Source organism: Acinetobacter lwoffii (assembly GCF_024129735.1).
GTDB lineage: Bacteria > Pseudomonadota > Gammaproteobacteria > Pseudomonadales > Moraxellaceae > Acinetobacter > Acinetobacter lwoffii_H.
Map to the genome: position 1 here is coordinate 1 of NZ_JAMXXK010000021.1, position 51,798 is coordinate 51,798.

Sequence of the window (51,798 nt, forward strand, 5' to 3'; positions counted from 1 at the left end):
CAGAAGCTGGACTTCGATAAACTCAACAACTCCGCCATTCTGCTTCGTTCGTTTCCGTCTATCTCGTCGGTATGTGCTCATTATAGGGCAATTTCTTACACGTGCAAGCGCTTTTAACGCACAGGAATCACGAGTGTTTTATTTTTATGCACCAAATTGGTTCAATTCCATACAATTCATTACATAAGTACATATTTTTAAAACAGAAATATAAATTAAATATTTCTGCTTTATTCTATGCCTAGTTTTTCACGACTGGTGCTTTAATCGTCACACTGGTGATTTTTACAGGGTTCACCGGCACATTTTGATGCATTCCATAGTTTCGGGTCGGTACTTTAGCAATCTGATCGACGATATCCATACCTTTAGTGACCTTACCAAATACCGCATAGCCGGCATTTCTAGCAGAACGATCCAGGAAATCATTATCGACCAGGTTCACAAAGAATTGTGCTCGGGCAGAATCCGGCTGATTGGTACGCGCCATGGCTAAAGTACCGCGTTTATTTTGCAGACCATTCGATGATTCATTTTTAATGGGTGCTTGAGTATTGGCTTTTTCTTGCATGTTCACATCAAAGCCACCACCCTGCACCATAAAGCCTGGAATGACGCGGTGAAAAATCGTGTCCTTATAGAAGTTGCTCTTTACATAGCTTTCGAAGTTCTTTGCCGAGATTGGAGCTTTGTCATTGAAGAGTTCAATTTCAATATTTCCAGATGAAGTCTTCATCTCAATAATCGTATTTGCAGCGAAGCTTGGTAGACTGACCGCAGCAAGTGCGATGACACATAATGATTTCTTTAACATTTATTAACTCATCTACTTAGAAGTAATGGTTGTGAATGACTATATATTAATCTTTTATAACTCATAATGCAGTGACCTGCCGACTAAAGACAAGAGAATAAGAATGAAGCATGCATTATTACAGGAGCAAAATATCCACCAGTTTCCACCTTGGCATTTGCAGGGTGAGGGTTTTATTCTGAATTATTGGCTGACCCCAAGCTTTATTGAGCAAGCGAAACAGTTCCGTATTGCGCCTTCTCCGCTGGGTCGTATGGTCCAAGTCTTATTGGTGCGTTATCACACTTCGCCGATTGGCCCTTATGAAGAGTTACTGATTCTGGATCATCCTTTAATTAGTAAACGGCGCCTCAGCTCGATTCCTAAAATTTATGTGTCTACCCATGAGTCTGTGGTACACGGTCAGCATTTATGGGGCATTCCCAAAGAACATGCGCAATTTGAATGGCAGGAAAAGGATCAGGAAGTACTGTGTCAGATTCAACACCAGAACCAGCATATGACGATTCGGCTGAAGAAAACCAAATCTGCACGCCAGTTCTATATTAATAGTCATCATATTCCAGCGTCTATGTTGAAAATCCAGCAAGCCTGGAAAGGCCAGCGTTTTCAGTTTAGTCCACAGTTTCGCGGTCACCTCTCCAAACTCTCGCAAGTAGAATGGCAAGATGCCGAGAATATATTTCCAGACTTTTCCAAAGCCAAATTGCTGCAAAGCTTTTATGTCCCCAAATTCAATCTGATCTTTCCTGAAGCGCAGATCAGCAGCAAAGTATAAGAACTGATAAAAACCTATCTATAAAAAAAGGTGTTTCATGAGAAACACCTTTTTGCATTTATGCTTTCGATTTAACTATTTTTGTCCCAGAATTTGCGGAAGTTCTTGCTGATCTCAATCACATATTTTTTGGCACGGCGGGAGATCGGGGTCAGGTTGATAAAACCATGGGCCTGATCGGTATATTCATCATAATGAACAGCTACACCATTCTGACGCAACTTGTGTGCATAGATTGAACCCTCATCATGCAGGACATCATGACGTGCTGTAATCACATAACTTGGCGGCAAGTTTTGCAATTCACCATAGGTCGGTGAAATCAGCGGATCATCCAGTTCAATCTGATGGGTTTGGGCATACATTAAGGTCACCAGATCAATATCCTGCTCTGAAAGTACCAGTCCATCTTTATAGGCATAGAAAGAAGGATGGCGGCTTTTAAAGTCGACCGCCGGATAAAGCAAAAGCTGCGCTCGTGCAGCATAAGATTTGCCTGCACTGCGCTGTGCCACGACAGTAGCCAGATTTCCACCCGCACTGTCCCCTGCCACGGCAATCCGGTTTTTATAGACTTTTAGCTGCTTGCTATGCTGATGTGCCCACGCCAAGGCATCTTCACAGACTTGTACCATCTGCAAGGGGCTAAATTCTGGCGTCAGCGGATAAGCTACGCTTAGCACCTGTACTTTGGCATGTACTGCCAGCAAGCGACAGAATTCATCATGGCTGTCCAGACCGCCCACCATAAATGCACCGCCATGATAAAAAATCACCATCGGCAACTTCTTTTGTGGAGCTGGATGATAATGCCGGGCAAAGATGCTGCCACTCTGTAGAGGAAGGCGGAGCTCTTCAACAAATTTGACCGCGGTCGGTCTAGCCCGGATGGCTTTCATACGTGCATCAAACAATGTGCGCGAATGAGCCAGATCCTCACTAATAAAACTGCTATGCCCCTGTTTTATCTGGATGGCCATCAGGCATTTAACCAATGGATCTAAATCAGGATAAACATGAGGATAATCCAGAGCCTTGACCAATGCTTCCTGTGCAATGCCAGGTAAGCGGTCCAGCATACGCGCTGCCGTCCCTTGTCCCTTTTCCATCACACTTTTCAGAACCGGAGGATTCACAGTCATTATTTTTAGTCCTTATTCTCTTAATTCTTCATAGTTTCTACACGATTAGTGTTTCAGTGACCATATTCTTATATAAGTCTTAATATCAATGTACATATAGCTTCTACTCGATACGTTACCCTCATTTATAAAAGATATCATTGACCGTTTAAAGGTTATTTTTGACGTACTTTTGCGAGCTTAAGTATATTTTTTATTACAAATCGGGAGGATGCCTATGGCTAGAAAAATTATAGCTCTGTCTTTGGCGACTGCATTTTTAGCTGTAGGCTGCGTCGCATTTCCTGAAGATGGTGGCTATTATGACGGCCGCTATGATCAGCGTTATGACCGTCGCTATGAACTGGACCGGCATTATGAACAAGATCGTCGCTATGAGCGGCAACGCTGGGAATATGAACAGCAACACAAACGTATTGAACTCGATCGACGTAAACAGGAATTACAACGTCGCAATTGGGAGCAGGATCGTAAAAGAAAGTTAGAGCTTGATCGACGTAAAAGCCAACTGGAACGGCAGCGCCATGAACAGCAACGTAAAAATATCATGACGCAACGGCAAAAACAGGCAGAAGCAGAACGCAAGCGTCGTCAGGATCTGGAGCGTAAACGTGCAACAGATCAGCGCAGTAAAAAAGTCCAGCAAAATCGTTCTAATCAACGCTGGAATGACAACCGACGCCATCAGGAACAACGTTCACGGGATCGTCGTGACTAAGACTTGAATCACCCTCTCTATTAAAAGCCCAGACTGGGCTTTTTTAATGAAAAAGGTAGCTGCCAGATAGACAAAGACCCTAAAGAAAATTTCTTTAGGGCCTTTGCAGAGGGTTATGTTAAACGAACTTCCACTTCGCTTATGCTTCTCAGCAATTCAACCAGAACATCCTGTTCTCTACACAAATTATCCTATCGAATCAACTTGCTCTCATGAAGCGGACATTCACTATCCAAGCTGTAAGTTTTATCTTACAAACCGCTAAAATAGAGACGACTGATTCCAACAAATTCAAAAAAGGTAAATTCTGGACAAAAAAAGGCTTATCTAGAGAACAGGATAAGCCACGAAAACACATTTCAAAATAAGAAGAAACTACAGCGATAGAATCTGGAATAAATATTAATCAAAAGTTCATCTATTGTGAAAGACTTTATTGCTTAGATATTAATCGTTTTTATGTCTAATAAATAAACAGGCAAAAAAAAGCTGAGTTTTGGGGATACTCGGCTTGAAAAAAGCAATTCTAAAATAGGGCAACAGCAACCCGGTTCGGCTCTCTCCTCTGAACAAGGTCGCTGTTAATAGAAGTATGATGCAATTTTTTTACCAATACTTAAAACGGATTAAAATTATTAATTTGATTCAAAAATACGATTATTCATTTTTTATGTTTATATTCAAATACTTAATTCTTAGATTTAGTCGCGAATTGAATCTATTCAGTTCAAAATTCGGATTCATCGCTGCTGATGTCCGTGTATTTTATTCTCATCCTATCCTGCTGTTGTGTTCTGAATAGCTTGTTCTGCTATCCGCTGGATTCAGTATTTTGTATAAATCTTAAATTTAATCTGGGTCGACGCTTGAATTTTTACACCCTGCCCCGATTTCTTTAGGTAATCAAGAACTTCACAACCATGGCAGTTCAGCATAAACGCAGTGAACACTGAGGCCTAAGGACTGTACATGTTTAAGAACCCATTTAAACGGAGTAAATCAATGGCGACTGAGCAAAACGAGCAAGCTCAACAACTTGAGCAAGAGCAAGCGGAACAAGATACAGCGCAAACTCAAGCTGAAACCGAGCAGGCTGAAGTTTCCGTTGAGTCTTTACAAGAGCAGATTGCGCAGCTTGAAGGTGATTTAAAGTTAGAAAAAGCCCGTACCGCCAATGCAGTCTATGAAGCACAAAAAAGTGTTGAACGTATTCAGCGTGAATCTGAAAAGCATAAAGATACGGTTCTGGAAAAGTTCTCTAAAGAGCTTCTAGAAACAGTCGACAATCTGGAGCGTGCCATTGTGGCTGCAGGTGAAGAGCAAACACCATTGCGTGAAGGCGTTGAACTGACCCTTAAATCGTTATTGCATACCTTGGAGAAATTCGGGGTTGTGGCAGTAGACACCAACAACGGTTTCAATGCTGACCTGCACCAGGCAGTCGGGATTGATCCAAATGCCAAAGCCAATGAAATTGGGACTGTTTTGCAAAAGGGCTACACGCTCAACAGTCGCTTATTGCGTCCTGCTATGGTGATGGTCGGCGCTTAAGCCAAATAATTTCGGGAGTTTGTGAAATTTTTCAAAAAATTTACTTGAAAAAAATCGAACGGCTCTCATATCGGATAACAAGTGTAAATCACAAAAAAATTTTAGAGGAAACATCCAAATGGCTAAAATCATTGGTATTGACTTAGGTACTACAAACTCATGTGTTGCAGTACTTGAAGGCGACAAAGTTAAAGTAATCGAAAACGCTGAAGGCGCACGTACCACTCCATCTATTATTGCCTATAAAGATGGCGAAATTCTGGTAGGTCAATCTGCAAAGCGTCAAGCAGTAACAAATCCGAAAAACACATTGTTCGCGATCAAACGTTTGATCGGTCGTCGTTATGAAGACCAAGCGGTACAAAAAGATATCGGTTTAGTTCCTTACAAAATCATCAAAGCAGACAACGGTGATGCTTGGGTTGATGTCAACGACAAAAAATTGGCGCCACAACAGGTTTCTGCTGAAATCTTGAAAAAGATGAAGAAAACTGCTGAAGATTACCTGGGCGAAACCGTAACTGAAGCTGTTATTACTGTTCCTGCTTACTTCAACGATGCACAACGTCAAGCAACTAAAGATGCAGGTAAAATTGCAGGTTTAGAAGTTAAACGTATCATCAACGAGCCAACTGCTGCAGCACTTGCGTTCGGTATGGACAAAAAAGAAGGCGACCGTAAAATCGCGGTTTACGACTTGGGTGGTGGTACTTTCGACGTTTCAATCATTGAAATTGCTGACCTTGATGGTGACCAGCAAATCGAAGTATTGTCGACTAACGGTGACACATTCCTAGGTGGTGAAGACTTCGATAACGCGTTAATCGAGTTCCTGGTTGAAGAGTTCAAGAAAGAACAAAACTTTAACCTGAAACAAGATCCACTGGCGTTACAGCGTTTAAAAGAAGCTGCTGAGAAAGCGAAGATCGAACTTTCATCTTCAAATGCAACTGAAATCAACCTTCCATACATCACTGCTGATGCGACTGGTCCTAAACACTTAGTGATCAACGTAACACGTGCAAAATTAGAAGGTCTGGTTGCTGACCTGGTTGCGCGTACCATTGAGCCTTGCCGTATTGCGCTTAAAGATGCTGGTCTTTCGACTTCTGACATCTCTGACGTGATCCTAGTGGGTGGTCAATCACGTATGCCAATGGTTCAACAGAAGGTTCAAGAGTTCTTCGGTAAAGAGCCACGTAAAGACGTAAACCCTGACGAAGCAGTCGCCATGGGTGCTGCGATTCAAGGTGCGGTACTTTCAGGTGACAAAACTGACGTACTTCTACTTGACGTAACTCCGTTGACACTTGGTATTGAAACCATGGGCGGCGTGTTGACTGCAATCATCGAGAAAAACACCACGATTCCTGCGAAGAAATCTCAAGTGTTCTCAACCGCTGCGGACAACCAGCCTGCTGTAGACATTTCAGTTTACCAAGGTGAACGTAAAATGGCGCAGCAAAACAAACTGTTGGGTAACTTCCAGTTAGGTGACATTCCACCTGCTCCACGTGGTGTGCCACAAATTGAAGTGTCTTTCGACATCAACGCTGATGGTATCTTGAAAGTATCTGCGAAAGACAAGAGCACTGGTAAAGAGCAATCGATCCAGATTAAAGCAAACTCAGGTTTGTCTGATGCTGAAATCGAAGCAATGATCAAAGATGCTGAAGCAAATGCTGAAGAAGACCGTAAGTTTGAAGAGCTTGCAAAAGCACGTAACGAAGCGGATGCTTTAGTTGCTTCTTCACAAAAAGCAGTGAAAGATCTTGGTGAACAAGTGACTGCAGACGAAAAAACTGCAATCGAAACTGCGGTTTCTGAGCTTGAAGCTTCAACCAAAGAAAATGACGTTGAAGACATCAAAGCGAAAACTGAAGCGCTGCAAAACATCATCATGCCAATTACACAACGTGCATATGAAGCAGCTCAAGGCCAAGGCGGTGCGCAAGGTTTTGACCCGAATGCATTCCAAGGTGGCGAAGGTCAATCTCAAAAAGCGGACGACGGCGTTGTAGATGCTGAGTTCACTGAAGTAAAAGATGACAAGAAATAATTTGTCGCTTTAACTGAAAAAACCGCGCGAAAGCGCGGTTTTTTTATGTCTCGACTTAAAAGAATAAAATAAAAATTACTAAAATTTGATCGTATTTTCAGGAAAAGCTGTTTAAGTTAAATCCAACATTAAAATACCCTGAACCCATGAAAATTCTAATTTTGCTGCCTTTACTGAGTTGCTTGGGCCTGACAGCGTGTAGCCTGCCCGTTTCATCTCTCCTATCTCAAAGCACTTCGACTCAATCCACCCAAGCCATTGCCCAATTATTTGATCAGGCGCAAAGCGCGGGTGTTCTAGTGATTCAGCGTGGTCAACAGATACAGGTTTATGGTAATGATTTAAGCCGTGCAGATACCGAATATGTTCCCGCCTCTACTTTTAAAATGCTCAATGCCCTGATTGGCCTGCAACATGGCAAAGCCACAACCAATGAAATTTTTAAATGGGATGGCAAGAAACGCAGTTTTGCAGCCTGGGAAAAAGACATGACTCTCGGCGAAGCCATGCAAGCTTCTGCTGTACCCGTGTATCAGGAACTGGCACGTCGCATTGGCCTTGAATTGATGCAACAGGAAGTACAACGCATCCAATTTGGTAATCAGCAGATTGGTCAACAGGTCGATAACTTCTGGTTGGTAGGCCCTTTGAAAGTTACTCCAAAACAGGAAGTCCAATTTGTTTCTGCGTTGGCCCGAGAGCAACTGGCCTTTGATCCTCAAGTCCAGCAACAAGTCAAAGCCATGTTATTTTTACAGGAGCGGAAAGCTTATCGACTATATGTCAAATCCGGTTGGGGCATGGATGTGGAACCGCAAGTCGGCTGGCTCACCGGCTGGGTTGAAACACCGCAAGCCGAGATCGTGGCATTTTCACTGAATATGCAGATGCGAAATGGTATGGATCCGGCGATCCGCCTTGAAATTTTGCAGCAGGCTTTGGCCGAATTAGGGCTTTATCCAAAAGCTGAAGGATGATGCAAATAAGCATGGGAAAGGCATTAAAATTAAGCTATATTTTTAAAAAATAGACATTTAAATAAAAAATATGCGTCTTCTGCTCTGTCTGCTCGTAGTGGGATTGATCATGTCTGCCTATCTACATATGCAGGCCCAAACCCATCCTCAACTGCGCTATAACTCGCTGGCTGATCGCTTGACGCATCCTTTCGATACACGCTTACGTTTCCGAATTGATCAGGTCGATTCAGGCTTTGGACTAAGTAAAGATCAAGTCATTCAACTGAGCAAGGAAGCGATCGAAATCTGGCATCAGGGAAGCAATCGTGATGATTTGATGGTCTATGATGAAAATGCCAGGCTGAGTATTCACCTGATCTATGATCAACGCCAGCAAGACTATGATGCCTTGAAGAAAGTCGAAAAACAGTTGCTGGCAGATGACGCCAAGTATCAACGTCAGGTCAAAAATCTGGAAGCATCCCATCAGCATCTGGAAAGTCAGCAGCAACGCCTCATTCAGCAAAAAAACCAGATCAATAGTGAATTTCAAGCCTTACAGCAACGACGCCGTCAGCCAAATTTATCTGCTTATGAACATGAGCAGATTGAATATGAGGTTTTGGCTTTACAGCGCAAATCGGAAAGTTTTCAACGGGAACTTCAGTACCTTCAGGAACAGCAAAGTTCCTTTAATATGAATGTTTCCATGCATCAACATGGTCTGCAAAACCATCAGCAGAATATCATTCAAGCCCAACAGCGTTTCCCTGCCCGCGAATTTCATAAAGGCGTGTTTATGGGTGATCAAATTCATGTCTATCAGTTTGATGCAGAAGATGATCTCCGTCTGACTCTGGCACATGAACTCGGACATGCCTTGGGGCTGTATCACCATAATGACCCGGAAGCACTGATGTATCCGGTGCTGGGTAAACAGAATCTGCAACACTTCCAGCTGCGACCTGCAGACAAGACCTTGCTTTATAACCGTTAAGTGATCAGCTTGAATTCCCTAATTAATTTAAGTGTATAAGTATTATAAAAAACACTCTATTCTGATTTCATGTTATTGTGATTGGCTACATTGTTCAGGCCATCTTTGGAGATTCGTGTGAGTTACTACCATATTTTAATTGAAGTAAATGACCACATTAGTACGATTGATGAAACCCGTGATATCGAAATCTTTGATATCGAGGACATCCAACCCTATCTTCATTCGATTTTGCTGCCTTATTTCAATGAACAACTGATTGAACTCGACGATGAAAATCTGGAATATAAAGATATTCTGCATCTGGAAATCAAACAGACTTTATTGCCGATCAATGACCTGATCGAAGAAGAACAGCGTCTGTTGCCAAGCGATACCGACATTACCATTAGCGCCTATGAAATTTTCAATAACCGCGAGTTGAGTCAGGATGTTACTACTGTAATCTTTGATCTGCTTGAAGCGGTAAAACTGGATAGCTAAACTTTCCTCCAGATATAAAAAAGTCCTCATTGAGAGGACTTTTTTTGTGCATGGATTTAGATCGAGAATGAAGATCCACAACCACAGGTCGTGGTCGCATTCGGGTTTTGTACCACGAAACGTGAACCTTCCAGACCTTCTAAATAATCTACAACTGAACCGACCAGATATTGATAACTCAATGAATCGACTAAGACTTTAACATCACCATTGGCAAATTCTGCATCATCTTCATTCTGGCTTTCCGCAAAGTTAAAGCCATAAGAGAAACCTGAACAGCCGCCACCGGTCACATAGACACGGAGCATTAAGTCTTGGTTACCTTCACTGTCACGCAACTGGCGTACTTTATTTGCGGCATTGTCGGTGAGCACAAGCGCTTGGGCATTCATGGCGGATTCCTCTGTTGAATGGAATGTCTTTAAAAAGAAAAGACCATATTTAAGTATAGCACACTCAATATATGGTCAGTCTGCACAGATTAAAAGTCAAATCAGAGTAATTTTATCAGGATTATTTGTAGTTCTCATCCTGTAAGGCACATTCAAAGTTTTTCGGATTCTGTTTGCAGCGGAATTGCCACAGCAATTTCATCATGCGTTTGTCATAAACGCCGCGTTTGGTCAGGTCAATTCGGGAATCCCGCATCATTTTCTGGTAACCCGGTTTGTCTGCTGCAGGAATATCCATCCAGTATTTTGCTGGAATGTCCGCTTTCATTTTCCCCAAAATACCAAAGGCACGTGGTAACTGACTTCTCACCCATTCACGTGATTTCTGTCCGTAACCTGCCGGAAATTTATCTGGACGGATAATGATATTACCAGTGACCTGCAACACCGGATAATTCACAATCGCGCCTTTGCTACCCAAGCCTTTATGTAATTCCAGCGGTTTAAATACTGCTGCTGGTGCACCAATAATATCCACTTGGCCATTGTTAAACTTGGCACCAAAATTGGTGACATCGGCACTCACTGCCTGTGCGCCGACCTGCTGTACCATGATTTTTTGTGCTTCATCATAATCAAGTACGGCAATTTTTTTACCGGCTGCTTTGGCAACGGTATTAATACTGCGGTCGTTCACTAACAGAAAAGCATCACCTACAGGAATGACACCGACTACCTCATATTTGCCTTGCAGCATATGTTTGGCAAAAGTTGGACTGGCCAGTCCCTGCATCACTTTAACCGCCAGATTCAGATCTGGAATTGCACCAATGGCATCGAGTGAACCAGTAAAATTATTAAATTGACGGCCACGCATACCGGTAACACTGATCCCATCACATTTCCCGGCTTTAAAATCTTCTGCAACCACCGCTTCATTGGTATTGACCCGCAGTTCGACATCTGCACCCCAGTTTTTGGCTGCCAACTGATAGTCTTTCATCACACTATAGACATCACCGTTTTTACCAACCAGATCAAATACGCAAATCACCTGTTTAGCTTGCGCCAGACCTGAAACAGCCAGTGTCGCCGTAGCCAATGCCAGTGCTTTCCATCCTCTATGCATCATCCTCATTTCCTTATCGCTTGTTTTTGTTATTGCACTTTTAGTCACATGTGATTGTTTTTTATATAAAACATGCGAATTTAATAGTTAATCAAGCTTAAGCTATTTTATTCGCTGCACAATGGCAGATCTGACCTGGTTCAGCCATAAAAAAAGCCTAGATCAATCTAAGCTTTTTTCTTTAAAAATCAGATTATTCGCCAGCAATTGAACATTCAAAGTTGGCCTTATCGACAGAACAGCGTGCACGTTTTAAGACCGACATCATGCTGGCATCATAGATTCCGCGTTTGGTCATATCCATCCGGCCATCACGTAACATTTTCTGATACTTGGTTTTATCTTCAGCGCTCAGATTCATTTTATATTTCGACGGAATACCCGCTTCCAGACGGCTGATCATCCCCATGCTCTTTGGCAGGTTTTTGATAAACCAGTCACGCGATTTTTGTCCAAAACCTGCGGGGAATTTTTCCGGACGAATCACAAAATCAGAGGTGACATGCAGTACCGGGAAATTAAACATTGCGCCGTTATTACCCAGACCTTTATAGATTTCTAATGGCTTGTAGGCATAAGCAGGTGCACCGACCATATCCACCTGACCATTGTTAAATTTGGCGACAAAGTTAGAAACATCGGAGATCACTGCCTGCGCACCGACGCGCTGTACCATGATTTTCTGGGCATCGTCATAGCCGAGTACGGCGAATTTCTTCCCTGCGGCTTTTTCAATCGAATTGATATTCTTGTCACGAACAAAAATAAATGCTGAACCCAACGGTGAAATACCGGCAATTTCGTATTTTTTGCCGCCCATATTACTGACCATTTTCGCTGCATTACGTTTGTCCAGAGCAAAACTGATCGCACGCTGGGCAATGGCATTACTTGGTGCACCGCCCAGTGCATCAATAGAACCGGCAAATTTATTGTATTGACGGGCACGCATGGCTGTCATAAACACACCATCACATTTACCGGCCTTGAAGTCATTGTCGGCAACCGCTTCATCCTGACGGGCAATCAGATTGATTTCTGCGCCCCAGCCTTTTGCAGCCAGTGCCCATTCTTGCGCCATCTGGAAAGACTCACCGGATTTACCCAGTAAGTCAAACACACAGATATCGACTTTTTCTGCATGCGCCGCACTTGCAAAACCAAATGCAGAGAATGCAGCCAATGATAAGAGTGTTTTTTTCATTGTAGTTATCCTTTGAAATCTTGTTATTCGCTGAGTGTCCGTACACGGGACAAATATTAAGCAAGTTTAATTAAAAAAAATAGAGCATTTACTCCATTTAAAACCGGCATTTTGGCCTATAAAGATAAATCAGCAATAGTTGCCTAAGTTATTTTTAAATATATATTTAAATATCAATATCTTAATGTTTAAAACTGCTTTCTTATAATTACATTTACCCAGATATAGTTACAAAGATATACATGATTTCAGATTTATTCGCCACCAATCGAACATTCAAAATTGGTTCTTTCTACCGTACAACGCGCGCGTTTCAATACGTTCATCATGCCCTGATCATAAATCCCCTGTTTGGTTAAATCGATCCGCCCATCACGCAGAATCTTTTGGTAGGCCACACGATCTTCACGGCTTAGATTCAGAATATATTTGCTTGGAATCTCAGCTTCCATGCGCTTGACCATGGCAAAGCTGCGCGGTAACTGTTTCACAAACCAGTTTCGGGATTGTGCGGCAAAGCTTGCCGGAAACTCTTCCTGACGAATAATCAGATCAGCAGTGACATTAATCACCGGAAAATTAATCATTGCGCCTTGACGGCCTAGTCCTTTCTGTAATTCCAGCGGTTTAAATGCATAAGCCGGTGCAGCGACAATATCCACTTCGCCCTGATTAAACTTGCGAATAAAATTGGAAATTTCCGACATGACCGGTACTGCTTCAATCCGGTCGACCATGATTTTTTGCGCATAGTCATAATGCAGCACGGCAAATTTCTTGCCTTTGACCTGTTCCAGTTTATTTAGAGTACGATCACGAACAAAAATATAGGCTGGGCCAATCTGACCAATACCCGCCACTTCGAATTTTTCTTTGCCAATCTGGGTGATCAGGCGTTTGCTATTGCGTTTATCCAGTACATAGCTGATGGCTTTCATGGCAATGTCATTATTCGGCACGCCGCCAATTGCATCAATCGATCCAGCAAATTTGTTATAAGCCCGGGCACGCATTGAGGTCATATAGAAGGCATCACATTTTCCGGCTTTGACGTCCTGATCGACCTTGGCTTCATCCTGATAAGCGCTTAGCTGAATTTCGGCACCCCAGCCTTTTGCTGCCAGCGCCCATTCCTCCAGCAGTTTGTAAGACTCACCAGATTTCCCCAGTAAATCAAAAACACAGACATTCACTCTGGCTTGAGTTGAAGTCGACACCAAAATGCCCAGTGCCGATAAAATTAAACATCCCTTTTTCATTTTTATTTGACTCTATGATATTTTTTGCTCCATCAGCCTGAACTATAAACCACTGTTCATGCATAAAATAGAGCTTTTACTCAACTTATGCGTCCACCCTAGATCAATTGACAGAGGTGAAAAGCACACTTATTTCAGCAAAAACGGTAAGATTTTTCATTTTCACAGGGCTTTCCTTTAGAATAGGCGCATCTTATTTCTTAGCTTTGATTTCTCAATGATTCAGTTAGACCAGTTATCTATACGTCGCGGTGGACGTGTTTTATTTCAAAAAGCGTCGATGCAGTTACACCCAGGATGGAAAATTGGCCTAACCGGTGTCAATGGTGCTGGAAAATCAACCCTGTTTTCAGCCTTGCTCGGCGGCATGGAATCGGACACCGGTTCGCTGACCCGACCTGCGGTATGGACCGTAGCGCATATGGCTCAGGAAATCAAAGCACTGAATATGAAAGCCATTGATTTCGTCTTGTCGGGCGATGAAGAATACTGGGATATTCAGCAGAAACTCGATCAACCGGATCAACTGGATGATGCAGAACTGGCTCATTTATATGGCCGTTTTGATGAAATTTCAGGTTATTCTGCTCCTGCCAAAGCTTCACAACTGATGGCTGGTCTGGGCTTCTTTGAACATCAATCACAGCTGGATGTTTCAAGTTTTTCCGGTGGCTGGCGTATGCGTTTGAATCTGGCACGTACCCTGATGAGCCGATCAGACTTACTGCTCCTCGATGAACCAACCAACCATCTGGACTTGGACGCAATTCTCTGGCTCGAAGACTGGCTGAAAGCCTATGAAGGTACGCTGGTACTGATTTCGCATGACCGGGACTTCCTCGATGCGATTACCGATCACATTTTACATATCGAAAATCAGGAACTGATTTTATATACCGGTAACTATTCGACTTTTGAGCGCACCCGTAGTGAGCGTTTAGCGCAGCAGCAACAGGCGTATGAAAAGCAGCTGGAAACCCGCGCGCATCTGCAAAAATATATTGACCGTTTTAAAGCGCAAGCGACCAAAGCCAAACAGGCACAGAGCCGGATCAAACAGCTGGAACGAATGCAGGAACTATCTGCAGCCCATGTCGATACGCCATTTACCTTCAGTTTCCGTGAACCGACCAAAATGAGTTCGCCGTTATTGCAACTGGAACATGCCGATATTGGTTATGGCGACAAGCTGATTGTCACCAATGTAAATTTACAGATCACGCCAAACAGCCGGATCGGTTTGCTTGGGATGAATGGTGCCGGTAAATCCACGCTGATTAAATCGCTGGTCGGTGACCTGAAACTGATTCAGGGTCTGCGGAAAGATTCAGAATTACTGAATATTGGTTATTTTGCCCAGCATCAAATGGATGCACTGGATGGTAATGCCAGCCCAATGTTACAGCTGGCACGTATCGCAGATAAAAAAATCAGTGAAGCCAGTCTACGCTCCTTCTTGGGTAGTTTCGGTTTTAGTGGCGAACGTATGGATACGCCAAGCGAAAGCTTCTCAGGCGGTGAACGTGCACGTTTGGCCCTAGCACTGATTGTTTGGCAGCGTCCGAATGTACTGATTCTGGATGAGCCGACCAACCATTTAGACCTGGATATGCGTCATGCACTGACTATGGCTTTACAAGATTTTCAGGGCGCGGTAGTTCTAGTTTCGCATGAACGTCAGCTCATCGCCAGCGTCTGTGATGAACTGCTACTGGTACATAATGGTCAATGCCGTGAGTTTGATGGTGATCTTACTGCCTATGCTGACTGGTTACGCCAAGCCCGTATTGAGATGATTAAAAATGGGCAAAAGCCAGCAGAACCGGTGAAATCCCAAGTCGAAGTCAAACCGACTATTTCCAAACTGGACAAGGAAGCACAACGTAAGGAAGCTGCTCGCCAGCGGGAACTAAGTCGTCCGATTCGCAAGAATATTGAAAAATGCGAAGCACAGATGGCCAAACTACAGCCGCGACTGATTGAAATTGAAAACCTGCTGGGTGACAGTGCTTTATACGAAGCATCACGTAAAAATGATTTGCTGAAACTGATGAATGAGCAAACCGAGCTAAAAGCCAAACTGGAAACAGCCGAAGAGCAAATGCTAGAACTGATGATGGAACTGGAAAGTCTGGAACAGACGTTCTAAAGCTCTTTTAGTAAGATTTAAGATAAGAGATGAATGACCAACGTTGTTCATCTCTTTTTTATTCACTATTTTTAATGTTTTCTCTTCCATTTTCCCCCCTGTATTTTTTCATCTACGTCTAGATGTTTCTTTAATTCTGTTCTTTTCTATTCATTCGACACATAAGGTCATGAATTACACAAACCCTATATAAGTTTATTTTTTAAACAGTTGGATGCCTTATTTCATACATTAATTTACAGCGCGCTGTTTCATCCTAAGGCTCTAATACAAGTGTTTTTTAATTTTTGGCAGTCTTGCTACGAGTCTGTTTAATGTTGAACTAGAGAGAGGAAATCCGCATGCGTGCTCTTACCTATCATGGTGCTCGGGATGTACGAGTTGAATCCGTTCCAGATCCAGTGATTCAGGAACCAGATGACGTTATTTTAAGGGTGACAGCCACCGCCATCTGTGGCTCAGATCTGCATTTATACCGGGGGAAGATTCCGGCCACTGAAGACGGTGATATTTTCGGCCATGAATTTATGGGAATTGTAGAAGAAGTCGGCCCAGAAGTAACCGAAGTCAAAAAAGGTGACCGAGTGATTATTCCCTTTGTGATTGCATGCGGTCACTGTTTTTTCTGTGAACATGAACTCATGGCTGCCTGTGAAAATACCAATACCGGTCGTGGTGCAATTCTCAACAAAAAACAGATCCCACCAGGGGCAGCTTTATTTGGCTTTAGCCATCTGTATGGTGGTATACCGGGTGGTCAGGCTGAATATGTACGGATCCCCAAAGGCAATGTCGGACCATTTAAGGTGCCGGGTTCCCTGCCTGATGAAAAAGTATTATTCCTGACCGATATTCTGCCAACTGCGTGGCAAGCAGTGAATAATGCCCAAGTCGGTCGAGGTTCCAGTGTGGCGATTTATGGTGCTGGCCCGGTCGGTCTGCTGGCTGCTGCCTGCGCGCGGATGCTCGGTGCCGAGCAGATATTTATGGTCGATCACCACCCTTACCGTTTGCGTTTCGCGCATCAAACCTATGGGGTAATTCCCGTCAATTTTGATGAAGTCGATGCCGCTGAATTTATCATTCAAAATACTACGGGTTATCGTGGAGTCGATGCCGTCATTGATGCGGTCGGTTTTGAAGCCAAAGGTAGCATGCTGGAAACCGTAATGACCAACCTGAAATTAGAAGGTTCGAGTGGTTCAGCGCTAAGACAATGTATTGCAGCGGTCCGTCGCGGCGGTGTGGTGAGTGTACCTGGAGTTTATGCCGGTCCAATTCATGGCTTCCTGTTTGGTGATGCCTTTGACAAAGGTTTGACCTTTAAAATGGGACAAACCCATGTGCATAATTACTTGCCGCAGTTGCTAGAACATATTGAAAATGGAGATCTGTCTCCAGATCTGATTATTACCCATCGCATGAAACTGGAAGATGCTGCGGAAGGTTACCGTATTTTTGATAAAAAGGAAGAAGACTGTCGTAAAGTCATTCTAACACCATAAATATGATTAAAAAAAAGCGCCGTCAGGCGCTTTTTTTTAATCATCGTCATTTTATCAATCCTCTTTTTCTTGTCCCTAATCAATATCATTTCAGCGATTCCCTCCCTCTTTTCTATCGAGTAATAAAAGAAATGCCCGATTTTCAATAATGAAATCAAGAAATAACTCAAAAATGAGAAATAAAAAAGTTAAGCAAAAATCGATAAAAGTATGATTTTAAATAAAAATGAAAGTTCACTTGATTATTAAATCAATTATGTAGTTTAGCTACATCTTGAGTTTTTAGTTAACAATATGTTCCACGGTAATGATTAGAGAAACTACACTATATTTACAAGTATTTAATTTATAATAATTTTTTATTTTAAAGCCAATCCAAGGAATAGTCTGGTCATACTAGCAATATATCGCCAAATCTAGCTTTAAATTTAAAATGCTATTTTAAATTTAAAAACACTTATCCACAAGATAATCGATTTCAAATTTGAATTTAAAATAAAGAATTAATACGTGGATTAAAGCTTGCGGAAAAATACTATCTTGTTCACATAAAAATTATGGATAACTTTAGAGTTATCCACATCTCTGATCAGGCTTTCTAGATGCTTGAAGCAATATTATTCACGTATTATTTAGCGTATTAGACCAAGTTTCTTATAAGCTATTGAAAATTTAAAATTTAGTTTTAGCAGCTTTTTATTTATTTTTGAGATATTGGATCTTCTGAATAGGCGATTTATTATTTTTTAGTCGAATCCACCTAAAGTATTCGATCTGTTTTTATTACACGCATCTTTAAATACCACTTTGACTGATCCAGTTTTCACCTAGTGTCGTGAACTGCATGCAAACTTCTCATCGTATAAAGAACGTCTTTCTACCTCACTTTCCTATTCAAAAATTATTTTAGAAGTTCTGATGCAGATCATTTTTATAACGATAGATTCACTCCAGATTTCAGGTATTCTGCCGAGTTGGTAATCTCTATACATAAACCCTTTCTTAGAGTCGATTTGGCTTACTCAACTTGGCTTTTTAAAACCTAAATGAACCCGTTCCATATCTAAAAATCGGTCCAAAATTACTTTATTTTGCCTAGCTCACAGGATATGAGTAAAAAAATTGGTCTAAAAAAAGCGCCTCGAAAGGCGCTTTTTTATATCTGATTTTATCCTGAAGGGTTATGCATCAATATCTGCATTCAAGGCATTTTCTTCAATGAAAGCACGACGTGGTTCTACGTCATCGCCCATCAAGCAAGAGAACATACGATCCGCTTCAATCGCATCAGTAACTGTCACTTGCAGCATGTTACGGTTGTCTGGATCCATGGTGGTTTCCCATAACTGTTCCGCATTCATCTCGCCCAGACCTTTATAGCGCTGGATCATCATGCCACGACGTGAGTCCTGCAAGATATGTTGCCAAACCTGATGGAAATTGCTGACCTGAATCTTGCGATCGCCTTTTTGCAAATATGCACCCTCTTCAAGCAGACTAAACCAGCTCTTTGAATTCTTTAATAAACGTGCATATTCACTTGAACCTAACAGTACTGAGTCTAACAGGTAGCTATGTGGCAAGTTATGTACATAGATCGTGATACGTGGCAACCAGCTTGCAGTTTTTTGACCATCTGCCAGTTCTTTTTCAAAACGCTCCAGGGTTAATTCTGGACGTAATGTTGGCTGAATGGCTTCAATCGCTGCACGCAGATTCTCACCCCATGTTTCCACATAGGTTTTGTCTTCCAGCTGATCCAGCTTAAAACCTTCCAGTGAAAGTAGTGCATCAAGCAGACTCGCAGGATAACGCTGGGTCAAACGTGCCAAGCTCTTCTGGGAAGTCTGATAATCAGCAATCACATTCGCCAGTGCTTCACCACGAATCGCAGGCGCTTCTGCACTGACATGCAGTTCCAGCTCATCAATCGCATTCGAAATCAGGTAAGTTTCCAGTGCATCATTGTCCTTGATGTACTGTTCCTGCTTGCCTTTTTTCAGCTTGTATAGTGGTGGCTGTGCGATATAAATATGACCACGTTCCACAAGTTCCGGCATTTGACGGAAGAAGAACGTCAACAGTAAGGTACGGATATGCGAACCATCCACGTCAGCATCGGTCATGATAATGATTTTGTGATAACGCAGTTTGTCCGGATTATATTCTTCACGACCAATACCACAGCCCAATGCGGTAATCAGCGTACCGACTTCAGCAGAGGAAATCATGCGGTCAAAACGGGCACGTTCCACGTTCAGGATCTTACCTTTCAGCGGTAAAATCGCCTGCATTTTACGGTTACGACCTTGCTTTGCCGAACCACCTGCAGAATCACCCTCGACCAGGTACAGTTCAGACAAAGCTGGATCTTTTTCCTGACAATCGGCCAGTTTACCTGGAAGACCGGCAATATCCAGCGCACTCTTACGACGTGTCATTTCGCGTGCTTTACGCGCTGCATCACGCGCACGTGCTGCATCAATGATCTTGCCAGCAATCGCTTTGGCTGCTTGTGGATTTTCCAATAAATATTCAGAAAATGCCTTGTTCATGGCCTGTTCAACAGCCGTTTTCACTTCACTCGACACCAGTTTTTCTTTGGTCTGTGAAGAGAATTTTGGATCAGGTACTTTGACTGACACGATGGCAGTCAGGCCTTCACGCGCATCATCACCCGATACCGCAACTTTTTCCTTTTTCAGGATATTTTCGCTGTCCATGTAGTTGTTTAAACCACGGGTCAACGCAGCACGGAAACCGGCCAAATGCGTACCACCATCCTTTTGCGGGATGTTGTTGGTAAAGCAACGTACATTTTCCTGATAAGAATCATTCCACTGCAATGCGACTTCTACCGTAATACCGTTATCGGCCTGTGCAGCAGTGAAATGGAAAATATCATTCAGGTGAGTTTTGCCTTCGTTAATATATTTAACGAACTCAGACAGACCACCTTCATAATCAAAGACATGCTCGGCATTAATGCGTTCGTCACGCAGCACAATACGCACACCTGCGTTCAGGAACGACAGTTCACGCAAACGACGCGCCAAAATATCAACATTAAAAATGGTCTGACTAAAAGTCTCGGCACTTGGCCAGAAACGGACACGAGTACCGGTTCTATCGGTATCGCCCACTACTTTTAATGGATATTGAGAATCGCCATGACGGTATTCTTGTTCATGAATTTTACCAGCACGGTGAATGGTCAATTCGAGTTTTTCAGACAGTGCGTTGACTACGGAAACACCGACACCATGCAGACCGCCAGACACTTTATAACTGTTGTCGTCGAACTTACCACCGGCATGCAGAATGGTTAAAATCACCTCTGCTGCAGACACACCTTCTTCAGGGTGAATGTCGGTCGGAATACCACGACCATTATCAGAAACTGAAACCGATTCATCTTCATGGATCGTCACTATAATTTCATCACAGTGGCCTGCCAAGGCTTCATCAATCGAGTTGTCGACTACTTCAAACACCATGTGGTGCAGGCCTGTACCATCGTCTGTATCACCAATGTACATGCCCGGACGCTTACGGACTGCGTCTAAACCACGTAATACCTTGATGCTAGAGGAATCATAAGCCTTTTCAATGGTTTGTTCTGTTTGAGAAGCAGCTTGATCTTCTGAACTCATGGTTTCTCCCTAGTGAAAAATAGGTCTATCCAAAGATGGGTAAAACTCAAAAAATATTATTGCACAACTTGAACTGTACCGTTTTCAACACTGAATAACTGATATGAGATAGACAAATCATGTAAGTGCTTTTGTACTGATTCATGGTCTAAGGTGGTAATAAAAACTTGACTACCAAGTTGGCTCAATCGCTCAATTAAACGTTGTTGTGCGGTTAAATCTAATTCTGCTGTCACATCATCTAATAATACCACAGTTTCCTTATTACAAGAATGGAGCATTGCGATTTGCGACAGTTTTAGTGCGATCATCAGCAGCTTTTTCTGACCCCGCGACAGGATCACGTCGGCATCCCCCATCGGGGTCTTTAAACGCAAATCCGCGCGATGTGGACCATATTCGGTATAGCGTCGCTCACAGTCTTTTTCATGCTGGTTGGTCAGATCATTCAGCAGGCCAGTTTCACTGTGAAAGCCCGGACTGTATTCCAGACTGACTTGCAAATCAGGTAATAACTGTTTCAGGTCATCTTCAAAAAAGGGCTTCCATTGTTCCACGATCCCGACACGTTGCGAATGTAAAATTTCACCATATTCACTGAGCATCTGGTTCCACGGTTCCAGATCTGACAGACTGAGAAAGCGTTTGCTTTTGAGCAAACTATTTCGCTGTTTCAGCGCACGAGAATAATATTGCCAGGCATGATAAAACTCTGGTTCCACGTGGAACATTAACCAGTCAAGGAGTTGGCGTCGTGGTTTAGCACCATGATCGATAATATCGGTGCTTTGCGGATCAATCAGCTGCAAGGGCAACAGTTTGGCCAGCTGTCCCTGGGTTGCGACCAGATCACCATTGACCTTGATCAGTTGCTCCCCGCTGGCCATTTTTTGCATGCCAATTTTTTCAGTCGCAGACTGTGCAAATACAATCGCATCCTGCGCGCCATGCTGGATATAATTTTTAGGGATATGGGTACGGAAAGAACGACCAGCAGCCAGTAAATGAATCGCCTCTAAAATCGAGGTTTTACCTGAACCATTCTGGCCATAAAAAACATTAAACGGCTGCAATCCTTGGAGAGCAACCGTCTTTAAATTCCGCACACGCTCAATATGTAAACGCGTAATATGCATGTCTTATATGAATATCAGAAGCCGCGGCTTAAACACGCATCGGCATGACGACATAAGTCTGATCAGTATGCGCCGGGTCTTGTACTAAGACAGACTGATTCGCTTCAGTCATAGTCATTGACACATCATCGCCATCCAGCACACCGAGGACTTCAATCAGATACTGCGCATTGAAGGACATTTCTAGCGGTGAATCGGCATATTGAATCGCCAGGTCTTCAATCGCTTCATCCTGCTCCGGGTTATTGGCACGAAGTTGCAAAGAATCAGCATTGAAGTTCAGAAACACACCGCGAAGTTTTTCATTACTTAAAATCGCCACACGCTGCAAAGACTGCTTGAACACGTCATGTGCGATCATCACGACTTTGTCGCCCCCACGTGGAATCACACGGCGGTAGTCCGGGAACTTACCATCAATCAGCTTGGTAGTGAAACGCACGGTAATGTTCGCCTGTTCCTTGTCACGGCTTGGCATATTGATGGTCACATTGAGCAGTTCACGACCAATCAATAGAGATAATTGCTCATCTTCAACGCTGAGCAGGCGCTGTAATTCTGCAACGGCCTTACGTGGCACAATTGCCTGAATCGGCTGTGCTGCAGTGGATTGTGCTGCTGTTTCACACAGTGCTAGGCGGTGGCCATCGGTGGTCACAGCACGTAGCTGATTGGCATCAATTTCCAGCAAAGTACCGGTCAGGTAAAAACGCACATCCTGAACTGCCATGGCAAAGGCGGTTTTTTCGAACAGGCGTTTAAGTTCACGCTGTGTCACCGTCACTTGCGTGCCTTGGGTGTTTTCAGTGTTCAGTAATGGATAATCATCAGCAGGCAAGGTACCCAGTACAAAACGACTGTTGCCTGATTTAAGGATGCAGCGCTGATCTTCAGTAATATGCAAATCCACCAATGCCGCTGAAGGAAGTGACTTACAGATATCAATCAGCTTACGTGCAGGAACTGTGGTCTCGCCTTCCTGCAGACATGCACCTTCAGCCAGTGCTGTACTCGCCACCAGTTCGACTTCCAGGTCGGAACCGGTCACGGTCAATGCTTGCGTAGTCACCTGAATTTTCAGGTTAGACAGGATATTCAAGGTATGGCGACGTTCAACCGCTCCTACGACATGTGAGAGAACATTCAGTAAGCTTTCTTTCGCGATTTTTAAACGCACAGTGCATTCCTCTAAAGCTGAAGATTAATATAGAAAAAGTGATTTTTTTGACGGTTTACTATGCGGCAAAAGCAGCCGCATAGCAAGAATAGAATTTGAGCGATTTAGGTCAACTTTGCAACAGACGCTGCAGGTTTTTATAGTCTTCGTTAAAGATCGGATCTTCTTCACGCAGGCTTTGTACTTTCTCGCAGGCATGCATCACGGTACTGTGATCACGACCGCCAAAAGCCATGCCAATTTCCGGAAAACTGTCGCCGGTTAATTCACGTGCCAGCCCCATCGCCAGCTGACGTGGGCGGGCATAAATCCGGGTACGTTTTGGACCGACCAGTTCTTTCAGTGGAATCCGGAAATACTCACTCACCACACGCTGAATATTTTCAGTACTGATGGTACGGGCACGAATTGCCAGCACATCTTTTAAAGATTCACGCACCACATCCAGATCAATTGGCGTACCTTTAAAACGTGAAATCGCCACCACTTTGTTCAGCGCACCTTCCAGCTCACGCACGTTAGCCACCACCTGCTGGGCAATAAACAGCGCACAGTTACGTGGTAAATCGACCTGGTTGCTTTCTGCTTTTTTCAGCAGAATTTCAATTCGGGTTTCAATATCTGGCGGTTCAACCCCGACCGACAAGCCCCAAGAAAAACGTGAAACCAGACGTGGATCCAGCTCTGTCAGCTCTTTAGGATAACGATCCGAAGTCAAAATAATTTGCTTGGATTCATCCAAAAGTGCGTTAAAGGTGTAGAAAAATTCGACCAGACTGGCCTCTTTACCGGCCAGCAAGTGAATATCATCGACCAGTAATAAATCCAGAGAACGGCAGTTTTTCTTAAACTCTTCGACTTTACCCTGCTGCAACGAGCTGACAAAGTCCTGTACAAAACTTTCTGCGGTCATGTACATGACGCGTGCATTCGGCTTGGCCTGCAACAGCGCATTGCCGACCGCCTGCATCAAGTGGGTTTTACCCAGACCGGTCGGACCATATAAAAATAACGGGTTGTGCTGTGAAGCCCCCAGCTGGGTCAGTACCTTGCGACAGGTTTCTGCTGCCATCTGGTTCGATCGGCCTTCCACAAACAGCGAGAAGGTAAACAATGGATTCAACTGACGTCTACGGCTATTTTTGCCGCTGTCTTCTTTTTCTTTCTTCGGCTTCGGCACTGGCATCGGTGTCGAGGTCAATGCCGCAGTCGTGGTCGCCGGTTGTTCACTGGCAGATAAAATCGCCCCTGGACGTGAATCGACCAAAATCTCGACCTTGCGTACCCGTCCTTCAGACAACTGTTCTGCCAGAATCGTAATCAGTTCCAGATGATGTTCCTGAATGTAACGCGTCCAGTAAGGATTAGGTGCATACAAACGCAAGCTGTCTTCCAGCTCTTCTGCAACCAATGGGCGAATCCACATTGTAAAGACATTTCCAGAGAGCTCTTGTCGCAGGCGATTTAAGCAGTCCGTCCAAAGCATGTGAATCCCCTATTCATTCCATTGTTCATTCAAAAAAGATGACCGCGACCAAAAGCGGGTCGCCATTCTAACCAAGTTATCCACATCTGTCATGGCAATTTCCACAAAAACTGTGCAAAAAGAAATCAACATGTATGAATTTAAATTTAAAACCCAGTGTGGATAAGTTTATCCGCAAGCTGTGGATAAAATATATCATAAAGTTATCCACAAAGTATAAAATTAATAGAAACAGTTTTATCCACAATATAAGTTTATGTTTAATTAAATAAAAAGTGGCTTATCCATAGAAAAAGTGCTCCCTAATAGTAATAAATTTAAATTTATAAATTTGAATTTATTTATAAGATCACTAGTTTTTGTGGATAACTCAAAAAACTTCAAATTTAAATTCAAAACCGTAAGTTAAATTTAAACTCTGGATAACATGTGGATAACTTTGTTGATAGAGTTGTTTATAACTTATATATATTTATATAACAATAACTTAATTTGTGATTAACTTGAATTGAACTATTTTTTATTCAGTTCTTTGAAAAACCAGGGTCTTTATCTTTTTTGATCTTATTTGAAAAGAAAACCGCTTTTGCATTGACAGCTCAAGCAATGAGCACTAAAATCGCGGACCTTCACAGAAAGATCATTTTTTGGAGTTTCAATATGAAACGTACATTCCAACCGTCTGAATTAAAGCGTAAGCGTGTTCATGGTTTCCGTGCTCGTATGGCTACTAAAGCTGGTCGTCAAGTATTAGCTCGCCGTCGTGCAAAAGGTCGTCATAGCTTAACTGTTTAATCAGTTACGCTAAGACGATTTTGGGTGTTATGACAAAACTTTATAGTTTTGGCACAGAGTTCCGATTACGCTGTGCTGCCGATTATAAAGGTGTCTTTGATGGTGCGCTTTTTAAAGTGCATCAACCCCATTTCTTATTTCTTGCAAAACATTCCGAACTGCCAAATAGCCGTTTGGGTTTAGTTGTTGCCAAGAAGAAAGTGCGACGTGCACACGAAAGAAATCGAGTAAAACGACTTGCTCGCGAAAGTTTTCGCCTGCATCAACAGCAATTAGATGACTTAGACATTGTAATCATGCCAAAAATGGGTGTTGAAGCAGTGCCTAATGCAGAATTGCACCAGCAATTACAATTTGCCTGGCAGAAACTGAACCGTCTTGCCAAAAAGCATTCAAAAATAGCCCCCTCCCCACAAAAGTAGAGTTGGCCAATGGTACGTTTACTGCATTGGTTGATCCGTTTCTATCAGATTGCGATTAGTCCTCTTCTTGGACCGCGCTGTCGTTATATTCCAACTTGTTCTCAATATTCCTTGGAAGCAGTCCAGATGCATGGCGCTGGGCGTGGAGTGTGGCTGGCTACTAAACGTATTTGCCGTTGTCATCCGTGGGGGGGCTCGGGATATGATCCTGTTCCCTCAAAAGCGATTCGTTTTATTTCATTTCAGCAAATAGATTCTCAAACGCTTCACGTTGCTGTACCCTTTCGTGATCGTTTATTGAACCAAAATCACTCTCACCACTTGGGGTAATACATATGCAACAATGGGCCAGGATTGCAATTCTCGGAGCCATGTTTGTTGTCGCATATTTGCTCATTTTGGCGTGGCAAAAAGATTATGGAAATGCTGAAACAAAACCGCAGCAGGAAACTGCTGTTGTTTCGCATGACGTATCTGCAGATTTGCCAAATGGTCAGACGGCTACAGTTGCCTCTGATCTGCCACAAGCAAATGTGCCAGCACAGCAAGCCACGGATGCCACAGCACCTGTAAGTCAGCAGCTTATTTCAGTACAAACTGACCTTTATCATCTTTGGATTAATCCTAAGGGTGGTGATATTGTTCGTATTGAATTACTCAATCATGACAAGAACAAAGACAGCGATGAACCGTTCGTCATGCTGGAAAGCGATGCGAAACGTACTTATGTCGCCCAGTCTGGCCTGATCGGTCTGAATGGACCGGACAGCAGCCGTAACGGCCGTCCAATGTATGAGCTGGAAAAAACTGCTTATACCCTGGCAGATGCGAAAACAGTCAAATCCAAAGACGGTGAAAACCTGAAAGTATTGTCTGTACCGCTGGTGTTTAAAACCGCTGACGGGATCGAGATTATCAAGACCTTCAATTTCACTGAAGGTGAATATCCGGTCGTGGTAAATCACAAAGTGGTCAACCGCAGTGGCCAGACCTGGCAAGGTCAGATGTTCGGTCAGATCAAACGCGATAACTCGGAAGATCCAGGCAAGTCCGATCAAGGGATCTTCACGCTGGGAACATTCCTCGGCGGTGCATGGGGTACCCCGGACGAGCAGTACAACAAGCTTAAATTCGACAACTTTGTTGAAGAAAAAGTCAGTACTGAAGCGACAGGTGGTTGGGTGGCAATGGTACAGCACTACTTTGTCAGTGCATGGGTTCCAGGTCAGCTGAAGTTGACTCAAGGCAATGGCGAAGCTTATAGCGCCAAGCTTGAATCACGTAAATCAACCGATAACATGAACATCATCGGTTTTACTTCACCAACGTTTAATGTACCAGCAGGTACCGTGGCTGAAATTGATGCGACTTTCTATTCAGGTCCAAAAATCCAGTCAGAACTGAAAGATTTGGCTGCAGGTTTAAACCAGACCGTTGATTATGGCTGGTTATGGCCAATCGCGAAATTGCTGTTCGTGGGTCTTGAATTCTTCCATGGTCTGGTGGGTAACTGGGGTTGGGCAATTATTCTGTTGACCATCCTGGTGAAAGTGATCCTGTGGCCATTGTCGTCGAAGAGCTATCGCTCGATGGCGAAAATGCGGGTGATTGCGCCAGAAATGCAACGCATGAAAGAAGAGTTTGGTGAAGACCGCATGCGCTTCTCTCAAGAAATGATGGCATTGTATAAACGTGAACAGGTCAATCCGCTTGCCGGCTGTTTACCGCTGTTATTACAAATGCCGATTTTCCTGGCCTTGTACTGGGTATTGATGGAATCTGTGGAACTGCGTCATGCGCCATGGATGCTGTGGATTCAGGATTTGTCTTCAATGGATCCTTGGTTCATTCTGCCGTTGTTGATGGGCTTGACGATGTATATCCAACAGTCGTTAAATCCACAACCGACCGATCCAATGCAGGCAAAAGTCTTCAAGTTTATGCCGATTATCTTTACCGTATTCTTGTTGTTCTTCCCGGCAGGCTTGGTCCTGTACTGGATCGTCAACAACTTGATCACGATTCTGCAACAAACTTTGATTAACAAGTCTGTTGCCAAAGATCGCGCGAAACGTGATGAGGCCACTCCAGTCAACTAAGTTGTACGGATAGGCTGAATAAATCCGCTTAAGATGGTAATCTTAGGCGGATTTTTTTTAGCTGTACTTTTGAGTCTTTGCAGGTGAATTTTATGCTCAACCGAACCACAACTATTGCTGCGATTGCAACTCCACCAGGACGTGGCGGCGTTGGGGTGATTCGCCTGTCGGGTCCGAAATCCTATGAGATTGCCCAGCAACTGACACAAAAAGAGTTGCCCAAAGCCCGTTTTGCCGGTTTCCGCCAGTTCTACGATGCAGCAGGTGAAGTCATGGATGAAGGACTGGCGATTTGCTTCCCGAATCCAAACTCGTTTACCGGTGAAGATGTAGTGGAGCTACAAGGTCATGGCGGTCCGGTGATTCAGAACGCCCTGCTTGGCCGTTTGCTGGAACTGGGCGCCACTGCAGCCAAAGCGGGTGAATTCTCGATGCGTGCCTTTGAAAATGGCAAGCTGGATCTGGTGCAGGCTGAAGCAATTGCCGACCTGATTGATGCAACTTCGCAAGCGGCTGCACGTTCTGCGGTGCGTTCACTGCAAGGAGCTTTCTCGACCAAAGTCAATGCAGTCCTTGAGCAGCTGATTCATCTGCGTCTGCATGTGGAAGCCGCGATTGATTTTCCGGAAGAAGAAATCGACTTTCTGGCAGATGGCAAGATTTTAAATCTGCTGGATGGCGTATCCAGTGCCGTCACTCAAGTCCAGCAATCCGCACGTCAAGGACAGCTTCTACGTGAAGGCTTGCAAGTCGTAATTGCAGGTAAACCGAATGCCGGTAAATCCTCTCTACTGAATGCGCTGGCCGGAATTGAACGCGCGATTGTGACCGATATTGCTGGCACCACCCGTGATGTGCTGCATGAGAAAATTACCTTAAATGGCTTACCGATTACCCTGACCGATACGGCTGGTCTGCGTGAAACCGGTGATATCGTGGAAAAGGAAGGGATTCGCCGCGCGATTAAGGAAATTGAACAGGCAGATTTATTACTGTTGGTTTATGACTTAAGCCAGGGTGAAGATCCGCTACAACTCGCCCAAGAATATTTTGCCGAACATATCGAGCCAAAACGTTTGATGCTGATTGGCAATAAATGCGACCTGACCGGTGCTGAAGCCGTGATTGGCGATTTAAATGGTTTCCGGCATATCGCAGTCTCTGCCAAGCAGGAAACCGGTGTTCAAGCGCTCATAGAGGCGATTACAGCGCATGCAGGCTTCCAGCCTGAGGAAGACACCTTTATCGCACGTACCCGTCATTTAGACGCAATGAAGCGCACTCAGCTCTATCTGGCTGAAGCGCGTGAACAACTGGTGGTGTATAACGCCGGTGAACTGGTGGCAGAGTCCTTACGTCTGGCGCAAAATGCTTTGGGCGAAATCACGGGTGATTTCAGTGCAGATGACCTGCTGGGCAAGATATTCGGATCGTTCTGTATTGGTAAATAATTATTTAATAAAACATCAAAAAAGCCCTCAACTGAGGGCTTTTTTTAGGCTGGTAGGCGGGATTTTTGATACGCCCACCACAGCGCAAAACACAGCAAACTAATCGCGATACAAAAGCTGATTACGGCGAAATCCAGCCCCCAATGATCGGCCAGATAACCCACGGCAATGATAGGGACAATAGTGCCCAGATAGGCAATAAACAGATAGGTTGACATGACGGCCGCACGGTTGTCTAAGCTGGTCATTTGATGAATCAGGGCAAAAGCACCCATCAGGGCAAAACCATGGCCAATTCCAAAGCAAATATCACTGATAAAAAATAGCAGGCTGATTTTCGAATACATACATAGCGCTAAAACCATCAGGCTCAAGCACATCATCATCAGGCCGATATTCAGACATTTGGACGCTGCAACCGCTTTGGCCATAAATTGCACGATCACTGAAATCACTAAGATACTGGTAATGGCCAGCCCACTGACCAGAGGGCCATGCCAAGGTAAAATATTGCGGACAAAAGATGGCGACAGTGAAGCAAACAGGCTAAAGGCAGCAAAGGCACTAAAAGCCGTCACTGCAATAATCATAAACACCCGATGAAACTGCGCTTCAGGTTGTTGCAGTTTAGGCGCCATGCTAAAGGGCTGCGCCTCAAACTTGGGTGCTTTGATCCAGAACAGGCCAATCAAACACAGCACGGCGCCCAAAATCACCGGTAAATATGGCATTATCAAGGGGGCAGCGGAAAACTGCGCAATCACACCACCGACCAAGGGTCCCAAACCAAAACCCATTGCGGTGATGATTGAAATCAGTTGTGGTGCAGTGTGTTTATGGCTTTCTGGGATGGTATGCATTAAACCCATCATGGCAGAAGTGGTCATCAGGCCCGAGGCAATCCCAATAATAAAACGGCCAATCGAGAGGATCAGTGCATTCTGGGCAAAAACGGAAATGATGAGACCTAAGGTGATTAGTGCCAGACCAATTTGCAGGGTCCGTAAAAATCCGATGCTGTTACTGGTTCTGCCCAAAAACAACAAGGTCGAGAGACAGCCAAACATATAGGCGACAAAAATGTAGGTGATCTGGCTGGGCAGCAAATGCCAGAGCTGTTGATAAATCGGATAAAGCGGACTGGCCAAAGCGGTGCCAATCGTTCCCATCATTAAAGCCAGGCTGACCATCAAGAACGGTCGCCAGCTGGTCGTTGTTGTCATGAAAATGCCGTTATAGTGTTGATCCTTGGCCAATCCATGTCAGGGCGTAGCGAGGAATATAGAAAGTGTCTGCAGTTTAGAATGGATACAGAAAATCGGTCAAGGTTGAATGAATAAGATATTTATCATTTAAAATATTTTAATTATATAAAACAATTATTTATTATGAATATTAATGTGTTTTCTAGATAGATTGGAGTTCAATCTAACGCTATACATGGTGTTCCACGTGAAACATGATGAACTTATTTAACTCAGTGTAAACAGTAACATAAATGTTTGAGAAATTTAAAAGCAGAGCGATTAGAATCGAAGCATATTCTTATCCAATTCATGTAGAACATTCATGTTAAAAAAAACACTGATCATTAGTTTAAGTACATTGGTTTCAAGCTTCGCATTTGCCAATATTGATACGGTACAAGCTAACTTGGCAAAAAACAGTCCCAATTTAAAAATTGAAAATATTCAGACCACCGAGATGAAAGGTATCTATAGCGGTTTCATGCAGGGCCAAGTGGTTTATTTGAATGAAGATGCCAAACATCTGATTGCCGGTCCGATGCTGCGGATTCAGGATCAACATAATCTGACCCGTGATTTAATGTTGAAGCAAAATAGTATCGACTGGAAAAAATTACCGCTTCAGGATGCTGTGAAAAGTGTAAGAGGTACGGGTAAACGTCAGATTGCGATCTTTTCTGACCCAAATTGCCCGTATTGTAAAAAGCTTGAGCTAGAGCTGAAAAAACTGAATGACTTGACCATTTATACCTTTATTCTTCCTTTAAAACCCCAGTCGGTGGCTCCTTCAAAACAGGTGTATTGCGCGTCTAATCCAGCTCAGGCATGGGAAAATCTGATTGCTCAAGGGATTCAACCTAAATCGAAAAAAAGTTGTGCCAATCCGATTGAACGGAATAAAAAACTGGCTCAGTCTATGGGAGTGAATGGTACTCCTGCGATTATTTTTTCCAATGGTTTTAAAGTGATGGGTGCCTATCCGGCAGAGCAGATTGAGCAGATCTTTAAAGAATTCAATTTATAAAAATTAAATAAAGCTATCAGTCGCTCAATATAAAAAAGCACCTTTTCCGGTGCTTTTTTATTCAGGTCGTCAAATCAACCTCAGAAACATCTGAATGGTTTAGACTGTACGGCGTTTGGTTACCATATTATAAATAAACAGAATAATCACAGCACCAATCACGGAAGCAATCAGCCCTGCTACGGAATCTGCCGAATATAGACCGAGCATACGGCCACCAAAAGTCGCCAATAAGGAGCCAGCAATACCCAGCAAGGTGGTCATGATAAAGCCTGCCTTGTCATTACCCGGGTGAATGGCACGTGCAATCAGACCTGCTACAAAACCAATGACGATCGCCACAATAATTGTCCACATATGCATACTCCTTCTTGTCATGTCTTTGTTTTCACATCTGTTTAATCATCTTGAAATAAAGTCAGGATTATAAAAAGTTGAATCCTGAAACGAGATGTTATTTTTTGTTCCCGGTTTCCTGTCCATTTTAGGCATAAAAAAAGTGGCTTATGCCACTTTTTTCAACCTGATTTTAAAGACCGATTTCACCAATAAATGGCAGGTGACGGTATTTCTGGTCATAGTCTAGGCCATAACCCACAATAAATTTATCTTCAACTTCAAAGCCCATAAATTCGACTTTCAGATCGATTTCACGACGCGATGGTTTACTTACCAAAGTACACAGTTGAATCGAGTTAGGTTCACGGGTTTGCAGGATTTCGAGTACCTTGCTTAAAGTGTTGCCTGAATCAATAATATCTTCAACCACCAGCACATCTTTACCACGGATTTCACCGTCTAAATCTTTCAGGATTTTTACATCACGTGACGATACCGTGCCACCGCCATAACTGGACACAGTCATGAAATCCAATTCATGCGGTTTTGAAATCACACGACATAAATCAGCCATAAAAATCACTGAACCACGTAATAAACCGATGAGCACAAGTTCTTTGTCACTATTGGCATAGTGTGCATTGATTTGAGCACCAAGCTCTTTGACTTTAGCTTGAATTTCTTCAGCGGAAATCATTACGCTCATTTGAACGGTCATGGGTAGATACCTAAAAAGTAAAAATAGCAAAATAAAAAAGGTGTTGACCTGCAACACCTGAATACGTCGCAATTTTAATACATCCCTAGCAGAGATGCACCTGTTTTGCTGGCTGTAAATGTAATCATTTTTTAGCCGCTGCTGAATCGCGTTTCAATAAAAAAACACAGCCCAGTGCCATTGCAGACAGGATCAAGTATTGGCGACGGCGGGATTTTTTCGGTTTATTCACTGGCTGCTGCTTTGACATAAACGGCTGCTCCATAGACATAGGTGGCTGCAATATTACGGTCATCACCAAGCATGGTCAGTGCAAAAAATGCATCTTCAATATTTTTAGCTTTGCTCTGGCGTAACTGCTGTAAGGCAGTGGCATTGAGATCCAGAACCACAAAGTCGGCTTCTTTGCCAATATTAAAGTTCCCCAGGCGATCATCCAGACTCAAGGCTTTGGCACCGCCTAAAGTGGCATGATACAAGGCCTCAAAGGCGGAGAGTTTTTCGCCCTGCAACTGTTGCACCTTATAGGCTTCATTCAGGGTTTGCAGCTGATTAAATGATGTTCCTGCTCCAATGTCTGTGCCTAAGCCGACTTTGACCCCTTTGTCCCAGGTCTTTTTCAGGGGAAATAAGCCACTACCCAGGAATAGATTTGAGGTCGGACAGAAAGCAATGGCTGAGTCGGTCTGATGCATACAATCCCACTCTTCATCTTCCAGATGCACGCAATGCGCGAAAACGGATTTGCTGCCGGTTAAACCATAATGATGATAAACATCCAGATAACCTTCACGTTCAGGAAAGAGTTCTTTTACCCAAGCAATTTCATTTTTATTTTCACTTAAATGGGTATGTACATAGACATCCGGATATTCGGCTTTGAGCTGTCCGGCTTTTTGTAGTTGTTTAGGTGTTGAGGTTGGTGCAAAGCGTGGAGTAATCGCATACAGGTTCCGCCCCTGTCCGTGCCATTTTTTAATCAGCGTTTTAGAGTCAATATAAGCCGTTTCTGCTGTATCCGTCAGCGCTTCCGGTGCATGACGGTCCATCAGGACTTTACCCGCAATCAGACGCATATTGCGTGTGGTTGCGGCATTAAATAAAGCATCTACGGATTCAGGATGAACGGTACAAAAGACCAGTGCAGTCGTGGTGCCGTTTTTAAGCAATTCCTGCACAAAAAATTCGGCAATTTTTTCGCTATAGGATGCATCTTGAAACTGGATTTCAGTGGGGAATGTATAGGTATTTAACCATTCCAGCAGTTGTTCACCATAAGCCCCGACCATTTCCGTTTGCGGGAAATGAATATGGGTGTCGATAAATCCGGGAACAATCAGTTGATCTGGATAGTGTTGTAATTCAGTGTCGGTAGGAAGTCGTGACTGCCCTTCTTGCCAAGGACCAAACCACTGGATTTTACCCTCTTGAATGATGACTAAACCATCTTCTACATATCGCACTTGGTCGTGTATATCACGTGCTTGGGCAACTGTATTCTGAATGTCGAGGAAGCGACCACGGATCGCTGTCGTTGCAATTACAGAAGACATTTTAAACCTACGCTTTTAATTTTTTCGATTGATTGTAGCTGAAAAAATTGCCATGTTTGTATGAACATTCATATTTAAATAGCGATCCAGATTCTTCTATGACCCCATCCAATTATTATGACCAATTTCAACAGATCGTGCGTGCGCAGCCGACCTTAATGCGCATCTTGCATCAGTTAGCACAATTGCACTCTGAAGCTTATGTCGCAGCGGGCGTGTTACGTCATGTGATCTGGGCGCATTTACATGGCTGGGAATATGACATGAATCATACGGAGGTCGATGTGATTTTCTATGACGAAAATGAGCAGGCTCGCGCTATAGAACAGCAACTTGCAGATCAGTTAAAAGACTATTTTCCAGAGATTTGTTGGGATGTGATCAATCAAGCTTTTGTACATGAGTGGTATCGTACCAATCAAAATGAAAGTATTGGGCCTTTAACTTCAATTAGTCATGCGCTGTCATTATGGCCAGAAACTGTCACGGCCTTGGCACTGCGCCTGAAAAATGATGAGTTGGAGTTGATCGCTCCTTTCGGTTTAGCAGATTTATTTGAGTTAAAGCTGCGTTGGAATCCGAATTTAGTCAGTTATGCCGTGTTCGAACAACGCATGCTGAGCAAACAGTTTTTGCAAAAATGGCCCAAATTATCCCTGATAGAACAATAAAAAAAGCCTGCTGATGCAGGCTTTTTTGATGATTATTTTTTACAGGGTGGTTTCGTTATATTTCTTGCTATGACGAATCGACAAGATCGCGGTCACAGTCAGAACAATCACAATAAAGCTCAAAGAAATCCAGATCGGCATATGGAACACATCTAGCATCAGCATCTTAAAGCCGATAAAGACCAGAATGATCCCGAGGCCATAAGGCAGATAATGCATTTTTGAGGCTGCGCCCGAGAGCAGGAAGAACATTGCGCGCAGGCCTAAAATCGCCATCAGGTTTGCAGTGAGGACAATGAAGGGATCGGTGGTGACGGCAAAAATAGCCGGAATAGAATCGACGGCAAAGATAACATCAGAGGCTTCAACCAGGATCAGGACCAGGAACAACGGCGTTGCCCAGAGCAAACCATTTTGACGGACAAAGAATTTGTCGCCCTGAAGTTGCGGGGTAATACGCATATGTTTACGCAGCCATTTTAGAATCGCCATATCTTCAATATTGCTGTCTTCTTCATGCTGACCACGCAGGAATTTGAAGCCGGTATACACCAGGAACGCACCGAAGATATATAGAATCCAGGAGAATTCCTGCACGAACCACGCGCCAATAAAAATAAAGATAGTTCTGAGCACAATCGCACCCAGTACGCCATATAACAGCAGCTTGCGTTGCAGTGCGGGTGGAATGGCGAAGGCCGCGAAGATCATCAGCCAGACAAAGACGTTATCAATCGCCAGGGATTTTTCCAGCAGATAACCGGCAAAGTATTCCATGACCTTGGCATTGGCAATTGCCGTGCCTGCGGTCTGCTCCAGATACAGCCATAAGCCGCCACCAAATAAAGTCGCGACACTGACCCAGGCAATACTCCAGTAGGCAGCAGTACGGACTTTAACTTCCTGACCATGCTGATGCTTAAAGCCGACAAAATCGATTATCAGCATGACTGCGACAATCGCGAAAAAGACGAGATACAGCCAGAGTGTACCAATGGTTTCCATGTGAATTCTCCACATCGGACAACTGGCCATAAAAAAACCTTGACCAGTTGCCAGATGAAAAACATCTATAACAACATGATCAAGGTCTTGCCTACATCTTACTGTTCCACTTTTTTATATAAAGTGTGACTTCAAGATGCTCAGATACCGACTTTTTGCAAAGTGTAATGACGATATTCTGACACGTTTAAAAATTGAAATTTCATTCTTAAACGCTTGGAGGAGGCTACTCCCCTTGTTCAAACTAAATTTTGTTTGAGCGATTGCTCAATGTGTAGCAAGCATGACAGATTTTTGCTAAGACTACAATTTCATTTACAAAAATCATGCTTCAAGGCGCTTTCTTACCTAAGAAATCCGGACGCTGAATCAGATATAAGCTGATCAGAAAACCCAAGCTGGCCAGGATAGCTCCCACCCAGCCAATACTATGTAATCCGATATGTGCCGTTACCAGACCGCCGAGTAAGGCACCGCCGCCAATCCCGACATTGTACAAACCTGAAAAAATCGCCATGGCGACATCAGTCGCATCGGAAGCCAGATTTAAGGTCTTGGCTTGTAGGGCCAGACTAAACCCAATAATGCTGATGCCCCAGATTAACGCCAGGCTATTAAGCTGAAATACACCCTGAGACAGTGGCAGCAATAACAGCAGCGAGATCCCTAGCCCGAGTGTAAATAGCGGAATGGTGAGTCGGGGAAAATGCGGTGCAAAGCGGCCAAATACATAAGACCCGATCAGACCCGCACCGCCATAAATTAGCAATAAGCTGGTGGTCTGCGCAGAGCTGAATTGTGCAATATTCAGCGCAAAGGGTTCAATGTAACTATAGGCGGTAAATTGCGCACTAATCACAAGCACGGTAAGCGCAAAGACCAGCATCAGGCTGGGACGTTTTAGCAAGCTTTTTAAGCTACTAAGTGATCCTGAATTGACACTTGGTAATAAAGGCAAGGTTTTGGCCAGCAGTACGCAGACTACGCTCGCTACGATTGCAATTAAGGCAAAACTATTGCGCCAGCCATAGGCCTCTCCGACCATCCGACCAAAGGGAATTCCCAGAACCATCGCCATGGCGGTACCGGTAGCCAATAAGCCCAATGCCTGAAACTCTTTGCCTTTTGGCGCAACCCGCACGGCAAGCGACGCCGTAATTGACCAGAACAGCGCATGCGCCACGGCAATACCAATCCGGCTCAGCACCAGAATGCTAAAGCTCCAGGCAAAATAGGACAGCACATGACTGAAAATAAACACTGCAAATAAAATCATCAGCAGAAAGCGCCGTTCAATATTTTTGGTCAGTAACATCATTGGCAAAGACAGCAGCGCCACGACCCAGGCATAAATCGTCAGCATCCACCCGACCTGGGTCGGTGACATGGCAAAACTGTTACCAATATCACTTAATAGCGCCACAGGGATAAATTCTGTGGTATTGAAAATAAAGGCAGCAGAGGCTAAAGCAATCACACAAACCCATTGACGTGTCACCGAAGAGGTGGAAGAAGAGCTAGACATACATATCTGATAAAAAGAACCGGCCGGCAGTTTAAACCTGTTCAGCAGAATGCGGTATTGGTCAGAAGGACAGATTCACAATCCTTTAAAAGAAATCTAACAATAGAGCAGGGAAAAATATGTCAGTCTGGCTTAAAAACAAGGAGAGGATCGGCATGTTGATCGAGCATCAGCAACAGGACACTGTAGGTTTATGGTTTGTAGAGCCAAATGAAAAACGTCTGGCAGAAATGAGTTATTCCAGAGTAAATGAAGATCAATTAGTGATTGAACACACCTGGGTCGATGACAGTCTACGCGGCCAGCACGTCGGGTATTATCTGGTCGAGGCCGCTGTGAATTTTGCCCGTGAACACGGCATCAGGATTATTCCAAAATGCCCTTTTGCCAAATCCGTGTTCGAGCGAGAGCCTCGCTTTAATGATGTTTTATAATTTTAAAATGACAACAAAGGTTTAGATTTGTATGGAAATTAAATATCAAGATTCAAAACGTGGTGGTGTATTTTTTATGGAAGATCAAGGACGCCGCCTGGCGGAGATTACTTATCAATGGCGGGGCGATGCCGCCATCATTGCCGATCATACCTGGGTCGATGATTCCCTGCGTGGCCAAGGTATTGCCCGAAAAATGCTGGATGTACTGGTTGATTTTGCCCGTGAAAAAAGTTTAACCATCATCCCGCAATGTTCCTATGTGGATGTCATGTTTAAACGTGACCGAAGTCTGGCAGATGTCGCAGCAACGGCTATTTAACTACCCAAGAGGATTTCCCGAAAGATAAATGCAGTTTTTCTTTCAAGGCAGGAATCAATATAACCTGTAACAGGGTATATAAACCGAAACCTGCCATCACCCCGGTCATCGCCCAGAAAATTTCTTCAAACTGTTGCAGCATCACTAAAATTGCCATAATCAGCAGGTAACTGGCATGAAAATAAATACGATGCCCAACAAATTTCAAGATCGTCCAGCTAATAAAAATTGAACTGATCAGCAGATTGGTTTGAGCGCTGAATTGCCAGTCATTTAAAGTGATGATCAGGATAAAACACACACATAACAAGGCGAGGGTTAAAATCAGATCTTTTAACATCAAGTGATCCTCATGTTCATGGTAGGTGTATGAAAATATTCGTTTAATAATTTAGGCACTATTGTTAAAAGTTTAGTCCAGAAATGCAAACTGAAAACCGTGTAAGCAAAAACGGATATTTGCTTAAAAAATGGTCGACTTAATTTAAAATTATTGATTAAATTGTGGTTTTAATTCTTCCCTCTAGTGAGATGGCATGATGCTACAGCTTTGCTATGCCAGTGAACGCATAGAATCTGAACAAGAGTTGTTACAAGATTTAAGCGATATTTTGGCCACTGCCCGGAAGTTCAATCTTCAGCATCAGATTCATGGGGTGTTGTATTATTCCCATGGCAAATTTTTCCAGTGCCTTGAAGGTCAGGCTGAAGTAGTGGAAAGTTTATTTCAGAGCATTTGTCGGGATCCCCGCCATCACAATATCTTGCGTTTTGCAGATGCGATGGTAGAGCATTCCCATTTCTCGGAATGGTCAATGAAATATGTGCATAAACACAGTGAAATTTCTTCTTTATTTTCACGTTTAGGTTTGAAGCAATTTGATCCGCATGCCTTACAGCAGTCAGGAATTGCCGAATTCCTCAAAGTACTGTATCGCCTGGAAGAAAATCAGGCCAGTCTGGCATCGCCAAAAGGTTATAAGCAGCGTGGTTATGTCCCCTATTTTTGATCTGATGGATCAAAGCTGAAAATAAAAAAGTCCGCATGGCGGACTTTTTTGTCTGATGTGGATTAGGTCATGTCAATCATGACTTTTAAGGCCTTTTCATCAGAGGCATGTTTAAAGACATCATAGGCTTTTTCAAAATCGGAAAATTTAAAATGATGGGTCGCCAGTTTTTCTAGGGGCAATTTGCCGGAACAGCAGGTTTTCAGCAACATCCCTGTGGTATTGGCATTCACCAGGCCGGTGGTGATGGTCAGGTTTTTAATCCAGAGTTTGTTCAGTTCAAAACTCACCGGTTTACCATGTACGCCGACGTTGGCAATATGCCCGCCCTCCTTCACGACATGCTGGCAAATATTCCAGGTAGGCTCCACCCCCACTGCTTCAATGGCACAGTCGACCCCGCGTCCATCGGTAATCTCTAGAATCTTTTGAATGGCATCTTCTTTGGCAGAGTTGATGATATGCGTCGCGCCGACAGTCTTGGCAAATTCCAGCCGATTATCATCCATATCCACCATAATAATATTGGCGGGTGAATAAAACTGTGCGGTGAGCAGGCAACTCATGCCAATTGGCCCTGCCCCGACAATCGCGACATTGTCGCCCGGTTTGACATCGCCATATTGCACCCCAATTTCATGTGAAGTTGGCAGGATATCGGAGAGGAATACGGCCACATCTTGATTCAGGCCTTCGGGTAAATGATAGAGTGAGGTATCGGCAAAGGGCGTGCGTACATATTCGGCATGGGTACCATCAATCATATAACCCATGATCCAGCCGCCTTCATTGCGGCAATGTGCATACAGTTGTTTCTGGCAGTTTTCACAGGTTCCACAGCGGCTGACACAGGAAATAATGACCCGGTCACCTTTTTTGAAATTCTGCACGGCGGAACCGACTTCTTCCACAATGCCAATACCTTCGTGACCTAAAATACGCCCGTTAAAGCTGCACTCTTTTCGTGTGGCCTCCTGCTCAATTTCCGGGTTTTTACCTTTCCAGATCCCGAGATCGGTACCACAAATGGTGACTTTTTCGAGTTTAATGATGGCATCGCCGGGATGCAAAATGGTGGGAACCGGGCGGTCTTCAAAGCGGATATCATTTGCGCCGTAATAGACCATCGCTTTCATCGTTGTCATGACACATCTCCTAATGGAGTGAGGAGTGAGGAGTGAGGAGTGAGGAATGAGAATGACCTGACTCAGCGAGAATAATGAATGCCTCGATTGCTTTTATACAATGACAGTGATGGGCTGATTCATGATCTGGCTTTCAGGCCTATAGATACCTGTGTTCTTCTCGATTGTGCCTTGAGTGATAGGGTGCTGCAATGAGTCTTGTGTACAGATTGCAACAAAAGATCATCAGGAATGGTTCAGAGATAAATCTGCTATTGGGGTCAATATTTAAATCAGGAAATTCCAGAATGGATATACCCCTTCACTTTTGCTCAATCAACATTTTAATATGCTAAAAAAAGCCCGCTAGGCGGGCTTCTTCACCTCACTTAAATCTGTTTTATGCTTGTAAAACAGTGATCAGCTTCTGATGCAAACCACCAAAACCTCCATTCGACATAATCACCACAGCATCACCCTCGCCTGCTTCTGCCACCACGGTCTGAATGATGTCATCCAGTGTGCGTGCAACTTTGGCCTTGTTTGGCGCAGCCTCAATGACCGGTTGCAGATCCCAGTCCAGTCCTTCCGGTTGATACCAGATCACTTCATCGGCCAGACGTGCAGAATGGGCCAAGCCATCTTTATGACTGCCCATGCGCATGGTATTGGAACGTGGTTCAATAATCGCCCAGAGTTTGCGTTCACCCAGACGTTTGCGCGCGCCTTCTAAGGTCGTATCAATCGCCGTCGGATGATGGGCGAAATCATCATAAACCTCGATACCACGGACTGTGCCTAACAGTTCCATACGGCGTTTCACACCACCAAAATTCGATAGTGCTTCACAGGCGGTTTCAATCGATACGCCGACATGTTCAGCGGCTGCAATCGTCGCAAGTGCATTTGCAACCGAATGCTGTCCGGTCATATTCCACTGTACTTCGCCTTTGACAACGCCCTGTTGCAGCACTTTGAAATGTGAACCATCTGCTGACAATTGTTCTGCATAAAGTTCAGATTTTTCGTTGGCATCCAGTGAAGTGCGAATAACCGGTGTCCAGCAGCCCTGCTCCAGCACTTCATCAATATTGCTTTCAGTAATCGGCGCGATAATCCGGCCTTCACTTGGAATGGTACGAACTAAATGATGAAACTGTTTTTGAATTGCGGCCAGATCATCAAAGATATCGGCATGGTCAAATTCCAGGTTATTTAAAATTGCTGTTTTTGGATGGTAATGCACGAACTTGGAACGCTTGTCGAAGAAAGCGGAATCATATTCATCGGCTTCGACACAGAAGTATTTCCCACCACCGAGACGCGCACTTTCCGAAAAGCCCAATGGCACACCGCCAATCAGAAAACCTGGCTCCAGACCGGCTTGATCCAGTACCCAAGCCAGCATCGTGGTGGTCGTGGTTTTACCATGTGTTCCGGCGACACCCAGCACGTGTTTACCTTGCAGAACATGATCAGCCAGGAACTGCGGACCTGAAATATAAGGCAGACCTGCATTCAGCATATATTCGACTGCATCAATACCACGCTTCATGGCATTGCCGACGATTACCAGATCCGGATGAGGCTGTAAATGACTGCGGTCATAACCCTGTATTAAAGTGATGCCCGCATTTTCAAGTTGGGTCGACATGGGTGGATACACATTCAGGTCTGAACCTGTTACCTGGTGGCCCAGATCGCGTGCAAGTAGCGCTAACGAGCCCATAAAGGTGCCACAAATACCCAAAATATGCAGATGCATCTACTTTACTCCGTTCCTGTCTGACCCATCACTTTATATTGGTGCTGTTGTCATGATTTATTCAATTTGCAAGCAACGATAGCAAGGCTTTAGCTGAAAAGATAGTGAAAATTCTGGCCTTGTTGTGGGATTTTTTAAATCCTGTTTCACGGATAAATTCAAAGAAAATTTCAAAGCGATGCAATATCTTTTCGCCAAATAAACCGTAAAATAAGTTCGACTTTTTTGCAGAGTGCATGCAAATGCTGCCGGCTTTATTTCTTCTGGTAATTGCCAACTGTTTTATGACCCTGGCCTGGTATGGGCATTTAAAATTTTTGCCGCATGATGCACCGCTCTGGCAAGCGATTTTGTTCAGCTGGGCCATTGCCCTGTTTGAATATAGCCTGATGATTCCAGCGACCAAATTACTGGCGCAGCAAGGCCTGGCAGTCGGTCAAATGAAAATCACCCAGGAAGTCGTGACCTTACTAGTCTTTGTTCCTTTTATGATTTTTATGTTTAAACAGCCCTTTAAACTGGATTATCTCTGGGCCGCTTTATGTCTGTGTGGATGTGTCTATTTTGTCTTCCGTACCCCTTAACTTGATCTAATGGCTCAGCTGAATCAGGGGGAAATGGCTTCTAAATTCAGAAAGTAATTTCTGCCGATCCGGTTCAAATTCCAGTTTATTCAGGCAGCGTTGGATTAATTCAATCGCCATTATTTCTGCAGCCTGTTTTAGTTCAGGTTCGGGTACATTATGTTGAATCATCGCTAAACATTTCAATATTCTCTGATTGAGTTCAATACAACCCACACAATCTCGGGCCATTGGTGCAAAACTACTGTAAATCAAATCCCCGAGATCAAAGATATCCACACTGATATGCGGACAATCCCGCTCCGGTAAATCTTCAGCGGCCTTGCTGTCAATCAGGATTCGGGTTAAGGCATCAACGGCATTAATCGCTGATCCAACATCGTTCACTGCGGGAGACATCGCTTTCTGCCCCACTTCGCTCATCACCACCACACCAAAACGCGGGTCCTGTAAAAAGCTGCGATTGGTTTCAATGATTACATGATTCAAAATGGAGTTTCGGATCTCCTGCTGCTGTTCCGGGCTGAAAGCGCGGTCGCTATATACCTCTGCCAGTGCCGTCATCGGATCCAGAAATTTTCCGGGTAGCTGGGGAAGATGGATATGCAGCTGTTGGCTGACGGCCAGTTGCTCCAGTCCTTCACTATTAAAATTGGTGAAATAGCCGGTCTGGGTACTAAAAACATGAAAGGCAGCTGCTTGCTCTGGACGTTGTCCGGTGGCACCAAAATTCGGCTGATGTCGAAACTCCGCCAAGGCCGTAGAAGCAGCGACTTCAATTTTGTGAATGGTGGTGGTGAGGTTGCCCAGTTGCGACAGGGTGTGTACCCAGCGAATCAGGATATAAATCAGGTACATCAATACCAAAATGGTACTGATAAACAGTACAAATCTACCTGCAGGACCATAATAGCCAAGCCCGAGCGCAATCTTGGCAATTACAGCATAAATAAAAGCCGAGATAAAACTGCTGATAGCAAGGCGGGTATTGTCATCACTCATCATCAGCTGATAGGCACGTGGTGTCCCGCTGGATGAGGCAGACGCAAAGGCTGCGACCATAATCGACAGGGAAAAAGTGGTGACTGCCAGCATGCTGGAAGCAATAATATCTAGCAGGCTGCTCAGGGTTTCAATACTGATATTGGGAACAGTGCTGGTCGGGATGAAATAGCGACTGGCGATTGCAAACAGCGAGAAAAAGGTCGCAAAGAGGGCGCCAAGGGCCGGCATCAGCCATAAGTTTTCTGAGGGGTTCTGTAGCCAGATTTTTAGTTTGTACCACATAAAAATGCCCTGCCAATGTATAGGTTTTAGTATTAAGTTATTCATTGCAAAAAAGTTTTATCTTGATAGTTATACTTTTTTTAATGTGATGTATGTCCTATTTTTGTATTTTTAGCCGCAAAATTATCTTTTTATTTTCGACTATTTTCCAAACAGATAATTTTAATTCTTAATTGTTGAGCTGAACTTTAGACCAAATCAATTTCAGTCTATAATGAGTACTCCTATTCAAGCTTGGCTCTCTCGTCGAGATTTATCTTTTCTCACTTTAATCTCTGGAAAATTTGCAATGAATGCGGCTGCTGCACAAGATACTCCTCTCGTAGGTATTATCATGGGTTCTCAATCAGATTGGGCAACTCTCGAACACACTGCCAATATGCTCAAGCAGCTTGGTGTCCCATTTGAAGCCGAAGTTGTTTCTGCACATCGTACTCCAGACCGCCTGTTTGAATATGCTGAACAAGCGCGTGATCGTGGTATTCAGGTAATTATTGCTGGTGCAGGTGGCGCAGCGCATTTACCGGGGATGTGTGCGGCGAAAACTGATCTGCCAGTTTTGGGTGTACCTGTGAAATCTTCGATTTTAAACGGTGTTGATTCATTGCTGTCTATTGTGCAAATGCCAGCCGGTATTGCAGTCGGTACCTTGGCCATCGGTCCTGCCGGTGCAACCAATGCTGCCATTATGGCGGCGCAAATTCTGGGTTTGACGCGTCCAGAGATCGCAAAAAATGTTGCAGATTTCCGTGCAGCGCAAACAGATAAAGTCGCAAGTAACAATATTCCAGGCCAGGCTTAAGTCGAGATACAGATTATGGATAAAACCATCGGTATTTTTGGTGGCGGTCAGCTGGGTCGTATGATGGCGCAAGCGGCACTTCCATTAAATATTCAATGTACATTTTTTGAAGCCAGCACAGACTGTCCTTCTGCTGCTTTGGGTCCGGTGATTTCGAGCCAAGCTGAAAATGGTCTGCAAGACTTTATTAACAGTGCAGATGTATTTAGCCTTGAGTTTGAAAATACGCCACTTGCAGATGTTGATGTACTGACGCAAAGCAAGCAACTGCATCCGCCGCGTCAGGCTTTGGCGATTGCCCAGCATCGTCTGTCTGAAAAAGCCTTGTTTGATGAACTGGCTATTCCGGTTGCACCGTACAAAGCGGTCACTTCACTGGAAAGCTTACAGGCTGCTGTAGCTGAACTGGGCTTGCCGATCGTACTGAAAACTTCGCGTGGCGGTTATGATGGCAAAGGTCAATTTGTTTTACGTTCGGCCGATCAGATGGATCAGGCCTGGGCAGAATTGGGCCCTGCGGGTGAACTGATTGCTGAAAGTTTCGTGACTTTCTCGCGTGAAGTTTCAATCATTGCAGTACGCGGCCAAGATGGTGATGTTAAAACCTGGCCATTGGCGGAAAATCATCATCATAACGGCATTCTGTCGCACTCGATTGTGCCGGCACCGAACAGTGCAGATTTGCAGCCGGTGGCGCAAGATTACATCACTCGTCTGCTGAATCACTTGAACTATGTCGGTGTGCTGACCCTTGAGCTGTTTGTGACAGACAATGGCCTATATGCCAACGAGATGGCACCACGTGTGCATAACTCGGGTCACTGGTCGATTGAAGGTGCAGTATGTTCGCAGTTTGAAAACCATGTGCGTGCCGTGGCAGGTTTACCTTTAGGTTCAACTGAAGTGATCCGCCCAACTGTCTTGGTGAACATCATTGGTCAGCATCCGAAATCTGCAGATGTACTTGCTCTGGAAGGTGCACATTTGCATCTTTACAACAAGTCAGAGCGCGAAGGCCGCAAGATTGGTCACATTACCCTGATGCCAAATGACAGCGCGCAATTGTCTGTGCTTTGCCGCCAACTGGCGAAAATTTTACCGAATCCATTGGCATTGAGCGAAGATATGACCATCTAGGCTTTAACTTGCTGATAAAAAAAGCGATCACTTCGATGATCGCTTTTTTATTTGTCTGCTTTCAGGCATGATTGCGCCTCTTTAAAAATGCCTGCCATTGGTCGGATCAGTTTTTAAATCAATTGCTTATAAACTGATCAATTGAGTATAAATATACCAATTCAATAAAATCTTATTTACCGCTGAATTTTGTCATATTCATTTGTGGATAAGCCTAAAATCAAAGTTTGAATTTAAAACTGGAAAGTGGTTTTGAATTTAAATTCATAAAAACAAATTCAAATTTAAATCGGACTTTGAATTTAAACTTGCGCTTTTAAATTCAAAAAATATGAATTCAAATTTAAAACTGGATAAATAAATTCAAAGTTTTGAATTTAAAAATATTAGCCCATTATTCAAATGAATTTAAAAGAAAAACGAGTGTAATTAGAGCATGTTGATGATTGTGACTCACTTTTCCTGAAACAAGTTATCCCTATATTTTTTAAATTCAAAACTAATTTCAAATGTTTTGAATTTAAAAATCCTGCTGATTTGAATTTAAAGCAGGCTTGTGGATAACTCGTGTTTAAATTTAAAGATTACAAAATGAATTTAAAAGTGTAGGAATTATGAATTTAAATTTACGCATTGGCGCTTTAATTTTCATCATGAGCTGCTAAGGTAGAAACATAATTCAAAATCTAAATATTCAAGGGTCTTATGCAACGGCTTGCACTTTTTATTGGTTCTGTGGTCTTGGCTGCTTCACAGGCACAGGCTGAACTTATTATTAATGGTCAACGTGTCACGCCGACTGATTTGACCTCTATTTCAAATATCCCGAGTTATGCCTCCCAAAATAATTTTCAAAACTGTCTCGCCAATTTGCGCAGTCAAGCTGTTGCTAGAGGTGTAAGCGGCAGTACCTATGATCGTTATACCCAAAACTTAAGCCCTGATTATTCAGTGATTGAACGCCTGAATTACCAGCCTGAATTTTCTACCCCGATTTGGGATTATCTGTCTGGTTTGGTGGATGAAGAACGGGTTCAGCTCGGCCGGCAAAAATTACAGCAACATCGTGAGGTGCTCAATCGTGTTGCTGCCACCTATGGTGTACCTGCAGAAATGGTAGTTGCGGTATGGGGTGTTGAAAGTAATTTTGGTGATATTTCCGGGAAATATCCTTTATTACAGGCTTTAGGGACTTTGAGCTGTGAAGGCCGTCGCCAGAGTTATTTCCGTGGTGAGTTTTTTACTACCATGAAACTGTTACAGCGTGGCGATGTACGTGAAGAACATTTAAAGGGTTCCTGGGCAGGTGCATTTGGTCATACCCAGTTTATGCCATCGACTTATGATGAACTTGCAGTTGATTTTGATGGAGATGGCCGACGTGATCTGGTATCCAGCATTCCGGATGCACTGGCATCGACCGCCAATTTTTTAAGCAAGCGTGGCTGGCAGAGCGGACAACCTTGGGGATTTGAAGTCAAGATTCCGCAAGGCATGTCGGTTTCCGGTGAAGGCCGAAGAAATAAAAAATCCTTGAGTAGTTGGATCAATCAAGGGGTGGTGCGTGCCGACGGTTCGCCTTTAATTCAAGGAAATTTATCACAATCCTCTCAAGCCGGATTACTTGCGCCTGCGGGGCCGAATGGCCCGGTGTTCCTGGTCTTTAAAAACTTTGATGCCATTTATAGCTATAACGCGGCAGAAAGTTATGCCTTGGCGATTGCACATTTATCCGATCGCCTGCAAGGTAAAGGTAGTTTTACGGCCACATGGCCCACCGATGATCCGGGGACTTCACGTGCAGAGCGTCGTGAGATCCAGCAATTTTTATTGAGTCGAGGTTATGACATTGGTGCGGTGGATGGTTTGATTGGTGATAAAACCCGTCAGGCGATTCGTCAGGAACAGCAGCGTTTGGGCTTGAGTCCAACAGGTCGTGCTGGTCAGCAGATTCTGCGTGCTTTTAGAAATGAAAATGCCAAACGCATGATGCAATAAAAATATTGAAAACGAAAAAAGGTCTGCATTTATGTAGGCCTTTTTTAATGACTGTTTTTGAGTAGCTATATAGTCATGCAAGACAATAGTAATTCGCTGAATTTAAACAGCAGTAATGGTGCCGAGGACGCGATAGCCAGCGGCACCAGTGACTGCAGGCAAGTTACCATTTAGCTGATTCATAAAACGCATGGCCAGCCAGGCAAAGGCAGTAGCTTCTACCCAAGTCGGACTGAGGCCCAGATCGGCGGTAGTCTGTACGCTCCATTCATGTTTGCGCAGGCGCCAGCGCAACTGCTCCAGTAAATGTGAGTTATAGGCACCGCCACCGCAAACAAAAACCTGTCCGGTATCCATGCCAGAGCGGTAAATGGCTTTTTTAATGGCACGGGTAGTGAGCTTTAATAAAGTCGCCTGTACATTTTCCGGAGTATCTTCCAGTTCATCGTATTGCAGGTCATTGCGCCAGTCAGCAATCTGTTCATCCAGCCATTCCAGGTTGAAATCTTCACGACCGGTACTTTTTGGAGGTTCTTTGGAGAAGAATTCGTGTGACTGCAAGCGATCAAGCAAACTGCGAATCGGGGTGCCATAGGCTGCCCAGTTACCATTTTCATCAAAAGGCTGACCGGTATAACGGGAACACCAAGCATCCATCAGGATATTGGCCGGTCCGGTATCAAAACCATACACCTCTTCAGGCTTGCCGGCAGGCAGCAGGCTGACATTCGCTATACCGCCCAGATTTAAAATTACCCGGTGAATGCTGTTATGCTGGAAAATATCCTGATGAAATGCTGGAACTAAAGGTGCTCCCTGACCACCTGCCGCCAGATCACGACGACGGAAATCTGAAATCACCGGAATCTGGGTAATTTCAGTAATGATGTTCGGGTCGCCAATTTGCAGGGTGAAGCCATGTTCAGGACGATGCCGGATAGTCTGGCCATGCGAGCCAATCGCCTTAATTCTGGATTTATCCAGGTTATTTTTTTCAATCAACGTATTAATACCATGACCAATCATTTGTGCCAGTGCAACATCAGCCTTGCCCATGCGGTCAATTTCATTGTCATCCGGCAAGGTCAGTGCCATCAGCTCATCCCGAAGGTCAGGATCAAATGCCAAAGTGAGTGTGGCATGAAGCTGGAGTGGATCAAAAGAAGCAGCAACAATATCGACACCATCCATGCTCGTGCCGGTCATTACCCCAATATAGATCGCTGTCATGGTTATTCTTAAGCCTGCAATATGCTGAAAAAGTGTTAGTATATCGCACAAATTGAGTAACTGATGTATTGGATTTTGTGATGTCAAATTTCCTGCCGGCTGAAGAACAACTTGCCCTCATTCAACGAGGCACCCACGAAATTATTTCTGAAGAAGACCTTCTCAAGAAATTAAAATTGAATCGTCCATTAAAAATTAAAGCGGGTTTTGACCCGACTGCACCTGATTTGCACTTGGGCCACACAGTTCTTATTAATAAGTTAAAAGTATTCCAAGACTTGGGTCATGAAGTGTTGTTCCTAATTGGTGACTATACTGCGATGATCGGTGACCCAACCGGAAAAAGTGCTACACGTCCGCCATTGTCACGTGAACAGGTTTTAGAGAACGCTAAAACATATCAAGAACAAGTATTTAAAATCCTTGATCCAAACAAAACCAAAGTGGTGTTTAACTCGGAGTGGTTTGCACAAAAAACTGCGGCTGATTTAATTCAATTGGCATCACAGCAAACGGTTGCACGTATGCTTGAGCGTGATGACTTCACCAAGCGTTATAACAATCAACAACCGATCGCGATTCATGAATTTTTGTACCCATTGGTACAAGGCTATGACTCTGTTGCGTTGGAAGCAGATGTTGAATTGGGTGGTACAGACCAAACCTTTAACTTGTTGATGGGTCGTACCTTACAAGGTCGCTATAACCAAGAAGCTCAAGTCTGTATCACAGTGCCAATCCTTGAAGGTTTAGATGGCGTCAACAAGATGTCTAAATCTTTAGGTAACTATATTGGTGTATTTGATGCACCGGGCGCGATGTACCAGAAAGTGCTCTCAATGCCGGATGCATTGATTGAGCGTTATTTTGATCTGCTGAGCTTCAAAACCATTGAAGAAATTCAGCAACTATTAAAAGAAGTGGCAGAAGGCCGTAATCCGCAAGAAGTCAAAAAGATTCTCGCGTTAGAGCTGGTCGAGCGTTTCCATGGTGCTGAAGCAGCTGCCAATGCACATAAAGGTGCAGGTAATATCATTACTGAAGGTGAATTGCCTGAAGGTACGCCTGAAGTGACCATTTCACGTGCTGAATTCGGTGGCGAAATCTTTATTACTTCAATTTTACGTGAAGCAGGCTTAACTAAAAATGCAGCACAAGCCAAAGATGCACTTGGTCGTGGTGCGGTAAAAGTGGACTGGAAGCCAGTTGATGCCTCTTTTTCTGTGAAAGAGAACGTGACTTTGATTATTCAAGCGAGTAAAAAATCCATCGCTAAAGTGACTTTTGTTGACTAAATTTAGAGCTAAGTTATTGAAATAAAAGCAGGCTTCGGCCTGCTTTTTTATTGATGTCCTATATTCATAAATCGAATAAGTAACTTCAAAAAAAACCCTATGAAAACAATAGGTAATTTTTTCCAAATTGCTTGCTTTTCATCTTTATTATGTATAGGATTTATTCATCTAGAGAATTCGTTTAGAGCATCTAGAGGGTAGTAAAAATAATAGTACTCCACAACTGAGAAGTCTCTTTTCCAAGAGGCTCTTTTTAAAAGCTTTAAAGCGAATAACTATAATAATGACATAATGGATCGGGTAAAGATTCAATTCTAAGGAGGAGATTTTGGGAGAGATCTCTTCCTTTTTTATTTATTCTGATTGCGTAATCAAGATATAAATCTGCATGCCTACTCTTCTCGTTGAGCAACTAAACTTAAAATTAACTAGCAAATTGGGCTTAGGTGAATGACCTCTAAGAATGAGTTCATTTCAATTGACTGTGAAAAAAGAGCAAAACATAAAAAATTAAAACAAAGGTGATTGAATGTATCGCTATCCAACAGAAGATATTTTTGATGAACAGATCGATTGCATTTTACGGTTCTTATTTGAATACCAGCCGGTCGAACAAAAACAGCAAATCTATAGATCTGTCTATACTTTATTTATGCAGCTTGATCTGGCCGCGCATTACTTTTTATTTTCCCTGATTGAAGAGCAGTTACCGCGACGCGCGAAATTATTCTTTGTTGCCGAGGATTATCAGGGTAAGAAAGACATGATTGTAGAAGTTATGCAACACTGGCTTGGACAGTAAAAACAGGAAAAAGTCGCTTAATGCAAAATAACAGGCTTTATCTTCCATATATAAGTGATCTAAGCATGGTTTTGGGATTCGAAAACTAAAAAATGAATCCCTCTTCTATATAGCTGCCTAAGAATAGGCTTTTATAAAAGCTTTTTACGTAAAAAATAACTCATAAATTGAAGAGTCTAGGATTTAGATCGGTTTGTTGGATAAGGTAGGGGAATTTTGGTTTTCTTTTGACGACCTAATTTAAATAAAAGACAAGATTTCAAAGTCAACAGGCTAAAAATACTGTTTTAAAGATTATTGTAATAGCTTTTAGGTCTAAATGGTTTTTCAGTTATAAAAATAAAATGACGTGTTTAGTGGGTTTATTGCATAAAAACGCTTAAAAATTAGATAAAAAAGCGATTTTTCAGTAATTTTTGTAGAAAAAAAAGACATACGTGAAAAATATAGTGAATTGGGGGTTGCAATGATTCTAAAATCCTCTAGAATGCACCCATACCGACGAGATAGACGGAAACGAACGAAGCAGAATGGCGGAGTTGTTAAGTTTATCGAAGTCCAGCTTCTA

The 51,798-nt window shown here is 43.6% G+C and carries 47 protein-coding genes; 25 read left to right on the forward strand and 22 right to left on the reverse strand.

The window, feature by feature from the left end; genetic code table 11:
* Positions 1–241 precede the first annotated feature (241 nt).
* Complete coding sequence (locus tag NI469_RS07670; protein ID WP_004647112.1) at positions 242–814, reverse strand: peptidylprolyl isomerase A; 573 nt, start codon at positions 812–814, stop codon at positions 242–244.
* Positions 815–917: 103 nt separating this feature from the next.
* Here NI469_RS07670 and NI469_RS07675 point away from each other — a divergent pair, with 103 nt between their 5' ends.
* Positions 918–1,592, forward strand: a complete 675-nt coding sequence (locus NI469_RS07675; protein WP_004647113.1) for an acetoacetate decarboxylase family protein — start codon at positions 918–920, stop codon at positions 1,590–1,592.
* 71 nt (positions 1,593–1,663) lie between these two features.
* Here the strand turns inward: NI469_RS07675 and NI469_RS07680 are convergent, their stop codons facing one another.
* Positions 1,664–2,734, reverse strand: a complete 1,071-nt coding sequence (locus NI469_RS07680; protein ID WP_004647114.1) for an alpha/beta hydrolase — start codon at positions 2,732–2,734, stop codon at positions 1,664–1,666.
* A 217-nt stretch (positions 2,735–2,951) separates the two neighbouring features.
* On the opposite strand from NI469_RS07680, the gene NI469_RS07685 reads away from it, so the two are divergent.
* From NI469_RS07685 to NI469_RS07710, 6 genes are all read left to right on the forward strand, one after another.
* On the forward strand, positions 2,952–3,452 hold the full coding sequence (locus NI469_RS07685; RefSeq protein WP_004647115.1) for a hypothetical protein: 501 nt from the start codon (positions 2,952–2,954) through the stop codon (positions 3,450–3,452).
* A gap of 1,002 nt (positions 3,453–4,454) precedes the next feature.
* On the forward strand, positions 4,455–5,003 hold the full coding sequence (grpE, locus tag NI469_RS07690; RefSeq protein WP_004647116.1) for a nucleotide exchange factor GrpE: 549 nt from the start codon (positions 4,455–4,457) through the stop codon (positions 5,001–5,003).
* A 118-nt stretch (positions 5,004–5,121) separates the two neighbouring features.
* A complete protein-coding gene (dnaK, locus tag NI469_RS07695) occupies positions 5,122–7,062 on the forward strand; it encodes a molecular chaperone DnaK (protein ID WP_004281948.1) in 1,941 nt (646 codons plus the stop codon).
* A 146-nt stretch (positions 7,063–7,208) separates the two neighbouring features.
* Positions 7,209–8,039 carry an OXA-134 family carbapenem-hydrolyzing class D beta-lactamase OXA-283 gene (locus tag NI469_RS07700; protein WP_004647119.1) on the forward strand — a complete coding sequence of 277 codons (831 nt, stop codon included), beginning with the start codon at positions 7,209–7,211 and terminating at the stop codon, positions 8,037–8,039.
* A 70-nt stretch (positions 8,040–8,109) separates the two neighbouring features.
* Complete coding sequence (locus tag NI469_RS07705) at positions 8,110–9,018, forward strand: matrixin family metalloprotease (protein ID WP_004647120.1); 909 nt, start codon at positions 8,110–8,112, stop codon at positions 9,016–9,018.
* A gap of 105 nt (positions 9,019–9,123) precedes the next feature.
* Positions 9,124–9,501, forward strand: a complete 378-nt coding sequence (locus tag NI469_RS07710) for a hypothetical protein (RefSeq protein WP_016806936.1) — start codon at positions 9,124–9,126, stop codon at positions 9,499–9,501.
* Positions 9,502–9,557: 56 nt separating this feature from the next.
* Here NI469_RS07710 and erpA read toward each other — a convergent pair whose 3' ends face one another.
* The 4 genes from erpA to NI469_RS07730 all read right to left on the reverse strand — a co-directional run bounded on the left by erpA (position 9,558) and on the right by NI469_RS07730 (position 13,485).
* Positions 9,558–9,893, reverse strand: a complete 336-nt coding sequence (gene erpA, locus NI469_RS07715; RefSeq protein WP_004281944.1) for an iron-sulfur cluster insertion protein ErpA — start codon at positions 9,891–9,893, stop codon at positions 9,558–9,560.
* Positions 9,894–10,014: 121 nt separating this feature from the next.
* Positions 10,015–11,022, reverse strand: coding sequence for a putative solute-binding protein (locus NI469_RS07720; protein WP_044111666.1), 1,008 nt, complete (start codon positions 11,020–11,022; stop codon positions 10,015–10,017).
* Between the two features lie 193 nt (positions 11,023–11,215).
* Complete coding sequence (locus NI469_RS07725) at positions 11,216–12,226, reverse strand: putative solute-binding protein (RefSeq protein WP_005094844.1); 1,011 nt, start codon at positions 12,224–12,226, stop codon at positions 11,216–11,218.
* 254 nt (positions 12,227–12,480) lie between these two features.
* Positions 12,481–13,485, reverse strand: coding sequence for a putative solute-binding protein (locus NI469_RS07730; protein ID WP_004647124.1), 1,005 nt, complete (start codon positions 13,483–13,485; stop codon positions 12,481–12,483).
* Positions 13,486–13,702: 217 nt separating this feature from the next.
* Here NI469_RS07730 and NI469_RS07735 point away from each other — a divergent pair, with 217 nt between their 5' ends.
* Both NI469_RS07735 and NI469_RS07740 read left to right on the forward strand, forming a co-directional pair.
* The gene (locus NI469_RS07735; protein ID WP_004281940.1) at positions 13,703–15,634 is read left to right on the forward strand and encodes an ATP-binding cassette domain-containing protein; all 1,932 of its coding nucleotides are present in this window, start codon (positions 13,703–13,705) and stop codon (positions 15,632–15,634) included.
* A gap of 341 nt (positions 15,635–15,975) precedes the next feature.
* Positions 15,976–17,139: a zinc-dependent alcohol dehydrogenase gene (locus NI469_RS07740; protein ID WP_001202407.1), complete on the forward strand. Its 1,164-nt coding sequence runs from the start codon at positions 15,976–15,978 to the stop codon at positions 17,137–17,139.
* A 1,181-nt stretch (positions 17,140–18,320) separates the two neighbouring features.
* Here the strand turns inward: NI469_RS07740 and gyrB are convergent.
* The 4 genes from gyrB to dnaA all read right to left on the reverse strand — a co-directional run bounded on the left by gyrB (position 18,321) and on the right by dnaA (position 24,591).
* The gene (gene gyrB, locus NI469_RS07745; protein WP_180181358.1) at positions 18,321–20,792 is read right to left on the reverse strand and encodes a DNA topoisomerase (ATP-hydrolyzing) subunit B; all 2,472 of its coding nucleotides are present in this window, start codon (positions 20,790–20,792) and stop codon (positions 18,321–18,323) included.
* A gap of 56 nt (positions 20,793–20,848) precedes the next feature.
* Positions 20,849–21,928, reverse strand: coding sequence for a DNA replication/repair protein RecF (recF, locus tag NI469_RS07750; RefSeq protein WP_044111661.1), 1,080 nt, complete (start codon positions 21,926–21,928; stop codon positions 20,849–20,851).
* A 28-nt stretch (positions 21,929–21,956) separates the two neighbouring features.
* Positions 21,957–23,105 (reverse strand): DNA polymerase III subunit beta, encoded by a 1,149-nt coding sequence (gene dnaN, locus NI469_RS07755; protein WP_004647129.1) that lies wholly within the window; start codon positions 23,103–23,105, stop codon positions 21,957–21,959.
* A gap of 109 nt (positions 23,106–23,214) precedes the next feature.
* The gene (dnaA, locus tag NI469_RS07760) at positions 23,215–24,591 is read right to left on the reverse strand and encodes a chromosomal replication initiator protein DnaA (RefSeq protein ID WP_004281934.1); all 1,377 of its coding nucleotides are present in this window, start codon (positions 24,589–24,591) and stop codon (positions 23,215–23,217) included.
* A 660-nt stretch (positions 24,592–25,251) separates the two neighbouring features.
* Between dnaA and rpmH the strand changes: the two genes are divergently transcribed.
* The 5 genes from rpmH (at position 25,252) to mnmE (ending at position 29,358) form a co-directional block, all read left to right on the forward strand.
* Positions 25,252–25,386, forward strand: coding sequence for a 50S ribosomal protein L34 (gene rpmH, locus NI469_RS07765; RefSeq protein ID WP_000831329.1), 135 nt, complete (start codon positions 25,252–25,254; stop codon positions 25,384–25,386).
* Between the two features lie 29 nt (positions 25,387–25,415).
* On the forward strand, positions 25,416–25,808 hold the full coding sequence (gene rnpA, locus NI469_RS07770) for a ribonuclease P protein component (protein ID WP_004728981.1): 393 nt from the start codon (positions 25,416–25,418) through the stop codon (positions 25,806–25,808).
* Between the two features lie 9 nt (positions 25,809–25,817).
* Positions 25,818–26,138 (forward strand): membrane protein insertion efficiency factor YidD, encoded by a 321-nt coding sequence (yidD, locus tag NI469_RS07775; RefSeq protein WP_004281931.1) that lies wholly within the window; start codon positions 25,818–25,820, stop codon positions 26,136–26,138.
* A 5-nt stretch (positions 26,139–26,143) separates the two neighbouring features.
* Positions 26,144–27,907, forward strand: a complete 1,764-nt coding sequence (yidC, locus tag NI469_RS07780; RefSeq protein WP_005245552.1) for a membrane protein insertase YidC — start codon at positions 26,144–26,146, stop codon at positions 27,905–27,907.
* A gap of 92 nt (positions 27,908–27,999) precedes the next feature.
* Positions 28,000–29,358 (forward strand): tRNA uridine-5-carboxymethylaminomethyl(34) synthesis GTPase MnmE, encoded by a 1,359-nt coding sequence (gene mnmE, locus NI469_RS07785; RefSeq protein WP_004647130.1) that lies wholly within the window; start codon positions 28,000–28,002, stop codon positions 29,356–29,358.
* Between the two features lie 44 nt (positions 29,359–29,402).
* Here mnmE and NI469_RS07790 read toward each other — a convergent pair whose 3' ends face one another.
* Positions 29,403–30,581, reverse strand: a complete 1,179-nt coding sequence (locus tag NI469_RS07790) for an MFS transporter (RefSeq protein WP_478236543.1) — start codon at positions 30,579–30,581, stop codon at positions 29,403–29,405.
* A gap of 346 nt (positions 30,582–30,927) precedes the next feature.
* Here NI469_RS07790 and NI469_RS07795 point away from each other — a divergent pair, with 346 nt between their 5' ends.
* Positions 30,928–31,629, forward strand: coding sequence for a DsbC family protein (locus NI469_RS07795; protein WP_253174768.1), 702 nt, complete (start codon positions 30,928–30,930; stop codon positions 31,627–31,629).
* Between the two features lie 99 nt (positions 31,630–31,728).
* Here the strand turns inward: NI469_RS07795 and NI469_RS07800 are convergent, their stop codons facing one another.
* From NI469_RS07800 to guaD, 4 genes are all read right to left on the reverse strand, one after another.
* Positions 31,729–31,986, reverse strand: a complete 258-nt coding sequence (locus NI469_RS07800) for a GlsB/YeaQ/YmgE family stress response membrane protein (protein WP_253174769.1) — start codon at positions 31,984–31,986, stop codon at positions 31,729–31,731.
* A gap of 172 nt (positions 31,987–32,158) precedes the next feature.
* Complete coding sequence (hpt, locus tag NI469_RS07805; RefSeq protein WP_004647133.1) at positions 32,159–32,686, reverse strand: hypoxanthine phosphoribosyltransferase; 528 nt, start codon at positions 32,684–32,686, stop codon at positions 32,159–32,161.
* A 124-nt stretch (positions 32,687–32,810) separates the two neighbouring features.
* The gene (locus tag NI469_RS15855) at positions 32,811–32,936 is read right to left on the reverse strand and encodes a hypothetical protein (RefSeq protein ID WP_276534081.1); all 126 of its coding nucleotides are present in this window, start codon (positions 32,934–32,936) and stop codon (positions 32,811–32,813) included.
* Complete coding sequence (gene guaD, locus NI469_RS07810) at positions 32,911–34,239, reverse strand: guanine deaminase (protein ID WP_253174770.1); 1,329 nt, start codon at positions 34,237–34,239, stop codon at positions 32,911–32,913. The genes NI469_RS15855 and guaD overlap by 26 nt, the downstream gene beginning before the upstream one ends.
* Before the next feature lie 98 nt (positions 34,240–34,337).
* On the opposite strand from guaD, the gene NI469_RS07815 reads away from it, so the two are divergent.
* On the forward strand, positions 34,338–34,910 hold the full coding sequence (locus NI469_RS07815) for a nucleotidyltransferase family protein (protein WP_253174771.1): 573 nt from the start codon (positions 34,338–34,340) through the stop codon (positions 34,908–34,910).
* A 39-nt stretch (positions 34,911–34,949) separates the two neighbouring features.
* Here NI469_RS07815 and NI469_RS07820 read toward each other — a convergent pair whose 3' ends face one another.
* Positions 34,950–35,915: a TerC family protein gene (locus NI469_RS07820; RefSeq protein ID WP_004728997.1), complete on the reverse strand. Its 966-nt coding sequence runs from the start codon at positions 35,913–35,915 to the stop codon at positions 34,950–34,952.
* A 331-nt stretch (positions 35,916–36,246) separates the two neighbouring features.
* Positions 36,247–37,440 (reverse strand): sugar transporter, encoded by a 1,194-nt coding sequence (locus tag NI469_RS07825; protein ID WP_253174772.1) that lies wholly within the window; start codon positions 37,438–37,440, stop codon positions 36,247–36,249.
* Positions 37,441–37,595: 155 nt separating this feature from the next.
* Between NI469_RS07825 and NI469_RS07830 the strand changes: the two genes are divergently transcribed.
* Both NI469_RS07830 and NI469_RS07835 read left to right on the forward strand, forming a co-directional pair.
* Entirely contained in the window at positions 37,596–37,874 is a 279-nt protein-coding gene (locus tag NI469_RS07830) for a GNAT family N-acetyltransferase (RefSeq protein ID WP_253174789.1), read from the forward strand.
* A 31-nt stretch (positions 37,875–37,905) separates the two neighbouring features.
* Positions 37,906–38,196, forward strand: a complete 291-nt coding sequence (locus NI469_RS07835) for a GNAT family N-acetyltransferase (protein WP_253174773.1) — start codon at positions 37,906–37,908, stop codon at positions 38,194–38,196.
* Here the strand turns inward: NI469_RS07835 and NI469_RS07840 are convergent.
* Positions 38,189–38,536: a hypothetical protein gene (locus tag NI469_RS07840; protein WP_253174774.1), complete on the reverse strand. Its 348-nt coding sequence runs from the start codon at positions 38,534–38,536 to the stop codon at positions 38,189–38,191. The genes NI469_RS07835 and NI469_RS07840 overlap by 8 nt on opposite strands.
* 196 nt (positions 38,537–38,732) lie before the next feature.
* Between NI469_RS07840 and NI469_RS07845 the strand changes: the two genes are divergently transcribed.
* Positions 38,733–39,206, forward strand: a complete 474-nt coding sequence (locus tag NI469_RS07845; protein ID WP_004281912.1) for a BLUF domain-containing protein — start codon at positions 38,733–38,735, stop codon at positions 39,204–39,206.
* A 62-nt stretch (positions 39,207–39,268) separates the two neighbouring features.
* Here the strand turns inward: NI469_RS07845 and NI469_RS07850 are convergent, their stop codons facing one another.
* Both NI469_RS07850 and mpl read right to left on the reverse strand, forming a co-directional pair.
* The gene (locus NI469_RS07850) at positions 39,269–40,351 is read right to left on the reverse strand and encodes a zinc-dependent alcohol dehydrogenase family protein (protein WP_253174780.1); all 1,083 of its coding nucleotides are present in this window, start codon (positions 40,349–40,351) and stop codon (positions 39,269–39,271) included.
* Between the two features lie 379 nt (positions 40,352–40,730).
* On the reverse strand, positions 40,731–42,095 hold the full coding sequence (mpl, locus tag NI469_RS07855; RefSeq protein WP_253174781.1) for a UDP-N-acetylmuramate:L-alanyl-gamma-D-glutamyl-meso-diaminopimelate ligase: 1,365 nt from the start codon (positions 42,093–42,095) through the stop codon (positions 40,731–40,733).
* A gap of 242 nt (positions 42,096–42,337) precedes the next feature.
* Here mpl and NI469_RS07860 point away from each other — a divergent pair, with 242 nt between their 5' ends.
* Entirely contained in the window at positions 42,338–42,679 is a 342-nt protein-coding gene (locus NI469_RS07860) for a DMT family protein (protein ID WP_004729014.1), read from the forward strand.
* Between the two features lie 6 nt (positions 42,680–42,685).
* Here the strand turns inward: NI469_RS07860 and NI469_RS07865 are convergent, their stop codons facing one another.
* Positions 42,686–43,966: a DUF2254 domain-containing protein gene (locus NI469_RS07865; protein WP_253174783.1), complete on the reverse strand. Its 1,281-nt coding sequence runs from the start codon at positions 43,964–43,966 to the stop codon at positions 42,686–42,688.
* A gap of 289 nt (positions 43,967–44,255) precedes the next feature.
* Between NI469_RS07865 and purE the strand changes: the two genes are divergently transcribed.
* The 3 genes from purE (at position 44,256) to NI469_RS07880 (ending at position 47,903) form a co-directional block, all read left to right on the forward strand.
* A complete protein-coding gene (gene purE / locus NI469_RS07870; protein ID WP_004647147.1) occupies positions 44,256–44,768 on the forward strand; it encodes a 5-(carboxyamino)imidazole ribonucleotide mutase in 513 nt (170 codons plus the stop codon).
* Between the two features lie 15 nt (positions 44,769–44,783).
* Positions 44,784–45,905 (forward strand): 5-(carboxyamino)imidazole ribonucleotide synthase, encoded by a 1,122-nt coding sequence (locus tag NI469_RS07875; protein ID WP_004729017.1) that lies wholly within the window; start codon positions 44,784–44,786, stop codon positions 45,903–45,905.
* A gap of 705 nt (positions 45,906–46,610) precedes the next feature.
* Positions 46,611–47,903, forward strand: a complete 1,293-nt coding sequence (locus tag NI469_RS07880) for a lytic murein transglycosylase (RefSeq protein ID WP_004729018.1) — start codon at positions 46,611–46,613, stop codon at positions 47,901–47,903.
* Between the two features lie 102 nt (positions 47,904–48,005).
* On the opposite strand, the gene NI469_RS07885 is transcribed toward NI469_RS07880, so the two are convergent.
* The gene (locus NI469_RS07885) at positions 48,006–49,133 is read right to left on the reverse strand and encodes an anhydro-N-acetylmuramic acid kinase (RefSeq protein ID WP_004729019.1); all 1,128 of its coding nucleotides are present in this window, start codon (positions 49,131–49,133) and stop codon (positions 48,006–48,008) included.
* A gap of 80 nt (positions 49,134–49,213) precedes the next feature.
* On the opposite strand from NI469_RS07885, the gene tyrS reads away from it, so the two are divergent.
* Both tyrS and NI469_RS07895 read left to right on the forward strand, forming a co-directional pair.
* Positions 49,214–50,428: a tyrosine--tRNA ligase gene (gene tyrS, locus NI469_RS07890; protein ID WP_253174785.1), complete on the forward strand. Its 1,215-nt coding sequence runs from the start codon at positions 49,214–49,216 to the stop codon at positions 50,426–50,428.
* A 529-nt stretch (positions 50,429–50,957) separates the two neighbouring features.
* Entirely contained in the window at positions 50,958–51,230 is a 273-nt protein-coding gene (locus NI469_RS07895; RefSeq protein ID WP_044112807.1) for a hypothetical protein, read from the forward strand.
* Positions 51,231–51,798 lie beyond the last annotated feature (568 nt).

Excerpts from the sequence above, each read along its gene's own strand:
- recF (WP_044111661.1), bottom strand. The coding sequence starts at position 21,928 with ATGCATATTACGCGTTTACATATTGAGCGTGTGCGGAATTTAAAGACG.
- NI469_RS07845 (WP_004281912.1), top strand. The coding sequence starts at position 38,733 with ATGATGCTACAGCTTTGCTATGCCAGTGAACGCATAGAATCTGAACAA.
- NI469_RS07675 (WP_004647113.1), top strand. The coding sequence starts at position 918 with ATGAAGCATGCATTATTACAGGAGCAAAATATCCACCAGTTTCCACCT.
- NI469_RS07850 (WP_253174780.1), bottom strand. The coding sequence starts at position 40,351 with ATGACAACGATGAAAGCGATGGTCTATTACGGCGCAAATGATATCCGC.
- NI469_RS07720 (WP_044111666.1), bottom strand. The coding sequence starts at position 11,022 with ATGCATAGAGGATGGAAAGCACTGGCATTGGCTACGGCGACACTGGCT.
- NI469_RS15855 (WP_276534081.1), bottom strand. The coding sequence starts at position 32,936 with ATGTCAAAGCAGCAGCCAGTGAATAAACCGAAAAAATCCCGCCGTCGC.
- NI469_RS07790 (WP_478236543.1), bottom strand. The coding sequence starts at position 30,581 with ATGACAACAACGACCAGCTGGCGACCGTTCTTGATGGTCAGCCTGGCT.
- NI469_RS07835 (WP_253174773.1), top strand. The coding sequence starts at position 37,906 with ATGGAAATTAAATATCAAGATTCAAAACGTGGTGGTGTATTTTTTATG.
- yidC (WP_005245552.1), top strand. The coding sequence starts at position 26,144 with ATGCAACAATGGGCCAGGATTGCAATTCTCGGAGCCATGTTTGTTGTC.
- guaD (WP_253174770.1), bottom strand. The coding sequence starts at position 34,239 with ATGTCTTCTGTAATTGCAACGACAGCGATCCGTGGTCGCTTCCTCGAC.
- dnaA (WP_004281934.1), bottom strand. The coding sequence starts at position 24,591 with ATGCTTTGGACGGACTGCTTAAATCGCCTGCGACAAGAGCTCTCTGGA.
- tyrS (WP_253174785.1), top strand. The coding sequence starts at position 49,214 with ATGTCAAATTTCCTGCCGGCTGAAGAACAACTTGCCCTCATTCAACGA.
- mnmE (WP_004647130.1), top strand. The coding sequence starts at position 28,000 with ATGCTCAACCGAACCACAACTATTGCTGCGATTGCAACTCCACCAGGA.
- NI469_RS07725 (WP_005094844.1), bottom strand. The coding sequence starts at position 12,226 with ATGAAAAAAACACTCTTATCATTGGCTGCATTCTCTGCATTTGGTTTT.
- NI469_RS07705 (WP_004647120.1), top strand. The coding sequence starts at position 8,110 with ATGCGTCTTCTGCTCTGTCTGCTCGTAGTGGGATTGATCATGTCTGCC.
- NI469_RS07840 (WP_253174774.1), bottom strand. The coding sequence starts at position 38,536 with ATGTTAAAAGATCTGATTTTAACCCTCGCCTTGTTATGTGTGTGTTTT.
- NI469_RS07740 (WP_001202407.1), top strand. The coding sequence starts at position 15,976 with ATGCGTGCTCTTACCTATCATGGTGCTCGGGATGTACGAGTTGAATCC.
- rpmH (WP_000831329.1), top strand. The coding sequence starts at position 25,252 with ATGAAACGTACATTCCAACCGTCTGAATTAAAGCGTAAGCGTGTTCAT.
- NI469_RS07680 (WP_004647114.1), bottom strand. The coding sequence starts at position 2,734 with ATGACTGTGAATCCTCCGGTTCTGAAAAGTGTGATGGAAAAGGGACAA.
- NI469_RS07860 (WP_004729014.1), top strand. The coding sequence starts at position 42,338 with ATGCTGCCGGCTTTATTTCTTCTGGTAATTGCCAACTGTTTTATGACC.
- rnpA (WP_004728981.1), top strand. The coding sequence starts at position 25,416 with ATGACAAAACTTTATAGTTTTGGCACAGAGTTCCGATTACGCTGTGCT.
- gyrB (WP_180181358.1), bottom strand. The coding sequence starts at position 20,792 with ATGAGTTCAGAAGATCAAGCTGCTTCTCAAACAGAACAAACCATTGAA.
- NI469_RS07895 (WP_044112807.1), top strand. The coding sequence starts at position 50,958 with ATGTATCGCTATCCAACAGAAGATATTTTTGATGAACAGATCGATTGC.
- erpA (WP_004281944.1), bottom strand. The coding sequence starts at position 9,893 with ATGAATGCCCAAGCGCTTGTGCTCACCGACAATGCCGCAAATAAAGTA.
- NI469_RS07865 (WP_253174783.1), bottom strand. The coding sequence starts at position 43,966 with ATGTGGTACAAACTAAAAATCTGGCTACAGAACCCCTCAGAAAACTTA.
- NI469_RS07800 (WP_253174769.1), bottom strand. The coding sequence starts at position 31,986 with ATGTGGACAATTATTGTGGCGATCGTCATTGGTTTTGTAGCAGGTCTG.
- purE (WP_004647147.1), top strand. The coding sequence starts at position 44,256 with ATGAATGCGGCTGCTGCACAAGATACTCCTCTCGTAGGTATTATCATG.
- yidD (WP_004281931.1), top strand. The coding sequence starts at position 25,818 with ATGGTACGTTTACTGCATTGGTTGATCCGTTTCTATCAGATTGCGATT.
- NI469_RS07700 (WP_004647119.1), top strand. The coding sequence starts at position 7,209 with ATGAAAATTCTAATTTTGCTGCCTTTACTGAGTTGCTTGGGCCTGACA.
- NI469_RS07885 (WP_004729019.1), bottom strand. The coding sequence starts at position 49,133 with ATGACAGCGATCTATATTGGGGTAATGACCGGCACGAGCATGGATGGT.
- NI469_RS07875 (WP_004729017.1), top strand. The coding sequence starts at position 44,784 with ATGGATAAAACCATCGGTATTTTTGGTGGCGGTCAGCTGGGTCGTATG.
- NI469_RS07670 (WP_004647112.1), bottom strand. The coding sequence starts at position 814 with ATGTTAAAGAAATCATTATGTGTCATCGCACTTGCTGCGGTCAGTCTA.
- mpl (WP_253174781.1), bottom strand. The coding sequence starts at position 42,095 with ATGCATCTGCATATTTTGGGTATTTGTGGCACCTTTATGGGCTCGTTA.
- NI469_RS07795 (WP_253174768.1), top strand. The coding sequence starts at position 30,928 with ATGTTAAAAAAAACACTGATCATTAGTTTAAGTACATTGGTTTCAAGC.
- NI469_RS07735 (WP_004281940.1), top strand. The coding sequence starts at position 13,703 with ATGATTCAGTTAGACCAGTTATCTATACGTCGCGGTGGACGTGTTTTA.
- dnaK (WP_004281948.1), top strand. The coding sequence starts at position 5,122 with ATGGCTAAAATCATTGGTATTGACTTAGGTACTACAAACTCATGTGTT.
- NI469_RS07730 (WP_004647124.1), bottom strand. The coding sequence starts at position 13,485 with ATGAAAAAGGGATGTTTAATTTTATCGGCACTGGGCATTTTGGTGTCG.
- NI469_RS07880 (WP_004729018.1), top strand. The coding sequence starts at position 46,611 with ATGCAACGGCTTGCACTTTTTATTGGTTCTGTGGTCTTGGCTGCTTCA.
- NI469_RS07825 (WP_253174772.1), bottom strand. The coding sequence starts at position 37,440 with ATGTCTAGCTCTTCTTCCACCTCTTCGGTGACACGTCAATGGGTTTGT.
- hpt (WP_004647133.1), bottom strand. The coding sequence starts at position 32,686 with ATGACCGTTCAAATGAGCGTAATGATTTCCGCTGAAGAAATTCAAGCT.
- grpE (WP_004647116.1), top strand. The coding sequence starts at position 4,455 with ATGGCGACTGAGCAAAACGAGCAAGCTCAACAACTTGAGCAAGAGCAA.
- NI469_RS07815 (WP_253174771.1), top strand. The coding sequence starts at position 34,338 with ATGACCCCATCCAATTATTATGACCAATTTCAACAGATCGTGCGTGCG.
- NI469_RS07685 (WP_004647115.1), top strand. The coding sequence starts at position 2,952 with ATGGCTAGAAAAATTATAGCTCTGTCTTTGGCGACTGCATTTTTAGCT.
- NI469_RS07830 (WP_253174789.1), top strand. The coding sequence starts at position 37,596 with ATGTTGATCGAGCATCAGCAACAGGACACTGTAGGTTTATGGTTTGTA.
- NI469_RS07820 (WP_004728997.1), bottom strand. The coding sequence starts at position 35,915 with ATGGAAACCATTGGTACACTCTGGCTGTATCTCGTCTTTTTCGCGATT.